The sequence below is a fragment of the Lysinibacillus sp. UGB7 genome (genome assembly GCF_049058285.1).
Classification (GTDB): Bacteria; Bacillota; Bacilli; order Bacillales_A; family Planococcaceae; genus Lysinibacillus; species Lysinibacillus sphaericus_B.
On record NZ_JBMGUV010000015.1, the window covers coordinates 56,561 to 114,231 of the forward strand.

Annotated in this window: 56 protein-coding genes and 1 other annotated feature (2 of these 57 running past the window's edge); of the genes, 17 read left to right on the top strand and 39 right to left on the bottom strand. The window is 37.2% G+C overall.

All coding sequences use genetic code 11. The features are described 5' to 3' along the window. From radA to ACOMCU_RS14855, 6 genes are all read right to left on the bottom strand, one after another. Positions 1-237 carry the beginning of a DNA repair protein RadA gene (gene radA / locus ACOMCU_RS14830; RefSeq protein ID WP_010860634.1) on the bottom strand. 1,140 nt of this gene lie to the left of the window's left edge, so the window shows 237 of its 1,377 coding nt (coding positions 1-237); its start codon is at positions 235-237; its stop codon lies off the left edge, out of view. A 140-nt stretch (positions 238-377) separates the two neighbouring features. Further along, positions 378-2,822, bottom strand: coding sequence for an ATP-dependent Clp protease ATP-binding subunit (locus ACOMCU_RS14835; RefSeq protein WP_010860635.1), 2,445 nt, complete (start codon positions 2,820-2,822; stop codon positions 378-380). Continuing rightward, entirely contained in the window at positions 2,812-3,921 is a 1,110-nt protein-coding gene (locus tag ACOMCU_RS14840) for a protein arginine kinase (protein WP_036130813.1), read from the bottom strand. The genes ACOMCU_RS14835 and ACOMCU_RS14840 overlap by 11 nt, the downstream gene beginning before the upstream one ends. Then, positions 3,918-4,463, bottom strand: a complete 546-nt coding sequence (locus ACOMCU_RS14845; RefSeq protein ID WP_010860637.1) for a UvrB/UvrC motif-containing protein — start codon at positions 4,461-4,463, stop codon at positions 3,918-3,920. The genes ACOMCU_RS14840 and ACOMCU_RS14845 overlap by 4 nt, the downstream gene beginning before the upstream one ends. 13 nt (positions 4,464-4,476) lie before the next feature. After that, positions 4,477-4,947 (bottom strand): CtsR family transcriptional regulator, encoded by a 471-nt coding sequence (locus ACOMCU_RS14850; protein ID WP_010860638.1) that lies wholly within the window; start codon positions 4,945-4,947, stop codon positions 4,477-4,479. A 352-nt stretch (positions 4,948-5,299) separates the two neighbouring features. Next, the gene (locus tag ACOMCU_RS14855) at positions 5,300-5,605 is read right to left on the bottom strand and encodes a DUF4870 domain-containing protein (RefSeq protein ID WP_010860639.1); all 306 of its coding nucleotides are present in this window, start codon (positions 5,603-5,605) and stop codon (positions 5,300-5,302) included. Between the two features lie 124 nt (positions 5,606-5,729). On the opposite strand from ACOMCU_RS14855, the gene ACOMCU_RS14860 reads away from it, so the two are divergent. Both ACOMCU_RS14860 and corA read left to right on the top strand, forming a co-directional pair. After that, positions 5,730-6,419, top strand: coding sequence for a class I SAM-dependent methyltransferase (locus ACOMCU_RS14860; RefSeq protein ID WP_421050555.1), 690 nt, complete (start codon positions 5,730-5,732; stop codon positions 6,417-6,419). Between the two features lie 245 nt (positions 6,420-6,664). Further along, positions 6,665-7,627 (top strand): magnesium/cobalt transporter CorA, encoded by a 963-nt coding sequence (gene corA, locus ACOMCU_RS14865; protein ID WP_421050556.1) that lies wholly within the window; start codon positions 6,665-6,667, stop codon positions 7,625-7,627. A 43-nt stretch (positions 7,628-7,670) separates the two neighbouring features. Here the strand turns inward: corA and ACOMCU_RS14870 are convergent, their stop codons facing one another. Then, positions 7,671-7,880 (bottom strand): hypothetical protein, encoded by a 210-nt coding sequence (locus tag ACOMCU_RS14870; RefSeq protein ID WP_010860642.1) that lies wholly within the window; start codon positions 7,878-7,880, stop codon positions 7,671-7,673. Between the two features lie 324 nt (positions 7,881-8,204). On the opposite strand from ACOMCU_RS14870, the gene ACOMCU_RS14875 reads away from it, so the two are divergent. Next, positions 8,205-9,515, top strand: a complete 1,311-nt coding sequence (locus ACOMCU_RS14875; protein WP_010860643.1) for a globin-coupled sensor protein — start codon at positions 8,205-8,207, stop codon at positions 9,513-9,515. A gap of 76 nt (positions 9,516-9,591) precedes the next feature. Here ACOMCU_RS14875 and ACOMCU_RS14880 read toward each other — a convergent pair whose 3' ends face one another. The 5 genes from ACOMCU_RS14880 to adh all read right to left on the bottom strand — a co-directional run bounded on the left by ACOMCU_RS14880 (position 9,592) and on the right by adh (position 14,879). Next, on the bottom strand, positions 9,592-10,071 hold the full coding sequence (locus ACOMCU_RS14880) for an acyl-CoA thioesterase (RefSeq protein WP_421050557.1): 480 nt from the start codon (positions 10,069-10,071) through the stop codon (positions 9,592-9,594). 67 nt (positions 10,072-10,138) lie between these two features. Further along, a complete protein-coding gene (locus ACOMCU_RS14885) occupies positions 10,139-11,566 on the bottom strand; it encodes an aldehyde dehydrogenase family protein (RefSeq protein ID WP_010860645.1) in 1,428 nt (475 codons plus the stop codon). Between the two features lie 44 nt (positions 11,567-11,610). Further along, a complete protein-coding gene (locus tag ACOMCU_RS14890; RefSeq protein WP_010860646.1) occupies positions 11,611-12,579 on the bottom strand; it encodes a DUF4003 family protein in 969 nt (322 codons plus the stop codon). Positions 12,580-12,974: 395 nt separating this feature from the next. Continuing rightward, the gene (locus tag ACOMCU_RS14895; protein WP_219361347.1) at positions 12,975-13,337 is read right to left on the bottom strand and encodes a DUF779 domain-containing protein; all 363 of its coding nucleotides are present in this window, start codon (positions 13,335-13,337) and stop codon (positions 12,975-12,977) included. Between the two features lie 21 nt (positions 13,338-13,358). Further along, positions 13,359-14,879 (bottom strand): aldehyde dehydrogenase, encoded by a 1,521-nt coding sequence (gene adh, locus ACOMCU_RS14900; RefSeq protein WP_421050558.1) that lies wholly within the window; start codon positions 14,877-14,879, stop codon positions 13,359-13,361. Between the two features lie 242 nt (positions 14,880-15,121). Between adh and rluF the strand changes: the two genes are divergently transcribed. Next, positions 15,122-15,823 carry a 23S rRNA pseudouridine(2604) synthase RluF gene (rluF, locus tag ACOMCU_RS14905; protein WP_421050559.1) on the top strand — a complete coding sequence of 234 codons (702 nt, stop codon included), beginning with the start codon at positions 15,122-15,124 and terminating at the stop codon, positions 15,821-15,823. Between the two features lie 24 nt (positions 15,824-15,847). Continuing rightward, positions 15,848-16,567: a DUF6904 family protein gene (locus ACOMCU_RS14910; RefSeq protein ID WP_421050560.1), complete on the top strand. Its 720-nt coding sequence runs from the start codon at positions 15,848-15,850 to the stop codon at positions 16,565-16,567. Between the two features lie 150 nt (positions 16,568-16,717). On the opposite strand, the gene ACOMCU_RS14915 is transcribed toward ACOMCU_RS14910, so the two are convergent. The 6 genes from ACOMCU_RS14915 to ACOMCU_RS14940 form a co-directional block, all read right to left on the bottom strand. Next, positions 16,718-17,215 (bottom strand): cupin domain-containing protein, encoded by a 498-nt coding sequence (locus ACOMCU_RS14915; RefSeq protein ID WP_421050561.1) that lies wholly within the window; start codon positions 17,213-17,215, stop codon positions 16,718-16,720. 183 nt (positions 17,216-17,398) lie between these two features. Continuing rightward, positions 17,399-18,106 (bottom strand): ABC transporter ATP-binding protein, encoded by a 708-nt coding sequence (locus tag ACOMCU_RS14920; protein ID WP_010860652.1) that lies wholly within the window; start codon positions 18,104-18,106, stop codon positions 17,399-17,401. Further along, entirely contained in the window at positions 18,106-18,885 is a 780-nt protein-coding gene (locus ACOMCU_RS14925; RefSeq protein WP_010860653.1) for an ABC transporter ATP-binding protein, read from the bottom strand. The genes ACOMCU_RS14920 and ACOMCU_RS14925 overlap by 1 nt, the downstream gene beginning before the upstream one ends. Further along, positions 18,885-19,820: a branched-chain amino acid ABC transporter permease gene (locus tag ACOMCU_RS14930; RefSeq protein ID WP_010860654.1), complete on the bottom strand. Its 936-nt coding sequence runs from the start codon at positions 19,818-19,820 to the stop codon at positions 18,885-18,887. The genes ACOMCU_RS14925 and ACOMCU_RS14930 overlap by 1 nt, the downstream gene beginning before the upstream one ends. A 13-nt stretch (positions 19,821-19,833) precedes the next feature. Then, positions 19,834-20,709, bottom strand: a complete 876-nt coding sequence (locus ACOMCU_RS14935; protein ID WP_010860655.1) for a branched-chain amino acid ABC transporter permease — start codon at positions 20,707-20,709, stop codon at positions 19,834-19,836. Between the two features lie 208 nt (positions 20,710-20,917). After that, the gene (locus ACOMCU_RS14940; protein ID WP_010860656.1) at positions 20,918-22,120 is read right to left on the bottom strand and encodes an ABC transporter substrate-binding protein; all 1,203 of its coding nucleotides are present in this window, start codon (positions 22,118-22,120) and stop codon (positions 20,918-20,920) included. Between the two features lie 476 nt (positions 22,121-22,596). Further along, positions 22,597-22,816: a binding site (T-box leader), on the top strand. Between the two features lie 60 nt (positions 22,817-22,876). Between ACOMCU_RS14940 and proS the strand changes: the two genes are divergently transcribed. Then, a complete protein-coding gene (proS, locus tag ACOMCU_RS14945; RefSeq protein ID WP_010860657.1) occupies positions 22,877-24,313 on the top strand; it encodes a proline--tRNA ligase in 1,437 nt (478 codons plus the stop codon). Positions 24,314-24,585: 272 nt separating this feature from the next. Here the strand turns inward: proS and ACOMCU_RS14950 are convergent, their stop codons facing one another. From ACOMCU_RS14950 to ACOMCU_RS14980, 7 genes are all read right to left on the bottom strand, one after another. Beyond that, a complete protein-coding gene (locus tag ACOMCU_RS14950; protein ID WP_421050562.1) occupies positions 24,586-25,188 on the bottom strand; it encodes a class I SAM-dependent methyltransferase in 603 nt (200 codons plus the stop codon). 93 nt (positions 25,189-25,281) lie between these two features. Beyond that, positions 25,282-27,153: a CotH kinase family protein gene (locus ACOMCU_RS14955; RefSeq protein WP_421050563.1), complete on the bottom strand. Its 1,872-nt coding sequence runs from the start codon at positions 27,151-27,153 to the stop codon at positions 25,282-25,284. Between the two features lie 42 nt (positions 27,154-27,195). Then, the gene (locus tag ACOMCU_RS14960) at positions 27,196-27,879 is read right to left on the bottom strand and encodes a DUF4956 domain-containing protein (protein WP_421050564.1); all 684 of its coding nucleotides are present in this window, start codon (positions 27,877-27,879) and stop codon (positions 27,196-27,198) included. 24 nt (positions 27,880-27,903) lie between these two features. Next, positions 27,904-28,605 carry a polyphosphate polymerase domain-containing protein gene (locus ACOMCU_RS14965; RefSeq protein WP_421050565.1) on the bottom strand — a complete coding sequence of 234 codons (702 nt, stop codon included), beginning with the start codon at positions 28,603-28,605 and terminating at the stop codon, positions 27,904-27,906. A gap of 12 nt (positions 28,606-28,617) precedes the next feature. Beyond that, positions 28,618-29,502: a peptidylprolyl isomerase gene (locus ACOMCU_RS14970; RefSeq protein ID WP_421050566.1), complete on the bottom strand. Its 885-nt coding sequence runs from the start codon at positions 29,500-29,502 to the stop codon at positions 28,618-28,620. A gap of 179 nt (positions 29,503-29,681) precedes the next feature. After that, a complete protein-coding gene (locus ACOMCU_RS14975) occupies positions 29,682-31,106 on the bottom strand; it encodes a HAMP domain-containing sensor histidine kinase (RefSeq protein WP_421050567.1) in 1,425 nt (474 codons plus the stop codon). Further along, on the bottom strand, positions 31,090-31,776 hold the full coding sequence (locus tag ACOMCU_RS14980; RefSeq protein ID WP_010860664.1) for a response regulator transcription factor: 687 nt from the start codon (positions 31,774-31,776) through the stop codon (positions 31,090-31,092). Before ACOMCU_RS14980 ends, ACOMCU_RS14975 begins: the two co-directional genes overlap by 17 nt. Before the next feature lie 255 nt (positions 31,777-32,031). On the opposite strand from ACOMCU_RS14980, the gene ACOMCU_RS14985 reads away from it, so the two are divergent. Beyond that, on the top strand, positions 32,032-32,367 hold the full coding sequence (locus tag ACOMCU_RS14985) for a heme oxygenase (RefSeq protein ID WP_010860665.1): 336 nt from the start codon (positions 32,032-32,034) through the stop codon (positions 32,365-32,367). A 106-nt stretch (positions 32,368-32,473) separates the two neighbouring features. Here the strand turns inward: ACOMCU_RS14985 and ACOMCU_RS14990 are convergent, their stop codons facing one another. Then, complete coding sequence (locus ACOMCU_RS14990) at positions 32,474-33,490, bottom strand: YeiH family protein (RefSeq protein WP_421050568.1); 1,017 nt, start codon at positions 33,488-33,490, stop codon at positions 32,474-32,476. 117 nt (positions 33,491-33,607) lie between these two features. Here ACOMCU_RS14990 and ACOMCU_RS14995 point away from each other — a divergent pair, with 117 nt between their 5' ends. Next, on the top strand, positions 33,608-34,489 hold the full coding sequence (locus tag ACOMCU_RS14995) for a LysR family transcriptional regulator (protein WP_421050569.1): 882 nt from the start codon (positions 33,608-33,610) through the stop codon (positions 34,487-34,489). Between the two features lie 46 nt (positions 34,490-34,535). Here the strand turns inward: ACOMCU_RS14995 and ACOMCU_RS15000 are convergent, their stop codons facing one another. Further along, complete coding sequence (locus ACOMCU_RS15000) at positions 34,536-35,450, bottom strand: LysR family transcriptional regulator (RefSeq protein WP_010860668.1); 915 nt, start codon at positions 35,448-35,450, stop codon at positions 34,536-34,538. Positions 35,451-35,570: 120 nt separating this feature from the next. On the opposite strand from ACOMCU_RS15000, the gene ACOMCU_RS15005 reads away from it, so the two are divergent. Continuing rightward, on the top strand, positions 35,571-36,761 hold the full coding sequence (locus ACOMCU_RS15005) for a coenzyme F420-0:L-glutamate ligase (RefSeq protein WP_421050570.1): 1,191 nt from the start codon (positions 35,571-35,573) through the stop codon (positions 36,759-36,761). A gap of 49 nt (positions 36,762-36,810) precedes the next feature. Here the strand turns inward: ACOMCU_RS15005 and ACOMCU_RS15010 are convergent, their stop codons facing one another. The 7 genes from ACOMCU_RS15010 to ACOMCU_RS15040 all read right to left on the bottom strand — a co-directional run bounded on the left by ACOMCU_RS15010 (position 36,811) and on the right by ACOMCU_RS15040 (position 44,247). Further along, positions 36,811-37,980 (bottom strand): M20 metallopeptidase family protein, encoded by a 1,170-nt coding sequence (locus ACOMCU_RS15010; protein WP_010860670.1) that lies wholly within the window; start codon positions 37,978-37,980, stop codon positions 36,811-36,813. A 52-nt stretch (positions 37,981-38,032) separates the two neighbouring features. Continuing rightward, positions 38,033-39,445, bottom strand: a complete 1,413-nt coding sequence (locus ACOMCU_RS15015) for a YfcC family protein (protein WP_421050571.1) — start codon at positions 39,443-39,445, stop codon at positions 38,033-38,035. A 434-nt stretch (positions 39,446-39,879) separates the two neighbouring features. Continuing rightward, positions 39,880-40,635 carry an amino acid ABC transporter ATP-binding protein gene (locus ACOMCU_RS15020; RefSeq protein WP_421050572.1) on the bottom strand — a complete coding sequence of 252 codons (756 nt, stop codon included), beginning with the start codon at positions 40,633-40,635 and terminating at the stop codon, positions 39,880-39,882. Positions 40,636-40,648: 13 nt separating this feature from the next. After that, positions 40,649-41,350, bottom strand: coding sequence for an amino acid ABC transporter permease (locus ACOMCU_RS15025; RefSeq protein WP_421050573.1), 702 nt, complete (start codon positions 41,348-41,350; stop codon positions 40,649-40,651). A 12-nt stretch (positions 41,351-41,362) separates the two neighbouring features. Then, the gene (locus tag ACOMCU_RS15030; RefSeq protein WP_010860674.1) at positions 41,363-42,070 is read right to left on the bottom strand and encodes an amino acid ABC transporter permease; all 708 of its coding nucleotides are present in this window, start codon (positions 42,068-42,070) and stop codon (positions 41,363-41,365) included. Positions 42,071-42,191: 121 nt separating this feature from the next. After that, positions 42,192-43,061 carry a transporter substrate-binding domain-containing protein gene (locus ACOMCU_RS15035; RefSeq protein ID WP_010860675.1) on the bottom strand — a complete coding sequence of 290 codons (870 nt, stop codon included), beginning with the start codon at positions 43,059-43,061 and terminating at the stop codon, positions 42,192-42,194. A 13-nt stretch (positions 43,062-43,074) separates the two neighbouring features. After that, a complete protein-coding gene (locus tag ACOMCU_RS15040) occupies positions 43,075-44,247 on the bottom strand; it encodes an acyl-CoA dehydrogenase family protein (RefSeq protein ID WP_421050574.1) in 1,173 nt (390 codons plus the stop codon). 446 nt (positions 44,248-44,693) lie between these two features. Between ACOMCU_RS15040 and ACOMCU_RS15045 the strand changes: the two genes are divergently transcribed. After that, positions 44,694-45,440 (top strand): hypothetical protein, encoded by a 747-nt coding sequence (locus tag ACOMCU_RS15045; protein WP_010860677.1) that lies wholly within the window; start codon positions 44,694-44,696, stop codon positions 45,438-45,440. A gap of 201 nt (positions 45,441-45,641) precedes the next feature. Next, a complete protein-coding gene (locus ACOMCU_RS15050; protein ID WP_421050585.1) occupies positions 45,642-45,776 on the top strand; it encodes a hypothetical protein in 135 nt (44 codons plus the stop codon). A 243-nt stretch (positions 45,777-46,019) separates the two neighbouring features. Here the strand turns inward: ACOMCU_RS15050 and ACOMCU_RS15055 are convergent, their stop codons facing one another. Continuing rightward, the gene (locus tag ACOMCU_RS15055) at positions 46,020-46,394 is read right to left on the bottom strand and encodes a VOC family protein (RefSeq protein ID WP_219361319.1); all 375 of its coding nucleotides are present in this window, start codon (positions 46,392-46,394) and stop codon (positions 46,020-46,022) included. Between the two features lie 324 nt (positions 46,395-46,718). Between ACOMCU_RS15055 and ACOMCU_RS15060 the strand changes: the two genes are divergently transcribed. Next, positions 46,719-48,668, top strand: a complete 1,950-nt coding sequence (locus tag ACOMCU_RS15060) for a methyl-accepting chemotaxis protein (RefSeq protein ID WP_421050575.1) — start codon at positions 46,719-46,721, stop codon at positions 48,666-48,668. 222 nt (positions 48,669-48,890) lie between these two features. On the opposite strand, the gene ACOMCU_RS15065 is transcribed toward ACOMCU_RS15060, so the two are convergent. Next, positions 48,891-49,310 carry a VOC family protein gene (locus ACOMCU_RS15065; RefSeq protein WP_010860680.1) on the bottom strand — a complete coding sequence of 140 codons (420 nt, stop codon included), beginning with the start codon at positions 49,308-49,310 and terminating at the stop codon, positions 48,891-48,893. Positions 49,311-49,619: 309 nt separating this feature from the next. Between ACOMCU_RS15065 and guaC the strand changes: the two genes are divergently transcribed. Together guaC and ACOMCU_RS15075 are read left to right on the top strand one after the other, a co-directional pair. Continuing rightward, the gene (gene guaC / locus ACOMCU_RS15070) at positions 49,620-50,603 is read left to right on the top strand and encodes a GMP reductase (protein ID WP_010860681.1); all 984 of its coding nucleotides are present in this window, start codon (positions 49,620-49,622) and stop codon (positions 50,601-50,603) included. A 201-nt stretch (positions 50,604-50,804) separates the two neighbouring features. Further along, positions 50,805-52,538, top strand: coding sequence for a methyl-accepting chemotaxis protein (locus ACOMCU_RS15075; RefSeq protein ID WP_421050576.1), 1,734 nt, complete (start codon positions 50,805-50,807; stop codon positions 52,536-52,538). Between the two features lie 591 nt (positions 52,539-53,129). Here ACOMCU_RS15075 and ACOMCU_RS15080 read toward each other — a convergent pair. Then, positions 53,130-53,354 (bottom strand): hypothetical protein, encoded by a 225-nt coding sequence (locus ACOMCU_RS15080; RefSeq protein ID WP_010860684.1) that lies wholly within the window; start codon positions 53,352-53,354, stop codon positions 53,130-53,132. 267 nt (positions 53,355-53,621) lie between these two features. Here ACOMCU_RS15080 and psiE point away from each other — a divergent pair, with 267 nt between their 5' ends. Then, complete coding sequence (gene psiE / locus ACOMCU_RS15085; protein ID WP_421050577.1) at positions 53,622-54,074, top strand: phosphate-starvation-inducible protein PsiE; 453 nt, start codon at positions 53,622-53,624, stop codon at positions 54,072-54,074. A gap of 212 nt (positions 54,075-54,286) precedes the next feature. Here the strand turns inward: psiE and ACOMCU_RS15090 are convergent, their stop codons facing one another. Further along, on the bottom strand, positions 54,287-54,475 hold the full coding sequence (locus ACOMCU_RS15090; protein WP_421050578.1) for a hypothetical protein: 189 nt from the start codon (positions 54,473-54,475) through the stop codon (positions 54,287-54,289). A 243-nt stretch (positions 54,476-54,718) separates the two neighbouring features. On the opposite strand from ACOMCU_RS15090, the gene ACOMCU_RS15095 reads away from it, so the two are divergent. Next, complete coding sequence (locus tag ACOMCU_RS15095; protein ID WP_421050579.1) at positions 54,719-55,741, top strand: HAAS signaling domain-containing protein; 1,023 nt, start codon at positions 54,719-54,721, stop codon at positions 55,739-55,741. A 250-nt stretch (positions 55,742-55,991) separates the two neighbouring features. After that, positions 55,992-57,128 carry a fused response regulator/phosphatase gene (locus ACOMCU_RS15100; RefSeq protein WP_010860687.1) on the top strand — a complete coding sequence of 379 codons (1,137 nt, stop codon included), beginning with the start codon at positions 55,992-55,994 and terminating at the stop codon, positions 57,126-57,128. Between the two features lie 56 nt (positions 57,129-57,184). Here the strand turns inward: ACOMCU_RS15100 and ACOMCU_RS15105 are convergent, their stop codons facing one another. After that, a protein-coding gene (locus tag ACOMCU_RS15105; protein ID WP_010860688.1) for a CheR family methyltransferase crosses the window boundary here: on the bottom strand, positions 57,185-57,671 show its 3' portion. 374 nt of this gene lie beyond the right edge of the window; 487 of the gene's 861 nt are visible here — the last part of the coding sequence; its start codon lies beyond the right edge, outside the window; the stop codon is at positions 57,185-57,187.

Consider the following 57,671-nt stretch of genomic DNA (forward strand, 5'->3'; position numbering starts at 1 on the left):
CAACTCGCCCATTTCTGTTGCTACGCGTGATTCCTCTGCCACTTCTATCTGCATAATTGGTAGTGCCTTTTGTGTAACTGTTGCAGAATGCTGGAATGCCCCACGCGGTCCCTTGGCTACGACCTCAACCTCTTCCACCATCTTGTTCCATTCCCCGCACCCAGGACATCTTCCCATCCATTTTGCAGATTCATAGCCACAACCTGTGCATACAAATTTTGTTTTTTTCTTTGCCATAATTGCTACCACCTCGAATATTTGTTCTTATCTCTATTTTACATAAAAAAAGACAGCTTAGCACTATGGCCTCGCTGCCTTTCCATAAAGTAAATTTTTAATAGAGCACTTAAGCTCCCGCTTCTTCTAATTTTGAAGAACTATTTAGAGATTGAAACGCCCTCTTTTTTCTTCACGACAAAATTATCGTTCACGTAATCGATAATGACTTGATTGCCTTTTTCAACATTGCCTTTAAGTAGCTCTTCCGACAGACGGTCTTCCACTTGTTTTTGCAGTGCACGGCGAATTGGACGAGCACCGTATTGTGGATCGTACCCTTCATCTGCTATTTTTTCAAGCGCTGAATCTGTTAACTCTAACGAAATGTCTTGTTCTTTTAGACGTTTTGTTAAAGCATTTGCCATCATTGATACGATTTCTTTTAAGTGACCTTTTTCTAACGAATGGAAAACAATCATTTCGTCAATACGGTTTAAGAATTCTGGGCGGAAAGCTTTTTTCAGCTCTTCTAACATAGTGCCCTTCATATCTTTATGCTTAGATTCAGAACCACCTAAACTGAAGCCTAGGTTTTTTTGATATTTTAATGCATCTGCGCCAACATTTGATGTCATAATGACAACCGTATTTCGGAAATCAACTACACGACCTTTAGAATCTGTTAAACGGCCATCCTCGAGCACTTGTAATAAGATATTGAATACATCTGGATGTGCCTTTTCAATTTCATCCAGTAACACAACAGAATATGGTTTACGGCGAACTTTTTCTGTAAGCTGACCACCATCGTCAAAGCCGACATAGCCTGGAGGCGAGCCGACTAAACGTGAAGTAGAGTGTTTCTCCATGTACTCAGACATGTCAACGCGAATCATTGCATCTTCATCGCCGAACATTACCTCAGCAAGGGCTCTCGCTAGTTCTGTTTTACCGACACCTGTAGGGCCAAGGAAAATGAATGAGCCAATTGGACGTTTTGGATCCTTCAAACCTGCTCTTGCACGACGTATTGCACGAGAGATTGCTTCTACTGCTTCGCTTTGACCAACAACGCGTTTGTGTAACTCCTCTTCAAGTTGTAAAAGCTTCGCTGATTCTTCGTGTGCGATTTTCGCTACCGGGATTCCCGTCCACATCGAAACAACCGCTGCAACATCGTCCACAGTTACCTTGGATTCAGCTTTACCTTGCTCTTCTTTCCATGTTTTGCGCGTTGTTTCAATTTCGTCTTTTAACTTTTGCTCTGTATCTCTTAAAGAAGCCGCTTTTTCAAATTCCTGACCAGAAACAGCTGCATTTTTCTCAGAACGAACATTTTCAAGCTTATCTTCCAATGCCTTTAAGTTTGGTGGCACTGCAAATGAACGCAAGCGTACTTTAGAACCCGCTTCATCGATTAAATCAATTGCTTTATCTGGTAAGAAGCGATCTGAAATATAACGGTCACCCATTTTTGCTGCTGCCTCAATAGCTTCATCTGTAATTTTCACACGATGATGTGCCTCATAGCGATCACGTAAGCCGTGGATGATTTGAATAGCTTCTTCAACAGTTGGCTCATCTACTTGAATTGGCTGGAAGCGACGCTCTAAAGCAGCATCCTTTTCAATGTATTTACGGTACTCATCTAAAGTTGTTGCTCCGATACATTGTAGCTCACCACGTGCTAATGATGGTTTTAAAATATTGGATGCATCAATTGCACCTTCAGCGCCACCAGCACCGATTAATGTATGCAATTCATCGATGAATAAGATGACATTACCTGCTTGGCGAATCTCATCCATTACTTTTTTCAGACGATCCTCAAATTCACCTCGGTATTTTGTACCTGCCACAACGGTACCCATATCAAGGGTCATTACACGTTTATCACGAAGGATTTCCGGCACTTCATTATTAATAATTTGCTGTGCTAAGCCTTCCGCAATCGCTGTTTTACCAACCCCTGGCTCACCAATTAAAACGGGGTTATTTTTTGTGCGGCGTGATAGTACTTCAATAACACGTGTAATTTCTTTACTGCGACCAATAACAGGGTCTAATGATCCTTCACGTGCAATTTGTGTTAAATCACGCGCAAGGCTATCTAATGTCGGTGTATTGGCCGCCTGTGTCGCTTGTTGACCAGATTGGGCATTGTCATTATTTCCAAGTAACAATAATACTTGCTGACGTGCTTTGTTTAAGCCGACACCCGCATTGTTTAAAACGCGAGCTGCCACACCCTCGCCCTCACGAATTAACGCTAATAGTAAATGCTCTGTACCTATATAAGAATGACCTAATTTACGTGATTCATCGACTGATAGTTCAATTACTTTTTTAGCTCGAGGTGTATAGTGAACAATTGGTCCAACATCCTCTGTACCTTTACCAACTAATTCTTCAATGCCAGTTTCAATCATTTGAGGGCTAATATCAATGGCTTCTAATGCTTTCGCTGCAATACCCCCGCCTTCACGAATAAGTCCTAAAAGAATATGCTCAGTTCCTATTGATTCGTGTTTCCAACGAATAGCCTCTTCCTGTGCAAGTTGTAATACTTTTTGTGCGCGTTGTGTAAAACGATTAAACATCATATGAATCCTCTCCTTTTCCCTCTATATTAGGCTTACTCAAGCTCTCTTGAAATAATGCCTCCCGAAGCATCTTTGCTCGTACCCGATCACGTTCGGACGGCGGCAATGCCTCACCTGCATAATGTTGTAAAAATCCAGGTTGCATACAGACAATACATTCATTTAATGTTGTGGCCCTAATGCCATGTATCAACTGTAAATCTACCCCCAGACGTACATTAGATAAGCAAGTAGCTGCTTCCTCACTTGTTAAAATTCGGGCATGCGACAGAGTGCCTAAAGCACGGTAAATACGATCTTCTAAGGCGAGTTCTGCCTTATCCATCAGCTTACCTCTTGCCTGCCGTTCTTTTTGAATAATTTTTTCAGCAACACTTTGAATGTCTGCTAAAATATCATCTTCTGTTTTTCCTAGGGTAATCTGATTTGACACTTGGTAAACGTTCCCTAAATTTTCGCTACCTTCTCCATATATTCCCCTAACTGTCATTCCTAATCGTGTCATGGCATTTATTATTTGATTCATCTGACCAGTTAATGTTAAGACTGGAAGATGCATCATGACAGAAGCCCGTAGTCCTGTACCAATATTCGTTGGGCAACTTGTTAAATAGCCAAAATTATCTCGAAATGCGTAGGGCAGCGCCCCTTCTAAAGCACGATCAATTTTATTGGCCTGTTCGTATGCCTTTTGAAGTTGAAAGCTTGCTGTCATACATTGAATGCGTAAATGGTCTTCTTCATTCACCATAATGCTAATGGACTCATCCTCAGATAGTAGCATCGAGCCAACTAGCTCTTTTTTGGCTAACTGTGGACTAATTAAATGTTTTTCAACTAAGATTTGTCGTTGTAATGGTGTTAAATCTTTTATGGCAAAATAAGAGTACCTTTCAAGGAGTTTAGGACTGTCCTGAATTGCGTGTGTTACTGCTTGCTCCACCTGTAGTGCTTCATCTTCTGAGAAAACTAATGGGAAACGGTACCCATCTAAATTCCGAGCAAGGCGAATACGTGTACTAATGACAATATCTGAATAATCATCTTCTACATGCATCCATACAGGCGTGGCACGCTCTAAAAAAGGCTCAATCATCACGACACATCACCACCTTCGAATTGTAGCTGATTCTCAAGCTCCTTTGCCTCATCACGAAGCTTTGCCGCCTCTTCAAATTGTTCTTCGTCTACGGCATCTTTCATCCGTTTACGAATATCTTCAATTTGTTTTTTTATGACATAGACATTGCTATGAGCACCTGGCATTTTGCCAATATGTTGAGGTCCAGCCTGAATACGGTTAAAGAGTTTTGGCAAATGCTCGGCAAAAGTGTCGTAACAGCCAGGGCATCCGAATTTCCCCTCTTTTAAAAATCGCTTATACGTAAACCCACAGTGAGAACACGTTTGTTGCTGGGGCGGTGCTTGCTGCTTTTCACCAACTTTTTGTTGCCACGTTGGTGAGCCGAACCAATTAGATAGTAACTGTTGAATTGAAACCGGCTCTTGCTTAAACTCCGCATGAAATGGATGGAACTGCGAAGCGCAGACGTCACAATAATGATGCTCCACCTTCTGACTATTTTGAACTTGTGTTACCGTTACTGTCGCATTACGCTGTTTGCAATGTTCGCATATCATCTCCATCACCTCTTTACTTTTGCTTTTCGTATTTAATCGTTGTTAACATCGCACGTAGAATTCTCGCACGTATGCTATCCCGTAAAGGTAGTTGTAAATCTAATGTTGAGCGATCAACTGCCGCTAACATTAATTTCGCTTCTCGTTTTGAAATTACCTGCTCATCAATTAGACGATAAACTAAATCTTCTGCCACTGTTTGAGATGCCCCACCTTCAATTTGCAAGAGCACATCATCAATCAAATCAATTTGTGAGTTTGCACGGACACGTAAAATTCGAATGTATCCACCCCCGCCACGTTTACTTTCAACAAGGTAACCACGCTCAGCCGTAAATCTTGTATTAATAACATAATTTATTTGTGACGGTACACATTGAAATTTATCCGCAATTTCACTACGTTTGATTTCAATATGCCCTTCTCCACCTAATTCAAGTACTTGCTTTAAGTAGCCTTCTATGATGTCTGAAATATTACGCATTTTAGGAATACACCTCGCTAACCACACTGACTTTGACTATCTTTGACTATATTTGAGTATATTATACAGAACGCTTGAAAATAATTGCAATTAATACGCACATTGAAAAATCGCACGTACAATTGCCCTCTCAACGAGTATGATTTTCCATCAGGATACCGCGACACCGACATCCAGAACTTGGGTTATGTTCTTTCCATTGTGTATCCAGTAAATTAGAGTTCTTCGGTAGATTGTCCCATGAAACGACAAAGAAAGAAGTTAAAACGGGTTTCATAGTTATAACCTACCCTTTTCGCCTATAGAAAAAACGCAAGCATATGCACTTAGCATATACTTGCGTCTATAAAAATTATACCCAGCGGCCGACAATTGGGTAGCGCCAAGGCTCATCAGATATAGCCTTCACAATACCGATAATTGGTACGATAAACGTCATAAGACCAAAAATTAGTAAAAACGGTAAGCCGATTAACACGAAGCTTAAAATTCCAGCAATTGCAATTAATACCCACATTACAATTTGGAACAGTAATGCCTGAATAGAGATTCCTTTTACTTCTTCATCAGAACTAATTAAGAAAAATAAAATCGGCACTAAAAATGGTGCAAAAAACGCACTGGCATGTATGATTACTTTAGACCATTTTGTTTCCATAAATATCAACCTTCCTTTTTAATTTGTTCTTGCTATTTGTAATACTATTTACGGAACTATACTCTAAATAGTTTCAAACAAGTATAAAATTTTTAAAAAAACTTTTTTGAAGGGCATGTGATACATGATGGATTTTAATAACACACTTGCAAACGAATATGAAAAAGGTATTCGACGTACATTGCCAAGCTATGATGCCATGTTACGTTTAACACAAACCTTTTATCGATCCAATCTGGCTGAGGAAGCTACGTTTTTAGTGCTTGGCTCTGGAAGCGGCAATGAAATCTTACAGCTTGCTGAACAAAGACCCCACTGGTCCTTTGTAGGTATAGATCCTGCAGAAGCAATGCTACAAATTGCAGAGGAACGCTTAAAATCGTTGCAAAATAAAATTTCCTTATGTCGTGGCACGATACTAGAAACATCTTTACCGGCTACAAAGTTTGATGCTGCCAGTTGTATACTAGTTCTTCACTTTATCGAAACTTATGAGGAAAAACTTGCGACTTTAAAAGAAATTGCGAAACATTTAAAGCCTGGAGCACCATTTGTCCTTGTCTCAAAATATGGGCAGCTTAACACAACTGAAACTGAGCTACAGTTTGATTTATGGCGTTCCTATTGGCTACAACACACAAAACTTTCAGCCTCAGAAGTGGCGAATATGGAGCAGTCCATACGCGCTCTATCATTTATGCCGGAAAAAGATATTTTAACGCTGTTACAACAGGCAGGCTTTACACAACCTTCCCGATTTTTTGCAACAACATTATTTGCAGGTTGGGTATGTTATAAAGGGGTACTTGAATAGATAGAGATGTTAGACGCCTGTATATATGCTACGTTAAGGCTTTGCGACTATACCTGTCGAAATGTACCATCGTTTAGAACGCCCGACCTGTCGTGGCATCTAACGTGTTAAAATCTATTTTGGTGTAGGTCAAGCGGGTGATACTACAAGTGCCCTCTCCCCATGCAACATCCCGCAATCCGTTCGTTTTGAGTAGTTGACTTAGTACCCTTTTATATGGGAAAAACAGAATTGAGGTGAATGCTGTGATTCGCACAATGGGCATTTCAAAAGATCAACAATTATTAAAGGGATTTCCACTTGAAGACATTAAAGATAAGTATTTTGAATGGTTCTGGGTCGATTTTAATAGCCCCACCGCTGAAGAAGAGCTATTACTCGATACTTTTTTTCATTTTCATCCACTAGCCATTGAAGATTGCTTAATGCGTTTACAACGGCCAAAGCTCGATTTTTATGATGATTATCATTTTTTCGTGATTCATAGGCTTAACGAGGAGACTCTAATAGCTGAGGAATTAAACATCTTTGTCTCCGATAAGTTTATCGTTACATACCACAAAAACGAGACACCTGAGATAGATAAGGTGCAAAAACTTTTAGAAGAGCAACCAAAGAATTGGGAACGCGGTACTGTATTTCTAACCTACCAGACCATTGATAAAATTGTCGATAGCTATTTCCCACTTGTCTATAAGATTGAAGATCATCTAAATACACTTGAAGATGAACTGACATATCAAAGCAGTGTAAATGCGATGCAAATTGTATTTGAATTTCGTAGTGATTTACTTCATTTACGAAGAACCATTTTACCAATGCGTGACCTCTTATATCGAGTACTCAGCTCTTACCGCTTCGCGCTAAAAAAATCCGAACGAGCTTATTTCGGTGATATTCACGATCATTTAGTCAAGCTTACAGAGATCGTCGAATCTAATCGTGAGCTTACAGCCGACATGCGCGATAACTATATGGCGATGAGCTCCAGCCGCATGAATGGTATCATGATGACGTTAACAATTGTTTCTACAATCTTTATTCCACTAACCTTTATTGCTGGCGTTTACGGGATGAATTTTGATATTATGCCTGAACTCCATGGTCGATATGGCTACTTTATCGTCCTTGGTATTATGATATTAATCGTGATCTTTATGCTGTCTTTTTTCAAATACAAAGGTTGGTTCAAACTATTTAAACCCTAAAAAAGAGGGCATCTAGAAAAAGCGCTAGATGTCCTCATTATATTTAATACGGCCCTCGATCATCCACTTTATTTTCCCCTTGCTGTGGGAATAAAAAGTATGCAAGAACACCAGATAATAATGTTGCACCGATGATAATTAAAAGTTGGTCGATATCCGGTACTTCCGCATAGTAGTTGTTTAACATATAAACTGCTCCTATTGCAACAATCACCATAACAGGAATGACAAACTTAAAACGCTTCTTCTCCATGTAATGCCTCCTTTTAGCAATATTAATTAGATATCTTTCACGTACAATTATTTATTAAACTAAACAGTTCGTATTTTACAGGTTTGTCTTATGAAATTCAAACTACTTTTTATTCTTTAAAAAAATCTATTTCATGACTTTTAAGCGACAATCATTTAAAAAATATTGCAAAAATATAGAAATAAACTAAATTTTTAACCAAAATTGACACTAAAAATAGTAGAATAGATTAAATACCATATTTCGCAAATTTTCATACATTAATATACGAAGACACTTTAATTAATATATATTATGGATTTATAAAGAATGGAGCAGACAACAATGAGTTGGTTTACAAATAAGAACAATTCTAGCTACTCAATTTTATTATCACCGGAGGAATATAAGCATAACGTACAATTAGATGTTTCTAACCACCCAAATCTTCAAAAGCAGTTGCAATTATTAGATTTAACTACTGAAGATTTAGCCATTATTAAGCAACTTCAGCCTTTGGCTAAAGATTTGATTCCTAAAATGGTCGATCAATTTTATGCAGCTATTAGTTTGAGCCAAGATTTGTTGGATATTATCCATAGAACTTCACAAATCGAACGTTTAAAAATTACATTACATAAACATTTAAGTGATATTTTCGAAAGTCATATTAATGACTCTTATATTAACGAAAGAAAGTCAATAGCTGAGACACATGTGCGTATTGGCTTACAATCTAAGTGGTACATAGCGTCGTTCCAATCATTAACTTCTACGTTTGCAAACTTTGCAAATGAATTAGATGTTTCTAAGCATGATGCGCTTCGTGCCATTAATGCCTTCTGCAAAATCATTAATTTTGAGCAACAGCTTGTTATAGAGGCATACGAAAATGAAGAAGATCGTATTCGTTCAGAGGCGGATGAAACAAAGCACTCACTTGTTACAACCATTCAAAGTACCGCTGAAGAGTTAAATGCTATCAGTGAGGAAACGGCTGCTTCTCTAATGGTTATCTCTGCACAAACGGATGACATTGCTGTAGCAACAAAACAAGGTTTGAGCTTCGTTGAAGAGACAAAAGAAAAATCTAGACGCGGCCAACAACAATTACAAGAGCAAAATGATTTAATACATGTCATTTTACAAAGTGTAAATAGCCTTGAAGTGACAATGAATCAATTACGTACATCTTCACAAAAGATTTCTGAAATTGTAGGCCTAGTCACAGGTATTGCTGATCAAACAAATCTATTAGCATTAAATGCCTCCATTGAGGCAGCACGCGCAGGTGAGCATGGTAAAGGTTTCGCTGTCGTGGCTGAAGAAGTCCGCAAACTTGCTGAGGAAACAAAAAATGCCGTACAAAACGTTTCACATCTTATAAAAGAAACAGAAAGTAATATTACAACAATGGCGAGCTCCGTTATCAATGTAGACCAAAAAATTCAACATAGCGTAGATACACAAACAAATTTATCGAAATCATTTAATGATATTGCAGATGCTGTTACAGGTATTCAGCAGCAGTATGTAAATACAGCACGCGATATTTCTGCAATTTCAAATTTAATTACAGAGTTGTCACAAGGTGCTACACTTGTTTCCTCCTCTTCAGACTCATTGATTAATGTAGTCAATGAATTAAATATCTAATTACTTCTAAGCCAAATGCTCTAATATGGCTATTAAAAAGGGAAATTGACCTCCATGTGTCAATTTCCCTTTTATTTTAATGTGCCAAAGCACGTTTTTGCTTACGGTGTTCCCGTCGCGCAGGACCTGTTTCGAACAAACGTTTATCAGCATCAGTTTCTGGAATAATGGCTGGAATAGCCTTTGGTTTCCCTTTTTCATCCACCGCTACCATTGTCACGAAAGATTCCGTCGTTAGCTTCTCTTCACCTGTTTCGATATTACGTGAAATCACCCGTACATAAACCTCCATGGAAGAATGCCCTGTAGAAGAAACAATGCTTTCAATTTCTAAAATATCTCCTACATGAGCCGAAGATAAAAAATCAACCGAATCGATAGAGGCTGTTACCACATGCCCTTTTGCATGTTTCATCGCTGTAATTGCAGCAATTTCATCAATATAAGCTAACACTCTACCACCAAAAATGGAATTGTGATTATTTGTATCTGGCGGTAATACGAGACGCGTTTGAACCGTACGTGATTGGCTCATCGGAACAGCGTTGTTTGTCATAGTTCTAGTAACTTCCCTTCATGTATGTTCTTCCGTCATCGTATCGTACAAAAAGACTTGATGCAAACTAGAATGATTTTTTCATGGCAATAAACTTCATATCTGTCATTTCCTCAATTGCCCACTTAATACCCTCTCGTCCGTAACCACTCATTTTCACGCCGCCGTATGGCATATTATCAACTCTAAAAGTTGGAATATCGTTAATAATAATAGCTCCTGCTTGTAATTCGTCTGCTGCACGCAATGCATCTGGCAGCACATTCGTATATATTCCTGCATTTAAGCCAAGTTCCGACTCATTCACTAGTCGAATAGCGTCGTCTAATGTTTCATATGAAACAATTGAGACGATTGGTGCGAATGTTTCCTGACAAATTATTTTCATATCGGCTGTCACATGCGTCATAACTGTTGGTGTTAATGTACGCTCTGTGAACGTTCCACCTGTGGCTACGATCGCGCCTTGTGCCTTTGCTTCCTCAATCCATTGGCGAATTCGTTCCACTTCACCAGGATTGATCATTGCACTAACATCTGTTTTTTTATCGACTGGATCACCTACGACTAACTTTTCGGTTTCTTTTACAAATGCATTCGTAAATTCCTCAATAATCGAGGCGTGTACATAGATACGTTGTAACGAAATACAAACTTGTCCAGCAAAACTAAATGCACCGCTGACACAACGCGATATAATTTTATCTATTGGTGTCGACGGCTCGACAATAACCGCAGCATTAGAACCAAGCTCTAATGTTACTTTGCGCAATCCTACTTTTTCTTTAATGCCTAGTCCAACCTTACCACTTCCTGTGAATGTCACCTTTTTCACAAATGGATGTGTAACGAGTATATCACTTAGCTCTCCACCACTACCTGTAACAATTTGTAATGCACCATCTGGTAGACCTGCTTCTTTAAAAATGTCAGCCATTACAATTGCACTTAGCGGTGTTTGTGTCGCTGGTTTTAATACCACTGTATTACCCACTGCAAAAGCAGGGCCTAATTTATGTGCTACTAAGTTAAATGGAAAATTAAAAGGTGTAATAGCAGAAATAACACCTAATGGCTCACGCTTAGTCCAACCAATTCGATCACCCGCTCCTGGCGCGGCGTCCATAGGCACCGTTTCGCCCATTGCTTGTTTTGCTCCCTCTGCGGCGAATTGATATGTTGCGATTGTGCGATCAATTTCAGCTGAGCCTGCCGATAAAGGTTTTCCTGCCTCATGCGCCAAAATCTCCGCTAATTCTTCTTTACGATGGCGCATAATGTCCACCACTTTATATAAAATTTCGGCACGTTCGTAGGCTGTTGTCTTTTTAAACGATAGAAATGTCTTTTGTGCACCTTCTATTGCTCGTTCAACATCCTGAACAGTTGCCTTAGCAACCTTCGCAATTACATCACCGCTATAGGGTGATGTTAAATCATACGATTCCTTCGTGTCTTGCCACTGACCATTTATCCACAGCTTTGCTTCTTTCATCCTTCAAAAGCACCTCCGAAAAATAATATTCTTCACTTAGTTTATCACGAAGAGCTCGAATTAGATGCCACTACAGCAGCAGTAACTGCCGCCATCATCGCTGCCTGCTGCGCTTGTATTAAGAGCTCGATAGAAGCCATGATGGACATTGATAATGATTGTTGCACCTTCGCCATATCATGAATAGCAATTTGTATTGCCATAAACAGCACAAATTCACGATGCCATTTTAATAATTTCATACCCTTTAATTCATGGTACAAATCAGTAATTTGCGAGATTTGCGCGCTATTCAATTGAAGAATTGCTAAGAATCCCAGTAACGGATAGTGCATTGTTTTTATTTTTACATCTACTTTTTTTAATATGTCACGAATAGTAACAACACTTGGCACAAGATTACTATCATATTGTGGAGATAAAAACGTTAGCACCTGCGATAGCCATTGTAATTCATTACCTGCATAAAAATTATACGAACGAAGCTCTTTATAATAACGATTCATTGTTTCAGCACGTAAGATAACATCATCATTTGGGTTACTAAGTAATACTGCATAGGGAATATCATCAAAAGAAGTTAAAAATCGATGGTGTTTTCGAATGGCTTCATACAAGGCACGTGCCTTTTGAGCATGTGCCTGTTTCTCACTTTCAATGTTTGTTAAAAATTGAGCAGCTATAAAATTGAAATTCCCACTTTTAAATTTTGCTTCCTTTAATATCTTTTCATTTATAATTATGTTTTTTACCGCCTGCTCGATGTCATCCTGTTCCATGATGTTTGCAGCCATACTATAGCCAACGTTTGCTCTTAGCGGAGACATCCATGACGTTTGCTTCTTCATCTCTTGAAGTACTTCTTTAAATTTTAGCGCATCAAAGGTTTTGCCTGAAGCTACATACGTGCTGGCAATAGCTAAAATAATTTTGCGATCAACTGACCATCCAGCCGCCTTCGCTACGCCCTCCACCGTTTGTGTGAATTGGTTTTCAATTATAACAATATCCATCTTCAACACGCTCCTTTTTACTATTTACGTAATATTTTGTCGAAAAGATTCAATCATTTTGTAACAATTAACATAAAAAGTAAACTTAAATTAATGTATGTAACTAGGTTTTATATGGTTTAATAAAAATAAATCAATAATTAATGGGGGATTATTATGAATGAAAGGACGATTAAAAAATCGTTGTTCACTGAAACCTTACAAGATCGATTACAGCTTTTTTTACTATTACGTAACGCTCAAAATAATATAAATTTACATAAACTTTTTCAGAAGAATTAGCATAGAAAAACAGCGGCAAAAAAACATTGAAGTTCTTTTGCCACTGCTTTTAAATTTTTATGCTATTGCGCTTCAAGATAATACTAGCTGTACAATATCACTTTTTTGAAACACTATTCGATCAAGCCTAATTCTTTTAATTCTTCTGTAGAAAAGGCCCTTGATCTTGTTAAAAACCGCTTACCTTCCACACCCTCAAGTGAGAACATACCGCCTCTACCATCAACAACGTCTAAGATAATTTGCGTGTGCTTCCAATAATCGTATTGATTCTTATGCATATAAAATGGTGCACCACCAATTTCACCGAGACATACATCCTGATCACCCAATAGTAAGTCACCCTCTGGATAACACATTGGAGACGATCCATCACAACATCCACCCGATTGATGAAACATAACTGGTCCATGTTTTTCTGTCAATAAATCGATTAGTGCCAGCGCTTTTTCCGTTGCTAATACACGTTCAACCACGCCTTCGCACCCCCTTACGCATTAGAAGAAACCTAGTTTGTTTTCGCTATAGCTAACTAATAAATTTTTCGTTTGTTGATAATGAGATAACATCATCTTATGTGTTTCGCGACCGATGCCTGACATTTTGTAGCCGCCGAACGCAGCATGCGCTGGGTAGGCATGGTAGCAGTTTGTCCAAACACGACCTGCTTGAATACCTCGACCGAAACGATAGGCTGTATTCATATCACGTGTCCAAATACCAGAGCCTAAACCATATAATGTATCGTTCGCAATTTCTAATGCTTCTTCTTTCGTTTTAAATGTTGTTACTGCCACAACTGGCCCGAAGATTTCTTCTTGGAAAATACGCATTTTGTTGTGTCCTTTAAAGACAGTTGGCTTAATGTAGTAGCCGTTTTCGAAGCCTGTACCTACATTATTTTTCTCACCACCAATGAGACACTCAGCGCCCTCTTGCTTACCTATATCCAAATAAGACAGGATTTTTTCCATTTGCTCACTAGAAGCTTGTGCACCCATCATCGTATTCGGATCTAATGGATTTCCAACTTGAATGGCTTCCACACGTTGCAGTACGCGTTCCATAAACTTATCATAAATAGATTCTTGAATTAATGCACGGGAAGGACATGTACATACTTCGCCCTGATTAAGAGCAAATAATACAAAGCCTTCTACTGCTTTATCTAAAAAGGCATCATCTTCGTCCATAATATCTTCGAAGAAAATATTAGGAGACTTTCCACCCAATTCTAACGTAACGGGAATAAGGTTTTGTGAAGCATATTGCATAATTAAACGACCTGTTGTTGTTTCACCTGTAAAGGCAATTTTTCCAATACGTGGATTGGATGCAAGTGGTTTTCCTGCCTCTAAACCAAAACCGTTGACAACATTTAGTACGCCTGGTGGCAATAAATCACCAATTAATTCTACTAACACCATAATCGAAGCTGGTGTTTGCTCTGCAGGTTTTAACACCACACAGTTTCCAGCAGCAAGCGCAGGTGCTAGCTTCCAAACAGCCATTAATAACGGGAAATTCCAAGGGATAATTTGACCGACTACCCCAATAGGCTCATGGAAGTGATAAGCAACTGTATCATTATCGATTTGGCTTAGCGAACCTTCTTGTGCACGTAAAGCTCCTGCAAAATAACGGAAATGATCAATTGCTAGAGGGATATCTGCATTTAATGTTTCACGTACTGCTTTTCCGTTATCCCATGTCTCGGCAACGGCTAACTTTTCTAAGTTTTGTTCAATGCGGTCCGCAATTTTAAGTAAAATGTTTGCACGCTCTGTTGCAGATGTTTGGCCCCATGCATCTTTTGCGGCATGTGCCGCATCAAGTGCATGTTCAATATCCTCAGCAGTTGAACGCGCTGCTTGTGTAAAAACTTGTCCAGTAACAGGAGTAACATTATCAAAGTATTGACCTTTCACTGGGGGTGTCCATTCTCCACCAATGTAATTATCATATTTCTCTTTGAATTGAACTACCGATCCTTCAGTGTTTGGAAATGCATAAACCATTTTACTTCTCCCCTTTACACAAAATAATGAGAAAATATCTACAAAAATCGCTATTTTATATCGAAATAACAATATTTTCATAGAAACTCTCTTACACAATATATTGTCAGAAACAAAAAATAATTTCAACTTTTTAAAAAATATTTTCCAATGAAATTATTTTTGCTAGAAAAGCTTTAGAATTCACGGTGCATCCAACGATAATGTATACTTAAAATAATAATAATGTATAGGAGAACTGTATGCGTATTAATAAATATTTGAGTGAGACTGGCATTGTATCACGCCGTGGTGCTGACAAATGGGTAGAGGAAGGTAAAGTAACAATCAACGGGGAGCTTGCAACGGTTGGAAGTCAAGTTGAAGTAGGCGATCTCGTTTGCGTAGACGGAAAAGAGGTAAAGAAAGAACAACAACTTGTGTATATTGTCTTAAATAAACCAATTGGCATTACAAGTACAACTGAGCAACATATAAAAGGAAATGTCGTGGATTTTGTTAATCACCCCCTACGTATTTTCCATATTGGGCGACTTGATAAAGAATCAGAGGGACTATTATTACTGACAAATGACGGTGATGTTGTAAATAAAATATTACGTGCAGAAAACCATCACGAAAAAGAATATATTGTACAAGTCGATAAGCCTCTTACAGAGCAATTTATCACGAAAATGGGGGCAGGGGTTGATATTTTAGATACAACCACTTTACCTTGCTCTGTTGAAAAAATTTCGGATAAAGTATTTAAAATTATTTTAGAGCAAGGTTTAAACCGCCAAATTCGCCGTATGTGTTCCACACTTGGCTACTCTGTTAAAAGGTTACAACGCATTCGTATTATGAATATTAAGCTCGGCAATCTAAAAATTGGGCAGTGGCGTGATTTAACTGACAAAGAACGAACAGAACTATTCAAACTACTTAATTACACACCAAAATAACAGCAATTAAGGGGGGATAGCGCTATGCTTTCCATTCAAAGTACCGAACAGCTGACTGGCGTACGAATTAGTGGCGACTTTTGGGATTTAGATCAACTCATTAATGCGATTTACAAATTAACTGGTGATGAAAACAAATATTACGATTACCAAGGTGCGCGTCAGCGAATCCTTGGTATTTGCTATAATCTTCGCCATGCAGCACAAGGCGACCACCTGCTTGAATTTGTTAATATTGAACTCAATAAAAGTGTGCTTACTCAGCATGAAATTATTTTTCCAAATAAAAATGTCTATTATGCAACGGAAGTTCTATGGCCCGAGCTTATTTTTACAGCGATTGCTTTAAATGACTTTATCCGTTTGCACCAAGAGCTCATCGATTCTTCAGAGTGGAATATTTATATTGCAACCATTCGCAAATTCCAAGCATCCGTTGCACAGTGCTTAGAGCAGGAGCTCGGTGAAGAAGAATTTTTAGTGTTTTTAAGAATGCTCCATACGAAAAGTCCACTGACCTTCCGTTACGCTACGCAATACGTAGACATATTGAATTTAGAATACATACATTTAAATACGGAGGAACGTAAGGCTCATTTAGCAGCCTTCGCTCTCCGATTAATGCTTGAGGACGAAGAATATGTAGCACTCAAATCACAGCTGATGGAAGCTGCCAGAACAAGCAAAAAGGCGCTGCACGAAATTCAAATCCATGCAAACTACCCAGAAGAAATTCTTTGGTAAATCAAGACCTTGTTCAATAACTAAAAGCGATTTATTTCAACTCACTTTTGGCGCTGAGTTTACATTTTTGGCGCAGCAAAAGCTTTGCTGCCGTCGCTTCTCTTTCACGCAAAAAGAGCCGACTCGAAGTACTTTAAGTCGGCTCTTTTGCTATTTAATTGTCTTATACGCCATTTTATGAATGACAGCTTCGAGCTGCGGATAATCTGCTAAAAGCTCTTCTTGTGTAAACAATTCAAAATCCGCAAAGTCAAAGCCAGGAGCCACCATACAGCCAACTAAACTAAATGTATTAGTATCCTCTACAGATGAGCCAAAAATTGTGTTTTTCGGCACAGCTACTTGTGGTACCTCCCCTGTCTCCATATTTAATCCTAATTTCTTAGCCTCATATGTACCATCAGGGTAAATCATATGGACAGTTAGTGGGCTGCCAGCATGATAATACCAAAGCTCATCAGATTTTAAACGATGTAAATGTGATATATCCTGCGAACGTAGTAGAAAATAAATGCTCGTATAAATTGGTCTTGTTACATCCCTTACCGCCATTTCGTCAGCCGATCTAAACGAAGAAATATAGTAACCTCCCTCTTGATGCTCTGCTAAATTTAATTTATCAATGAAATATTGTGCTGAATACTGCAAAATCCTCACTCCTTTCTCCCACCTTACCAAAAAACAAAGGTCTGATGCCACCGCTATCCGTTGTTTTGTCGGTTTTATCCGTCATTTCATCGATTCTATCCGTCACTTCCTCACTTTTATCCGTCACCCATACAAAAATGAAAAAGAGGTATCTCAAATAATTATGAGATACCTCCAACTTCCTTATAGACCACCTAGATATGCTGCTTTTACTTGTTCACTTTCTTGCAGTTCTTTTGCTGTACCAGCTAATACGATACGGCCAGTTTCTAGTACATATGCTCGATTTGCTACGGATAGCGCCATGTTCGCATTCTGCTCTACAAGAAGCACTGTTGTACCTTCTTTGTTGACTTTTTCGATAATATTGAAGATATTTTTCACCATTAATGGTGCCAGCCCCATTGAAGGTTCATCCATTAATAGTAACTTCGGTTTTGCCATTAATGCTCGGCCCATCGCAAGCATCTGCTGCTCACCACCGGATAATGTCCCTGATTGCTGCTTACGACGCTCCTCAAGACGAGGAAATAACTCGAATACATGATCCATATCCTTTTTAATACCCACTTTATCATTACGAAGATATGCCCCAAGCTCTAGGTTTTCTTCTACTGACATATTGGCAAATACACGGCGACCTTCTGGCACATGTGAAATACCTGATTTTACAATCGTTTGTGCAGCCTTTCCAGCAATAGAGAAGCCTTCATATTCGATGATGCCACCCTTTGGCTTTAGTAGGCCTGACAATGTTTTTAATAATGTACTTTTACCAGCACCATTGGCACCGATTAACGTTACAATTTCACCCTCGTTTACTTCTAAAGAGAGGCCCTTTAATGCTTGGATGTTTCCGTAGAATACATCAATATTTTGTACTTTTAGCATTAGCTGATAACCTCCTCACCCAGGTAAGCTTCAATTACCTTTGGATTGTTGCGAATTTCTTCTGGTGTTCCGTCTGCAATTAATTGACCATGATCGAGTACGTAAATCCGTTCGCAAATTCCCATTACTAAGCTCATATCATGCTCGATTAGCAGAATAGTTAAACCAAATTCTTTACGAATAAAAGCAATTAATTCCATCAAGTCGTGTGTTTCTTGTGGATTCATCCCTGCGGCTGGCTCATCCAGTAATAATAACTTCGGATTTGCTGCTAATGCACGCGCAATTTCTAGGCGGCGTTGCATCCCATACGGAAGATTTTTTGCTAGCTCATCTTGATAAATGTCTAAACCAAAGATTTTTAAGAACTCAAAAGATTGCTGCTCCATTGTTGCTTCACCTTTAAAGTGATTCGGCAAACGAAAAATCGATGCCCACATGGAGTGTTTGGCAAGTGAATGGTTCGCGACTTTTACATTATCTAAAACAGATAGTTCTTTAAATAGACGGATATTTTGGAACGTACGGCTGATTCCTTTTTGTGTTACTTGATAAGGTGCGAGACCGTTTATCTTTTTACCGTCAAATGTAATCGTACCTTCAGTTGGCGTATACACCCCAGTTAGCATATTGAAGCTCGTCGTTTTACCAGCACCATTGGGGCCAATAAGACCAACTAATTCACCTTGATGAAGGTACATATTAACGCCCTGTACTGCCTTTAAACCACCAAATTGAATGCCCATATTTTCCACGTTGATAAGAAGGTTGCCAGTCATTATTTTGTACCTCCTTTTTTACCAAACTTGAATAAGTCCGTAATTTCTTTTGTCCCCATTAACCCCTTTGGACGATATAGCATTACGATTATAAGTACCAAACTGTAAATAATCATCCGTGTTTCGGGGAAATTCGCTAGATATGTTGAAACAACCGTCAAGAATATTGCCGCGATTACAGAACCTGAAAGACTTCCTAAACCACCAAGTACCACGTAAATTAAAATATCAAATGATTTTAAGAAACCGAAAGTTGTCGGTTGAATAATGTAGAAATTATGTGCGAAAATGGCCCCGGCAAGACCCGCAAAGAATGAACCAATCGCAAACGCCACAACTTTATAGTATGTTGTGTTAATACCCATTGCATCTGCAGCAATTTCGTCTTCACGAATTGAGATACACGCACGACCATGACGTGAATTTGTGAAGTTTGCGATAACTACAATTGTTAACACCACACCTACGAACGCATAAGTCCAAGTCGATAAATACTTAACCTGCATACCCGCTGCGCCACCAACATAGTCCGTATTTAAAAATACAATACGTATAATTTCCGCGAACCCAAGCGTTGCAATGGCTAAATAGTCCCCTTTTAAACGCAACGTTGGGATACCTACTATTAAACCAGCTACAGCTGCTGCAAGAGCCCCCAAGAAAATGGCTAATGGGAACGGTAGCATTAGCTTCGTTGTAATGATAGCTGAAATATAGGCACCAACTGCTAAGAACCCGGCATGCCCAATCGAGAATTGGCCAGTAATACCAATTACGATGTGCAAGCTGACTGCAAGCATGATGTTAATACACATTGTAATTAACATATTTTTGTAATACATATCAATTGTTCCTGTTGTAATAAGCGCCTGAACAACTGCATAGATGACTAGCGCTAATACAGCATAGCCCCAGAAAATTTTAGACTTTTTCATAATTACCGCTCACCTACACTTTCTCGCGGGCGTTTTTACCAAAGATACCCGATGGTCTGAAGATTAAGATTAAAATTAAGATAACGAATGCCGCAGCATCGCGCCATAAAGAGTACCCAAGTGCACTTACCATGGATTCCACAACACCTAGTAGCATGCCGCCAACCATCGCTCCTGGAATAATACCAATACCCCCAAGAACCGCTGCAATGAATGCCTTAACCCCTGGAATAACACCCATTAAAGGATCAATTTTTGTATAGTACACACCGAAGATAACGCCCGCGGCACCTGCTAACGCTGAACCAATTGCAAATGTCGCCGAAATTGTATTATCTACGTTAATGCCCATTAGGCGGGCTGCATCAGCATCATGTGATACTGCACGCATCGCCTTGCCGATTTTTGTTTTATGTACGATGAATTGTAAAAGAATCATCAGTACGACAGCGACAGATAAAATTAAAATTGAGGTACTGCTAATTTGAACACCAAAGACATCAAATGTTCTATTTTTAAATACTTCAGGATAAGCCGCTGGTTGGGCGCCTCTGAAGAAAATGGTTGTATATTCGATTAATAGCGAAACACCGATTGCTGTTATCAATGCAGCAATGCGTGTTGCATTTCGTAAACGCTTGTAAGCAATACGTTCAATTAACACACCAAAGATTGCGCAAACTGCCATTGCCAATAATAATGCTGGGAAGAAGCCAAGCTCCCATTTAGCAATTGCATAAAAGCCAATAAATGCCCCAATCATGAAAACATCACCGTGGGCAAAGTTAATTAGCTTAATAATACCGTATACCATCGTATACCCTAACGCTATTAACGCGTAGATACTACCTAGTGAAATCCCATTCACAAGTTGCTGTATCCATTCCATGAGCGTTCACTCCTTTATAATTTATTAAGCAATGCAAAAACGGGACGCATTTCTACATAATTTAGTGAATGCAGAAAAACCTGTGCCCCTTCGTAAACAGTTATTTCCGATTCCTTATGCTAGAATCTATGCTTTTTTCTATGCGTCTAGTTGTCTATAAAACAGAAAAAGGGAAGACGAGTTTGCCCGCCTCCCCCCTTGCCAAAAGTTAAGGATTTACTTTAGAGTTGAACACTTGTTTACCGTCTTTAAATTCAAGAACTGTTGCTGTTTTAATTGGGTTATGATTTTCGTCAACTGAGAATGTACCTGTTACTAAAGAAAGATCTTTTGTTCCAGCTAATTCATTTTTAATGGCTTCGCCGTCAGTAGAACCTGCGCGTTTGATGGCATCTGCAATGTAATAAATAGTGTCATAGCCAAGTGCATTAAATGCATCTGGTGCTTTGTCGCTGTTTGCTGACTTAAACGCTTTTACGAAATCTTGAATTTTTTTATCTGGATCTTCCGCAGAGTAATGGTTTGTGATGAACGTATTATTAAGCGCATCAGCACCCGCTAACTCTATTAGAGTTGGTGAATCCCAACCATCAGCTCCCATAAGCGGCACCGTAATACCCATTTCACGTGCTTGCTTTACAATCAAACCAACCTCTTCATAGTATCCAGGGATAAATATGAAATCAGGGTTCGTTGCTTTAATATTTGTTAATTGTGTACGGAAGTCCGTATCTTTTGCCACATAAGCTTCCTCTTTTACAACAGTACCGCCATTTTTAGTGATTGTTTCTTTAAATGACTTCGCTAAACCTTTTGCATAGTCAGAAGCATTATCAGCAAAAATAGCTACATTTTTCGCATCAAGTTCACCAGCAGCAAAGTTAGCGGCTACAATCCCTTGGAATGGGTCAATGAAGCATGTACGGAATGCATACTCATTTACGCTACCATCATCATTTACTGTGATATTTGGTGCCGTACCTGATCCTGTAACGATAGGAATTTTGTTATCATTAGCAATTTGCACCGTTGCTACTGTGTTACCAGAAGTTGCTGGCGCTAGCATCGCTACAACTTTATCTTGTGTTGCTAGTTTAATAGCAGCGGCAGTTGCCTCAGAGTTTTCTGATTTGTTATCTACTTTAATAAGTTCGATTTTCTTACCATCGATACCACCAGCTTCGTTAATTTCTTTAACTGCAAGCTCAGCTCCTACACCAATTGAAGAACCGTAAGATGCTACGTTGCCCGAAAGTTCTAAATTGGCACCAATTTTGATCGTATCGCTGTCAGATGAACTGCCTCCTGAACTTGAATCGTCTCCAGCACCGCAACCAGCAAGTACGCCACCAAGAAGTGAAGAAGCGACTAGAAGTGAACCGAACTTTTTAAGCTTTTTGTTCTCTTTCATAATTAATTCCCCCTGAAAATTCTAAAATATTAGATATTTCTGATAATTATAAACAATTAAATGCATTTCCTCAATAGCAAAAATAATTATTTATAACTATCTATTTTTGAAACCAAATATTATTCATTTAAGCCTTTTACATTGTAAAACATTCTTTATATTTAGTCTAGAGTGATTTTTCAGTATAATTAGTTTTTTGAGAATTATCTATTAATTGTTGGGTGAAATTAGTATAAAACAATCATTTAAATTAATTAAATTTCCTAAAGGTTAAATAAAAAATCCATCTTTTTTTAAAAATTGCTTGTCCTACAATTAGAAAAACCTCTTGAATAAAAATAACTTTCATTTTGGAAATACTAACAGCCAACTCATAATAGAAAATGGACTTATGTATTTTTATTTCCGGGAAAATAAAAATGTGTGCTCAATGTCACGCTTGTATTATTTTGTATGCTTTGTTAAAATATTAAAAATATATTTCGATGATGTGACCAAGTAAGTAAAGGAAGTGTTACAGAGAGTATAGTAATTGCTGAGAGCTATACCACCGATTCTTTACCGAAACCTACCACGGAGAAGTTATGAAAACATAACCGGTTCGTTTCCGTTACAAAACGCTAGAGAGTTTTATTTATTTTATAAAACTAAAAATAGGTGGTACCACGTTTGCTAAAGCATAAAGACGTCCTTAGTTAGAAGGATAGCTTTGTGCTTTTTTATTTTACATTTATCAATAACTAAGGAGGAGCAATTATGACGATTCAGCAAAATGAGTTTACAAAATGGTATATAGAAACAATTCAAAATGCAGATTTAATGGACTATACACCAGTGAGAGGATGTATTGCATTTAAACCTGATGGCTATGAAATTTGGGAGCATATTCAAGCAGAAATGGATTATCATTTTAAAGAAACTGGACATCGAAATGCGTATTTTCCAATGCTAATTCCAGAATCATTTTTTCAAAAAGAAAAGGATCATATAGAAGGTTTTTCACCTGAATTACCTTGGGTTACTGAAGCCGCTGGAGAACAATTAGAAGAGCGCTTAGCATTGCGTCCAACTTCTGAAACAATGATAGGTTATTTGTATTCAAATTGGATTAAAAGTTATCGCGATTTACCACTGTTACTTAATCAATGGGCGAACGTTTTTCGCTGGGAGAAGAAAACCTTACCTTTTATTCGTACTTCAGAATTTTTATGGCAAGAAGGGCATACAGCTCATGCAGAGGAAGAAGAAGCGCGGCATGAAACGTTGCAAATGCTAAATATTTATAAAAAAGTAGTAGAAGATTTACTAGCTATTCCTGTACTTGATGGAACAAAAACAGAATCAGAGCGCTTTGCAGGCGCAATTGATACATTTTCAATTGAAGCGATGATGAAAGATGGAAAAGCTGTACAAGCAGGGACATCCCATTATCTTGGCACAAAATTTGCCGAGGCATTTGATATAAAATATTTAAATAAAAACAACCAACATGAATATGTTCACACTACTTCTTGGGGCACATCTACTCGCTTAATAGGCTCTGTTATTATGGTACACGGGGATGAACGAGGTCTGGTATTACCACCTAAAATTGCTCCAACCCAAGTCGTTTTAATTCCAGTTGGTCCATTTAAAAAGCATCCTGAGATACTAGAGAAGTTAGAGGACATATACAAGGTATTAAAAGCTAAAGGAATTCGTGTAAAATTAGATGATTCCGATTTAACACCAGGGTTCAAATTTAATAAATGGGAACAAAAAGGGGCATCACTTCGCATAGAATTTGGTCCTCGTGATTTTCAAAACCATCAAGTAGTAGTAAAGCTTCGTGATGAAGAAGAAAAAATAACAGTTGAGCTTGATCGATTAAATGATGTCATTGAGGAAGAATTAAATGTGATGCAAAAGCGCCTACTCGAAAAGGCCCGACAATTTCGAGATGCTAATTCACATATAACAATTGATTCACTACAACAGTTACAAGATCATATTACAAATAGTAAAGCCAATAAAAATATTCCTGGGTGGATTTTGGCTGGATGGTGTGGTAAAAATATTTGTGAACAAAAAGTAAAAGATGAAACAAAATTTACATCTCGAAATATTCCATTTAATCCTCCAATAAAAAAGTCGAATTGTATTTATTGCGGAAACGAGGCAAAACACACAGTTTGGTTTGCTCGCGCATACTAAACATCATGGAATTAGCATAATTTCACTAATTTTTATCCCTCCAGCTACAATCTTAGCTAGAGGGATTTTTCATAATAAGAAGTAAGAGTAAATTTGTACGCCGCTATTACATACATTGTCCAACCTCCCTAAAAATATCTTCATATGTCACATAACGCACCAGAACGATTGTGAAACAGATAATTCTTATATTGAACTAGGTGAAGCTTATCCACCTTCCTGTCATTGACACACAACACTAAAAAGCTTGGAGATGGGATCGTAGGCACACTCTAAGCTTTTTTCAATGCAAAAACGCAAAGTCGTTCATTGACATTTGTTTCATTTTCTAGATGGACCTCGTGGAGTAATTCAAAAGGGGTACCCTGGTGTAAAAATTGTAAATAATCATAGGGTGGATAATATAAAATAATATGAATTTCACGCCTATTCCGTTCATACGATTCCCATATATTGTGAATGACTGTACGAAAAATATTGATGGAAAACGGGTTAAAAAAGAAAAACACATTGTCTTTTGGTTTAATAGGGTATGCCTCTGCAATTGAATGAACAAAGGAAATAGAAGCTCGCGGACCCTTTCTTTTGCGGTAGCTTTCCTTATTGTGCTCCGCTTCTGCATAAAAACCTGCATCCATTTCGATACCTACCGTTGGAATATGGAACTTATCGTTAATATAAATAGGGACACGCCCTTTTCCACATCCTATATCGATAAATACTGGATTTTTAGGTAACTCATACTGCTGAAATAGTTGGTCAAGTCCTGTATATGGGGTAGGTTCATAGCGATGGTAATGGGCAAGTTTTGGAAAACCATATTGATCGCCTACCGTATTAATATGCAAATATTTATCAAATTGTTGATCATTCATAACTTTGTAGGACTCCCTCGAAAAATGAATGCTTTATTTTAGCATGTGAAGCGCTAAAAACCATACCCTAAAGTTTCGGATATGGTTTATTTTTTATATGCCTCTTCGATTGAAACGGAAAACAAATGTAAGTGCTAGAAGTAATACAATACATAAAACACCTGACGTAATGGTTGTATTCTTATCAATCCCTGATGGTTGTACCACTTGTTCATTACCTTTGTTGGGACCTATCTTGCCACCTACTTGCCCTTGCTTATGAATGTCTCCATCTTGATTACCCTCCACATTCATTTGCGGGGGTCCTTGGGGCATTTGTGATGGATCAAAGTCTTCTGGTAATTGAGAGTCAAATTTAAACGCAAAATCCTCCGGAAATGGTTCTCCCCCCTGCATATTCGCTTCTATGACTAATTCACCTGAGAGTTGCTTTAAAATAGACGCTGACCGTTGTTTAGCAAATTCAGGTAGGCTATTCTCTCCTTGTACACCCTCTAGAAATTGTGCTGTTGTTGAAAACTTAGTTGGATCCGCTTCTACATACGTTGTCAGCATAGCAGATAATCCATTCGTTATATTCTGGAAATATTCCTCTGTTAAATACTTTTTCGCTAGTTCTTCCAAATAGTTTTCATAGACCTTACGATATTCGTCATTTGAAAGAAGCACGTTTAATAAAGGACGCTCTTCTAACGTCACACCAAACACTGGATCCTTTATGCTAAAATTAATAGCACTATCAGACATTAAGTTGGATGACATATCCATGAGCATATCCATGTTCATAGTACCTTGTGGAAGACCTCCATTTTGTTGTGAACCATCCTGTGGCGTGCCATCATCTTGATTAAGATTATCTTGACCAATATTCCAACCGTCTTGATCATTTATCGGCGGTGGTGTATCGTTAGCTGGAAATTGTTGTTTTTGTTGGATGGTATCCTTGTTAACTATAGAATCAGCTGAATCCATACTCTCCATTTCAAATGTTTCATCATTATCAATTGATTTGTTTAAAATATTTGCACCACCAGCCGTTTTTATATCTCCACCAAGGCCTCCAAATGACATATTATAATCCCATGGAATAATTGAGAATACACCCTTATCCTCATACAAATAGTAATTGTGCTTCAATCTCCCTTGATAGCTATCTAAATTTACAATAGCAGTGTTGACAGCAAAATATCGAAGCATTTCATCGACATCGATATATTTCTCAATATCACCGTCATTATTAATAGCATCTAGCATTTCAACTAATTTTGACTTATCACTATTTCCCTCATTTGTTTTTAAGTTTATTCCCTTATAATCTGAGATATTGTCACTAATATATTGCAAATCACTGCCTACACCGTCTGGCTTGAAGAGGAAACCACTATTTGAACCGTAGTTATTTGCGAGAAAAGTTTCATCCACTGCTTCTACACCTAAATATAAACCACGTTCCTCACCATTAACTGTAATGTACATATACGAATGTGCCGGAGTTGGTAGCCCCATTTTTTCCATTAATTCATATGAAATGTATTCACGCATTAATGTTGAATCACTATAGTTATTGTTTAAATTCATTTTTTTTAAGCCAAATAGGCTCTTTGTATGATCATAGTAGTCAAAGTCAATTTTTAAACTATAACGATCTGAATCGCTATTAACAACTGAACTCAGTGAGATATTGCCTTTTGTACGAATAGCTACGTTTTCAACTCTTTTCCCATTCACAGTGATATTTGCTTGCTTAAATTCCTCTTCCTCAGCATTTTCAAGCATATCTTCCCAATCTTCTTCAGCGATTTCAATGTCTACTGTTGTAACTTTATTCTTATTAAAAACAAGTGTTTCATAGGAAAATTCATTGCTTTTTGTTTTTATTCCTATATTCGGGAGTATTGCTAACATCACGATAAAGAGCGCGAGTAGAATTGCCATACATGAATAAACAACTCGGTTTTTAATCATAATGTGTTACCCCTTTCTCTTTATTTAAACATACTTTACTTACTAAGCTGTAAAGTTGCCATCATAGCTAAGCATTACTGCTGATTTAACACCAGGCACTTTAGTAATTAATGCCATCATTTGGGCATCGTTTTGTTTAATGCGAACCTCATATGTTGTTTCAATTTCATAATCTTGAATAATCGATTTTGATTTTAATGCATATTTTTTAGATTCCGTTGAAATAATATGTTCTACTTCTTCACAAGCAATGTCTTCTTCAAATTTCACAACTAATAAGTAGGGATTTTCAATAGTAATTTTGTTTACGAACACTAGTAATACTAGACCGATTAAAATGGCACCCACAATAACAAGTGGAATGAAGCCAGCACCGCATAAAATACCTGAAACTATTGCCCAGAAAATATACACTAAATCCATAGGATCTTTAATGGGTGTACGGAAACGCACAATGGATAATGCACCGACCATACCTAGAGATAATAAAACATTCGAGCTTATTCCCATAATGACCAGTGAAGTTGCCATGGTCATAATTAACAGTGAGATATTAAAAGAATGAGAATATATAACCCCATTGAATGTTTTTTTGTATACAGCATAAATAAATAATCCTACAAAGAAAGCTACCACTAATCCAATAATAGAATCCGTTAAAGAGAACGACGTGGTCTTTTCTAAAAAGCTAGATTTAAATATGTCGCTAAAATTTACTTTGTCCATTGTCACTTGCTCCTTTTTCAGTAATTAGCCAAACATACGGCTAAGTTGATATTTTGAATATGCTTCAGCACGTGTATCAACGGCTTGCAGCATAAATTTAATAATGTCAGGCAAATATTCATCATACTTCACCTCTAAAATAACGAGGTTTGGTTCAAGTACATCCACCATAGGGAGGTTTTGATTAAACATATCTGTATTGCGCATGCTCGACTGTACTTTACTATCAAATGTCACTCGTACATTGCCATACGGGAATGTATATGCTTCACGCTCATAATCGACAACGGTCATGGGCTTTAATTGGTTATATTTTATTTCATGGAATAGGTCACGGATTAAAACTCGATTATCTGTTTCCATCCATTCAACATCATTTACACGTATTTTTTCAAACTCATTTCTTGTCACCGAGCATTTCGATTTATATGTTAAATTGTTGCGTTTACTTTTACGTTCTAGATTCACTATATCTAATGATTTGCCATAAATACGTACTCGGTATTTATCACGATTTAAAAACCCCTCCTTCTTTTCAATAAGGACTTTGTTCATGAAGTTATCAAAATACGTACTCCTAATAAAATATTTACCATTTAAATCCGCATTGACATCTAACTTCATGACATGTTTTAGTTTGCTTTTTAAAATTGCGTAATCTGTATAAGAAATGGCATGCTTAATTTCTTTACGGCCATTGGGGTTAAAGGAAGTTTGTTCCGACATGCTTAACACTCCTTACATTAATAATTTGTTTTCGATATCATACTGCTCTAATTTTTCTGCAATCCATGTTGAATATTGTTCATCAATACGTGATTCAAGCACGGTTGCAAATATTTCATCCTTCACGTTTTCAAATATTGCTTCTTCAGCAGGCACCTTAGCTGTCACCTTTATCACGTGATAGCCCTCTGCAGATTGCACAATATCGCTAACACCATTCACTTCAAGTACAAATGCCGCTTCTTCAAAAGCCTCATCCATTTGACCTTTGCTTATGTAGCCTAAATTTCCACCATCTTCACTTGTTACAGTATCTATAGAATAGTCTTTAGCAAGTGTTGTGAAATCCTCGCCGGCTTGTACTTTTTTCAGTACCTCTTGAGCTGTGACCTCATCCTCCAATAAAATATGACGCACCTCAACTTGCTCTTCCTGACCATAACTATCCTTGTTGTCTTTGAAATATTGCTCTACCTCTTCATCAGTAATTTCTATACTTGCTGAAATAACCTTTTTTCCCAACTGATATGTGCGGATATTATCTTTTACAGCGGCCTCTGTTAAACCATTTGACTTTAATACTTCTTTAAATGTATCTCCATCACCATAGGATTGAATAAGCTCCTCATACTCACTTTGAATCACTTCATCTGGTACCGTTATATTTTGCTTTGCTGCTTCAAGTTCAATGATTTTATGTGATATTAAAGTTTCGAGTACTTCCGCTCCATATTGAATACGTAGCTCCTGATCTAAATCCTTTTGTGAAATCTTGATTCCATCCACTTTTGCAACATAGTTACTACCGCTTTTACTATCTGAACAGCCTGTTGACAATATGGTTAATGCTACTAGAGCCAACATTAGGAATTTCCTTTTCATGGTTGAGTTTTCCATGCCCTCCTCCTTCACTTATATTGCTATTTCTTATATTTCCCACTATAGGGAGCCAATGTGTCAGCAAGATGTCAAAACGATCTTTTCTTAAATTTGTTTACAATTTTTGATTTTTCTATTTTGGTTTACAATAAAAAAGTTATTTGCAGATTCACTTATCATGAATCCACAAATAACGTTTATCGTACTTTTATCAGTGTTATTTCAAAGGTTGTACCATTATCGCTGCTCTCAATTAAACGCAGGTCACCATCAACAGACTGCGCCATCATTTTACTTAGAGGCAGGCCCAGACCTAAACCTCGTACCGTATATTTTTTATTTTCCCCTCTGTAAAAACGCTCAAAAATGAAGGCCTGATCCTCTTTCGGAATGCCTACACCTGTATCCTGTACTGTTACCTTCACTGCTGAATCTGTTTCCTGCAGCCTAATCATAATGACCCCTTCTTGCATTGCCTGTATCGCATTTGTCAAAAGGTTCGTTAAAATTTGTTGAAAACGCACAATATCTACATGCACGTAAATAGGCTTATCAAGTAATATAGCATCTACTTGTACAGTGTCTTCCTCCTGCATCACTTCCCATTGTGTTACAGCATCCTTCACTAAACGATTAATATCAGCCTTCACCAACTTCACAGGAATTGCGTCAACTGCAAAAGTATTAAAGGCAAGTAAATCCCCTACCATAGTTTTCATCTTCGTCGTCTCTATGAGCGCCATTTTAATAAACTCATCTGCATCCTTCCCTGTGATAATGCCATCCTTAACAGCTTGCAGCAAGCCACTAATAGATGTAACAGGTGTTTTTAGCTCATGCGTGACTCCCGCAAGGAGCTCTGTGCGCGTTTTTTCTAATTGTTCAAGTTTTGTTGCCATCTCCTTAAAAGAAGCAACCAGTTCATATACTTCTTCTTCCTTAATATGAATTGGCAAATCAATTTTATAATTGCCTTCTTGGACTTGCCTTGCTGCAACTGCGACTTTCTTAATTGGACGAGCCAATCTTCTTGTTAAAAAATATATCGCCAGCCAGCCAAGCAGAGCCATACCCACTATTAAAATAGCTAATTGTCCATACGCTTGATTAACCTTCGTCAGATTATTTTTTTTCTCTAACACAAGTACCCAGCCGACAACACGTTCATTCTGCTCAATTTTCTTGCGCACTACATATTGAACGGTTGCACCTTTCCCTTCACCCGCTGTAAACTTTTTCACACCTTCTTGTCCATCTAGTACGTCCCCTATATTTTTACTACTTCCTGGGGGAATCAATCGATTGCTCGTTATAATGTTTCCCTCTGTGTCTAAGATATACAGTATGGGATCAATATCACTCATGTTGAAACGCTCACGATCACCTATAAAATCCGGATTAGTCGGCCCTCCTGCCCAACCAATTTGTCTACTTGTATCAGTCAACCTATAAACGTATTCATCTGCAAGAAACTCCATCATTTCTAATCGTGTTTCCAATGCTGTATGGCGAATCCAAAAGGCAAAGATAAGTGAAATAATAGCCAAACCAACAAAGAGTGTTAGTAAATAGCGACTTGTCCAATAGTTAAGTAAAGAGATTCGTTTATTTTTTGTGAACACTTAATTGATACCCCAATCCACGCAATGTTTTAATTTCGCCCTCTGATTCATCCCAGTTTACAAGTGCTTTACGTAGTCGTTTTACTGCTAAATCAACAGCTCTATCGCTTCCTTCATATTCCCAGCCCCATACTTGTTCAATAAGCTGATCACGTGTGAATGTTTGATTCGGATGCTCTGCTAAAAATAGAAGCACCGATAAATCCCTCGGTGTTAACACAATTTCTTGCCCATTAAGAACAACCTGATGCGCCTGCATATCAATTTCAAGCTGTCCAAATTGCTTCTTTACAGTAGTTTCATTTTTACTTTCAGATCTCCTTAGTACAGCTTTAATTCGGGCCACTACTTCATCTGCTATAAAAGGTTTTGCAATATAATCGTCTGCCCCTTGATGAAAACCATCTAAACGGTAATTCACATCACTTAACGCTGTTAACATAATCACTGGACAAGCGCTAACCGCTCTAATTTCCTTTAAAATAAGCCAGCCATTTTTCTCCGGTAACATAATGTCTAATAATACTAAATCGGGCTGATACTCCTTATATAATTCCATCGCTTGCCTACCATTAAAACACTGCTCAACATCATAGCCAACCTTCTTCAAATACACCTTTAGTACTTGGCTAATTGCAAACTCATCTTCAATTACTAAAATTTTCGCCATTCATTCTCCACCTTGTTCATAGCTCGTTCTAGTTTTTGTTGATTATAGCATTCAATTATGTCAGGTCCATGTCAAGCGACATAATGGTTAACGCTGAACCCTTTCGCCCTATAAAGAATATCTCAAATTTATAGGCTATCTATTGACAATGACTTCCTATGCCACTTATCATTGATTGCGAATGATAATCATTGATAATTCATTCAAATAGTAGATTTTTTCTATTTTAAAGAAAATGATTAGGGGGGTAATAGCATGATTATTGTTACAAATCGTATTCAAGTAAAACCCGGCTTTGCAGCGAAAATGGCACCTAACTTTACAAAACCAGGTCCTCTTCAAAAGTTCGAAGGTTTTCATAAAGTAGAGGTACTCATTTCAACAGATGATCCTACATATGACGAAATGAGCGTCAATATGTATTGGGAAACAAAGGAACATTTCCAAGCTTGGAGAAATAGTGATGCCTTTGCAGCAGCACACCATCGTCCTGAACCAGGATCTGAAGGTGCAAAGCCTGAAAATAGTCCGCTCATTGGCAGTAAAATTGTTATTGCTGAGCTTGCTTCTTCAATCGAAGCTTCACACTAATCGCTTATTCGAATCCTGTTAAATCATCTTCTGATTCTATCTAAAAAACCCTGCATATTTGTCTAAATATGCAGGGTTTTTTTATTGGATAATACCAGAACGTCCATTATAGAAATAGCATAACTAATACGTAACCAAGCACAGATAAACAAACAGAACCTATCAATCCTGCTATAAATGCTTTAATGCCTAATTGTTTAAAGGTTTTTATATCTACGTTTAAGCCCAATCCAGCCATCGCCATAGCAATTAGAAGATAAGCGCAGCCCACGATAGACTGAGCAACAGCAGGCGGTACAATACTAAGTGAATTAAAGGCACTCATCACTAAAAACCCTAAGATAAACCATGGAATTATTGAAAGAGAAAATGCCTTTTTATCTTGTCCTTTCTCCCGTCTTTGATACAAGATTCCAATGATGATTGCTACTGGTACAAGCAATGCTACACGAGTAAGCTTGACAATTACCGCCATATCAACCGCTTCATTTCCACCAGCAGCAGCTGCTGCTATGACATGGGCAATTTCGTGCAATGTACCACCTGCAAAAATACCATATTGCGTCGGTGATAATCCAAATAACGAGTACAGCAAGGTGTAAACAAGTGTAAATACTGTACCAAGTAATGCTACAATCGCAGCACCTACCGCTGTTTCTTTTTCATTTGCTTTAATTTGTGGTGCGATGGCCACAACTGCAGCAGCACCACAAATAGCTGTTCCACATGCTGTTAAAATACCGAGCTTTTTTTCTACATGAGATATCTTTGTTAACCCATATACAACCACCAATGCAAATACTAAATTTATAAATGCGATGAGAAATACACTTGCCCCTGCATGATAAATATCCATTAAATTCAAGCGCATACCAAGTAGAATAATACCAAATCGTAATAACTTTTTACTCGAGAAGGCAATGCCTGTCTGCCATGAATCTGGTACATTGAAAGTTGCCCTCCAAGCCATCCCTATGATTATCGCTATGACAAGCTGCCCCAAAATAGAGAAGAAAGGAAAAGTTGATATATATTTTGCAACTAAGGCAATTCCAAGTGTCAATATTATGCCCTTTATAAAAGGTGGTGTTAGAAATTTCTTAATCCCCTGTTGTCTATCCATGCTGGTCACTTCTTTCATCCTTTATAATGATTACTTTATTAAAAAGTTAATCATCAGTAAAATACATATATATAATCATAATTATTAATATTTCTAATCATAAGGGGAGGACGTACTATGCAGTATGATGCGTTAAAAACACTTATCACACTAGTGGAAGTAAAAAATTTTACGAAAACCTCGGAAATTTTACACATATCTCAACCAAGTGTCAGTTTGCATATAAAAAATCTAGAACAAGAGTTCCAAACAACTTTATTTATACGCTCACCAAAGTCCGTACAGATTACACCTACTGGTGAAATACTCTATAAACGAGCAAAGCAAATAATGGCGATTGCTGAAACAGCGAAGGAAGATATTTTAACCTTTCATCATGCCATTCATGGTACTCTCGTAATCGGCGCTAGCTTCACCATTGGAGAATATATTTTACCGCCCATTTTAGCCAGCATACAGCAACAATTTCCTCAACTAGAACTACAAGTTATTATTGGCAATACCAATGAAATCATTCAGTGCGCAAAGTTATTACAAGTCGATATTGGGCTCATTGAAGGACAGGCACACGAGAATGAGCTCATTATCAAGCCATTTATGCAGGATGAGTTGTTTATTGTCGGTGCCCGAAACCACTCTCTTGTGAAGCAATCGAACATTACTGTTGCAGATTTACAGCAGCAAAATTGGGTCGCACGAGAAACTGGTTCCGGCACACGCAATTATTTGGATCATCTATTCAGAACAAATGGTCTCCAAGTGCAATCTCTACTGACTATCAGTAGCAATCAAGGCGTGAAAGAAAGTGTAATGCAAGGGCTAGGTCTATCCTTACTATCTCGCTGTGTTATTGAACGTGAACTCAAAAATGGCGACATTGCACTTTTGCCATTTGAAGGACAACATTTCATGCGAACATTCTCTTATCTGTACGCACCTACCATGAAAAATAATCGAAATGTTGAAACACTCATTGAATTTATAACGAAGAAAGGCTAAAAATTGAAAAAAGCTTAGCTGGCTATTTCTAGTCGCTAAGCTTTTTTTAGGTTCTTCGATTGATCCTTTTACGGTCCTGTTTATTTTCAATCATCTCCACAAATTTTGTAGCCGCTCGAGATAATGGCACACTTTTTAGATAACACATACCAATACTACGTTTCGGAATACTTTCCTTTAATGTTAACTCATAAAGTAGTCCTCTCTGTAAGTAATCCTTTGAAAATTCCTTTGTTACACAAGCTATCCCTAAATTACTACGTGCAAATTCAAGTACGAGATCATGTGAGCCAAGTTCAAATTCAGGTGCGATTTGAATACCTTTAGCAAATAAATAGTTCTCCACATACTTCCGTGAATTCGATTTTTTCTCAAGAAAGATAAGTGGAAACTTCATTAAATCCTCATAACTTATGCTCTTTTTCTCGAGAGTTCTGTACTTCTCACCACACACGAATATATCTTGTACCTCTGTGCAAAATGATAATTGTAATGTCGGATCTTCTATCGGAAAATTACACAGTCCTACATCCGCCTCCCCTGATTTAATATAGTTACAAATTTCAGAAGTCGTGCCATTAAACATTTGCAATTTTATATTTGGATACATTGTGTGGAATGCTTCCAGATAGGGCATCAAGAAGAAACGAGAAATAGTATCGCCTACACCTATTTTCAATTGCCCTGTTGTTAAATTTTTAAATTCAAGAAGCTTTTCTTCTCCAGCATCTAAAAGACCTAAAGCCGAATTTGTATATTCATAAAGAAGGCTTCCTTCTGTGGTTAAAGTTACCCCTTTAGGTGTGCGATTAAAAAGACGTGTACCAAGCTCCTTCTCCAACTGCATCATTGCTTGGCTAACTGCCGGCTGTGTCATATATAAATCTCTGGCAGCACTAGAAAAGCTATTATTTTTAGCTACCACACTGAAAACACGATATAAATCTAATTTGCCAATCATATAAGCACTCCTTATAACTATTATACGAACTATTAATTTTACTTATATCATTATACAGGGGTATAGTAAAATCATGTTAATTTATATATATACTTATATATATTTAGAGGAGAGATTATTTTGGAACGTGTAGTTGGTACAGTCGTAAGAGGTCTTCGTGGTCCAATCATTAACGAAGGCGACAATATTGAACAAATCGTTGTTGATACTGTGTTAAATGCAGCAAAAATTGAAGGCTATTCAATTGAAGATCGTGATATCGTAACAGTAACAGAATCTGTTGTAGCTCGTGCACAAGGTAACTATGCATCGATCAATGACATAGCAGCGGACGTAGCTGCCAAATTCGGTGATGATACTGTCGGTGTTATTTTCCCAATTCTTAGCCGTAACCGTTTTGCTAACTGTCTACGAGGTATCGCAAAAGGTGTTAAAAAAGTAGTGTTGATGTTAAGCTATCCATCTGATGAAGTTGGTAATCACTTAGTTGATATCGATGAACTAGATGTAAAAGGTATTAACCCATGGACAGATACTTTAACAGAAGCAGAGTTCCGCGAACACTTCGGCTATAAAAAACACACATTTACTGGTGTAGATTATATTGAATACTATAAAGAATTAATCGAAGCTGAAGGCGCTGCTTGTGAAGTTATCTTTTCAAACAACCCAAAAACCATTTTAGATTATACAAAGAGCGTATTGACTTGTGATATTCACACACGCTTCCGTACAAAACGTATTTTAGTGGCAAACGGCGCTGAAAAAGTTTATAGTCTTGATAATATTTTATGTGAATCAAACAACGGTTCTGGCTTCAATGCAGAATACGGCTTACTTGGTTCAAACAAAGCGACTGAAGAAAGTGTAAAGCTATTCCCACACACTTGCCAGCCAATCGTTGATGGCATCCAAGCACAAATCAAAGAAGCTACTGGAAAAACAGTTGAAGTAATGATTTATGGCGATGGTGCATTCAAAGATCCAGTAGGTAAAATTTGGGAGCTTGCAGACCCTGTTGTCTCACCTGCCTTCACAGCTGGCTTAGACGGTACACCAAACGAAGTAAAACTTAAATACTTAGCAGATAACGATTTTGCTGATCTTCGTGGAGAAGAATTAAAAGCGGCAATCTCTGCGTATATCCAAAACAAAGATGAAGATTTAACTGGTCAAATGGCAGCTCAAGGTACAACACCTCGTAAACTAACAGACCTTATTGGTTCTTTATCTGACTTAACTTCCGGTTCGGGCGACAAAGGTACACCAATGATCTATATTCAAGGTTACTTTGATAACTATACAAAATAATATGATATAAAAAAATGAACTCCCGCTTATGTTAGCGAGAGTTCAATTTTTATGGACATAATGTACGTGCTATATTTTCAAAATAGCGTACACCGTAGATAAGTGCGTCCTCATCAATTTTAAAGCGTGGATGATGCAACGGATAAGCTACACCAAAATCTACATTATGCACGCCTATGAATTGCATGGAAGAAGGTACAACCTCTGAAAAATCTGCAAAATCCTCTGTTCCAAACATCGGTTCAGGTAACTCTCTGACGCCCTCTTCTCCTACAATATCACCAGCTACTCGACGTGATAACACTGTAAGCTCCTTATCATTTGTCACAGAAGGACAACCAAGCTCCCATTTAATCTCCGCTGTCGCTCCATGCATCGATGCAATACCATTAACAATTTTCACTAAATGTTCACGGGCATCTACACGTACCTTCGCATCTAATGAACGAATTGTCCCTCCAAGTTCTGCCGTTTCAGCAATAATATTTAAAGCCGTGCCACAATGGAATTTGGCAACCGTTAAGACAGGTGCATGGATGCTTGGCACTTTCCGCGATACAATGGTTTGCAATGCCATGACAATCTCTGAGCCAATTAATAACGGATCAATCGCTACCTCAGGAGTCGAAGCATGTCCACCTCTTCCAAAAATCTTAATCTCAAAATCATCTGCCGCTGCCGTAAACTTTCCATCCTTCATCGCAAACTGACCGACTTCATAATCTGGGCTTACATGAAGTGCAAATGCGTAATCTACATTATCTATTATACCTATACTAACAAGCTGCGCTGCCCCACCTGGTGTTACCTCCTCAGCATGCTGGAAAACAAAACGTATTTCACCATTGAAGTCTGTTCCACGCTCGGCTAATGCCTTTGCTGCACCAAGCAGCATGGCTGGATGCGCATCATGTCCGCAGGCATGCATCACGCCTGGATTTTTTGATTTAAAGGGTAAATCAGTTTCTTCCTCTATCGGCAATGCATCGATGTCCGCTCGTAATAAAATGGTATGCCCCTTACCAGCTGTTTTCACACCCCTTAAAAATGCACAGACACTCGTTTCAGTTAAACGTTTCACCTCTAAATGCGGAAACGTTATTAATTGATTATAAATATATTGTGCTGTTCGATGCTCTTGATGTGACAGCTCTGGATGCATATGCAAATGTTGTCGCCAGGCAATCACCTGTTGTTCTAACGTACTAATTTCTATCATCAGCCATTCCTCCTATCACTTTTCAGTACATAATCAGTAGAACTATATCAAGTCAAAATGGTCCGTAATTCATGACATGTGCAATTACTAATAAAATAATTGCCAGACCTGTTTGTATAAGGAAGTATGGAAAAACCCATTTTACCCATTTTGAAAATGGTATACCCGCTATGGCTAAGCCTGCCAACAAAACACCACTTGTAGGAATAACCATGTTCGAAATACCGTCCCCAAATTGGAAGGCCAATACCGCTGTCTGTCTTGTCACGCCTATTAAATCTGCTAAAGGTGTCATAATTGGCATCGTTAAAGCCGCTTGGCCGCTTCCCGATGGCACTAAGAAATTCAAACAAAGCTGCAGTAAGAACATTCCCACTGCATTAATAGAAGCGGGTAGAACACTTACCGCATTTGCAACAAAATGTAGTATTGTATCAATTAGCCCCCCCGTAGTAGTAATGACTAAAATCGTTTGAGCAAAGCCTATGATTAAAGCGCCCTCTACCATATCTCTTGCACCAGTAATAAAACCTTCAGCCATTTTATTTGGGCTAAGTTTACAAATTATTGCCATAATAATACCGCTTAAAAGAAAAATCCCACCAATTTCACTGATATACCATTGAAATTTAATCACGCCAACAACTAATGCAACAAAGTTTGCTAATAAGACAAGCAACGCCAATAAGTGACGCCCATTCATTTTAAAATTCAAATCGATTTCAATACTTTCTTCTCGCTTATATTTCCCGTAAATACCTTTAGAAGGATCATGTTTAACTCGTTTCGCATGCCTAGATATATATATTACCGTTAAAATATAAAACACAAAGAATACAATAATTCGATAAGACATTCCTGAATACATTGGTAATTCAGCAATCATTTGAGCGACCCCAATGTTAAATGGATTGGTAATCCCTGATGTAAAACCAGTTGCTAATGTGCCTAGCATAACGATAGCAAATCCTGTGATTGCATCCATACCAAGTGCCATCGTTAACGGAATAATGATGGCAATATACACTAATGTGTCCTCAGCTGAACCAATTAAAGTTCCTAAACTAGCAAAGATTAATATGAGAATAGGAATTAACACGTACTCCTGTTTCCCAAATTTAGAAGCCATTACTTTAATAAATGAATCAATTGCTCCTGTTTTTTGCATGATACCCAGTGCTCCACCAAATAAAAATACAAACAAAATAATGGAAGCACCTTCAAGCATACCTAAATGAACACTATTAAACATTTCAAGAAAACCAACAGGACTTGAATCGATATAGTGGAATGATTCTGGGTCTACTACCATCCGTCCATTACTCTCCACACGATCATACTGACCGGCCGGAATAATGTAAGTAAGTATTGTCATTAGCAAAATGATAATAAACATTAATACAAATGCATTGATTCCTTTAATTCTTGGCTCTTCTACTATTTTATTTTCTTGCAGGTTTGCCATATACTTTCCCCCTAACAAGCAGTATTAAAAGTATTCTCGCGACTCTGTTTCAAATAATCAGGTATTTATTCAATGCTTTCCACAAGTAGAATTTTGCTATTCACATAACCCCTAAAAACTGACTATTGCTATTTAACTACTAAATAGTATTTATCGTAGAGAACCTTATACACCCCTCACTTTTCCGTACAACGGAAATATATTCCGACAAACGGAAATCTTATATGTAAAAATATAAAAAAATAAAACTAATTTGTCAATATTTTTTGATAATTCTGTCTAATAAAATTAACTTCTAAGAAAGAAGATGCCCTTTAGCAAACACAGTTCGAAATAATTTCATTTAAGGCAAGCGAACCAAGCCCCTTTCTCCTATAAAAAATAGTAGTACAAACCAAGGCCATGGTTTGTACTACTATCGTTGTGAGTATGTTTTAAATATAGAATGTATAATCCTCTGGAATAACACGCTTTAAAAATTTCTTTGTACGGTCCTCTTTCGGACTGACGAAAATATCGTGTGGACTGCCTTCCTCTACAACTACGCCGCCATCCATAAAGATAACGCGGTTTGCCACATCTTTAGCAAAGCCCATCTCATGTGTGACCACAAGCATTGTCGTACCTTCTGTGGCAATGTTTTTCATGACAGTTAGCACTTCTCCTACTAGCTCTGGGTCAAGTGCAGAAGTCGGTTCATCAAATAAAATAATATCTGGGTTTAATGCCACGGCACGTGCAATACCAACACGTTGCTGTTGTCCGCCTGATAGCTGACTTGGGTATGCATTATATTTTTCTGATAGCCCCACTTTATCGAGCGCCTTTTTCCCAATTTCAATCGCTTCAGCTTTGGCTACTTTGCGACCGATAATAAGCCCTTCCGTGACGTTCTCTAACGCAGTTTTATTAGTGAAAAGATTATAATTTTGGAATACAAAAGCTACACGTTGTCGAATCGCATGGACATCCTTCTTTTTTACATTTTGAAAATCGACATCAATATCACCAAACGTCGCATGCCCTTGGTCAGCTTTTTCTAAAAAGTTTATGCAACGCAGTAAAGTTGTTTTGCCTGAACCACTTGGGCCTAGAATAACCACCACATCTCCCTTATCAATTGATAGGTCGACACCCTTTAAAATTTCATTGTCGCCAAATGATTTGTGAATATTTTTTATCTCTAACATGCTGATTCACCCCTTAGGCACTCGCCACTTTGAATTTACTTAAATGTTTTTCATATCGTTTAAAGATGTATTCAACTGTACTACATAAAATTAAGTACACAATGAAAATATCGATGTATGCTTCTACATAATTGTAGCCAACATTGGCTGCGACTTTTGCCTTCAATGTAATTTCTGGTAAAGACATCGCATACCCTAGTGATGTTGCTTTTATGAGATTAACTGTTGCTGTACAAATATTCGGCATGGCCACTACTAGTGCCTGTGGAATAATAATACGGCGATATGCTTGGAATGTTGTTAAACCAACTGCATGTGCTGCCTCTAATTGACCTTTTTCAATGGTAGCCAATGCAGAGCGAAATACCTCTATTAAAATCGCTGTCGTACTAAAAGCAAAAACGATAAACGCATACCAAATAGGATTGATTTTATAGATATCATAAGCAATATTATATTTTTCAAAAATAATTTTCAGTAATAAAGGAACGCTACTATAAATGATAAAAATTTGAATAATGATTGGTGTACCTCGAACAAAGGATACATAGATTTTCGCTAAATGATGAATGACAGGAATTTTATTAATTCGTGTCAATGCGAGTAAAAAACCTAGTGGTAAAGCAACGAGTAAAGCAACAATCGTCACAAGAAGCGCGATAGGCACACCTGATAATGCTACAAAAAATGTTTCAATCAAAAATTGATATTTCATGAGTACGCCTCCTTACGTTGTTTCCAATGTCCTTTTACCCTTGCTAAAAACCTTTTCTAACATAGTAAAAAATCTTTCAATAATAATAGACAGCACCCAATAAACGATTGCTAGTGCTATATATATTTCAAGAGCATGTGCATTAATATTGCCCGCAATAATTAAATTTGCCTTCCCTACAATGTCGATTAAACCAATTGTGTATGCAAGGGCACCCTCCTGTAATAACGCAATCATGCCATTTCCAAAGTTCGGCAATGCTATGACAAGTGCCTGTGGAAAAATAATACGGCGATATGCCTGAAATGGCGTTAACCCTACACTAACAGCCGCTTCAAATTGCCCTTTATTAATGGCCAAATAGGCAGAGCGAATAACCTCTGACATGATTGCTGCGAACTGCAATGTGAAAGTTACAACGACAAAAATGGCTGTTTCAATCGAATGGAGATTTAAGCCAAAGTTTTCTGCTAAAGCAGGCACGCCATAATACACGAGGAATAATAAGACAATAGATGGCGTACACCGCATAATAGTTGTATATAAATTTGCGAATATTTGTAATACCTTTAGTGAACTCAACTTTGCAGCTGCTAATAGCAAGCCAAACAATGTGCCCAGTACAATGGAAGACCCTGCAACTAAAAAGGTAACTTTTAAAAACGGCAATAATATGGGTATTGCGTTCCAAATATACGATGCATCAAAATACTTATCCATTTCCTCACCAACTTTTATAAATGATTAACTAAAAGGCATCCACTTCTGAATCTTGCCTTCATGTTCCTTTTATTAAGAAAGACTGCTGAGTTTACTGACTCAACAGCCTTTAAATAATTAATTATCGATTTACGTTTTCTAACACTTCAAATAAATCACGGCCATAAAACTTTGTGCTTAATTCACTTGTTTTCTTTTGCTCTTTAATTTGTGCTACAGCTTTATCAAATGCATCTGCAAATTCTTGTTCTTTTTTATTGAACAAAGGCCATGTTTTAATTACTGCGAATTCGTTGTAAACTACTTCATCTTTTAAATTATGATAAGGGCCATTTTCTGCTGATACTTGTTGTTTGAACGGACCTTCGATCATCACACCACCGTCCACACGTCCTTCATTTACCCATTGCACGACATCGACAGTGAAAGCATCTCCAGCTTGCAATTTTACTTCATTGTTCGGATTTGCTTTATTGTACTCATCAATAATTGTATACTGTGCATTGTTTGCAGCAATTGGCGCTAATGAATAACCCTTTGTTGCAAAGTCAGCCAATGTTTTTATGCCTTCGTCTTCTTTACGTAACACTAAACCTGCACTACTTAACCCTAAAAACTCTTTAGGGAAAATAAACTTCTCTGTTCGTTCCTGTGTAAAGAATGCATTTTTCACTCCTACTTGGTATTTCCCTTGCTCAACACCAATTAGTAAATCATCACTTGTAGTGCCTACATATTCAAACTCGTATTCTGGTAATAATTCATCTACTAGCTTCATTACTTCCACATCATAACCAGTTGGATTCCCATTATCGTCAATATAACTTATAGGCTTGGATGCTTGATCGTAAGCAACCTTTACTGTACGAACCTTATCGCCATTCTCTGTATCTTTTTTGGAAGTTTCTCCTGCGTTACATCCAGCTAAAATAGCAATTGAAGCTAATCCGATTGCAGCAAATTGGAGTACTTTGTTCTTTCCTTTAAACATATCTCATTTCCCCTTATTGTGGATTTTCATGTGATTTCTGTTGCTCAATAGCAGCTGTTGCTAATTTGATAATTGTCATATCATCCATCGGTGGATTATGTAATCCCGCACGCACATTTCGATAATAGCGTTGCAATGGATTTGTAAGTTGTAAACTTTTTGCACCTACAACACGCATTGCCTTATCCACTATATCTATAGCAATATTCGTCACCGTGTGCTTCGCAACTGCCATTTCATTCGTTAACGTATTACGTCTAGCTGGATCATCATAAGCCTCGGCTACGCCATAAAGTACAAAGCGTGCTTGATGGAGCTTCAGTTCAATATCACCTAAAAGCTGTTGCACATTTGGTAATGTACTGATTGGCGCATTTAAACTATTTGGTTGGTGATGATTAGCAAAATGCAGGGCATAGTCCCTTGCAGCCTGCGCGATGCCTAAATATGTTGCTGGAATATGTAATATCCAGCCGTTAATCTTGCCACCACTTGGATGGTTCGGCAATTCCACTAAATACTCCTTAGGGACAACAACATCCTTTAACACTAAATCATGACTACTTGTGCCACGCATCGCAGACATTTCCCAGTTTTCTTCAATGGAAATCCCTTGCACACCTTTATGAATGAGGAAGAAACCGATTTGTTCCTTTTCCTCAATCCAAGCAGAAGTTAAGAAGTAATCGAGCACAGGTGATGCTGTTGTAAATATTTTGCGTCCATTTAATAGCCAACCATCAGTTGTCGATACAGCATTTGTTCCTGGACGACCACCACGAGTTGGACTGCCAGTTGCTACTTCACTAACAGCTCTGTTCACGATAGCGCCCTTTTTTACTTCCAGTGCAAATGCTTCCAGTAAGTTATCTGACCATAATTTCTTTTCATATATTTCACCGACAACACCTAATGTCCAGCCCAAAGAAAGTGATGCGTTTTCGTCATAACTAGCTAAAGTTTCTTGAATGAGTACCATATCGTAAACGGATAAACCTTCGCCGCCATATTCTTTCGGTAATGTGTATTTGGGATAACCAATTTGTGAAAGCAGCTTATGTGCTTCAAAAGGAAAACGAGATTGTTCATCGACCTCTACAGCCTCAGCTTTAATTGACTCTACAATCGATGCTAGCTCCTCTAACCAGTGACGCTGTTGCTTTGTTTTAATAAATAAATCCTTCAAAAAATCTCCTTCTTCCTAAATTATATAAAACATATATATTTACTAAGAATTAATGTTGTAAAAAAAACCTCTAACTATATGTAATAGTGAGATCATGAGCGGAACTGAATTTTCTGATTCATTGACATTATGATACTTTCAACATGTTAAATTGTCAATGATTAATTACAAGTTTTTTTGTAAGTATTATAGGTTTTAAATTTTATTTATTACAATACTGAAATTCCTTTGAGCGCAAATTTGATACCTGAGTGTAGCTCATTTCTATGGCGTTTAAATACTTCCATAAAGAATCCGTTGGAGGACATTGCACAAGACTAATTCTGTACACTTCAAAATCCCTAAACGATTACCCGGGGAATATTGGCTTTGTGATACTTGTTTCTTATTTTATGCACCCTGCTGTATTCACAACATATGCTAAAACTAAAGAAAGAGGTGTGTGTATGACCAATAATATAAATCCATCGCCAAGTATTACCTCTATTCAGCATATGGCTCCTCAAATTATTCAAACAAAATTTGGTGATATTAACGGGGATGGTTTTTTTGAAACAGTATTTTTAATGGGGACTAAAACGCCTGATAGTCCACTTTGGCGTAATCTAACGCTTGCTATTTTTTACGGACAAACACGCCAATTTGAACAAATGATGCTGAAGGAAAATGTGGGCTATAATCCTACTATTTTTCTAGGTGATTTTACTGGTAATCATATAGAAGATATTTTAGTTATTTCTGATACGGGTGGTAGTGGTGGCATTATCAATGGTGAAATCTTTTCATCAATTAATGGAAAAGTGCGCTCTATTTTTGACACAGAATCTTTTAATACTACGCTAAAGTATACGGTAAATTATGAAAACAACTATAAAGCCTCCGTCCAAAGCATGAACCCCAAGAAACTATACATTCTCGATTTACAATATAAAGGACAGGAATATTTAGATGAAATTTATAATAAAGATGGCACATTGAAACAACCGATTGAAGGATGGGTTGATCCAATTAACGGATTGTATCCAATTGATTTTGACCGCGACGGCACATATGAAATTTTAGCTTTTCAGGCGATAGCAGGCCGATACCATGCCGACGGTTTAGGTTATATTGAAAATGTTCTAAAATGGAATGGTAGAGAATTTGTCGTTGAAAGACAAACAGCGTCAATTTATGGCAAGGATTTAACATAAAAAAGTTCTTTTCAAATAGAAGTATCTATATGAAACCGTTGCTTTCCGCTACGGCGGACGCTTTTCGCGGGCATGGCTTCAGTCTCCTCGTCGCTACGTTCCTGCGGGGCCTTTTCGCTCATGCTTTTCCCGCAGAAGTCGCCGACTGCGCTCCAATCAACTAGTGTACGTCTATAAATGATTGAGGTGATGATATAAATAATGGACGACATCAATTTGAAAATGCTGGCAATTGATCAAATGGTGCCTGAAGATCATTTAGTACGCAAATTGGAAGCCGCTATTGATTTTAATAATCTATCCATCAGTAGCATCTCAGGTCTCGAAAATACTTAATGTTTACAGTCTTTTTTCTTTTAAACATAGTAGTATCTATATGAAGCCGTTGCTTTCCGATACGCTTGGAAAATCCAAAAATATCAGAAAATAGTTGAACGTACCGTACTACTCTCATTAATAGGGGCTATTTGTAACTAAATTTCTGATAAAATTTCAAAAGGTATTCGCAATGTGATCATTTCCGAATACCTTTTGTCGTCAATCTGAAAAAACGGCTTCTTTATGAGCTGTTTTTTTATATTATTTTTCAACTAATGCAAAATAATTATTTTCGTGATCAGCAAAATTAAAAACTCTACCCATTGGCATCATGACTAAATCACCGACTTTTATTCCCTTTGTCTGGAAATCCTGATACATCTCTGTTAGATTATCCGCGTAAAACATGATAGAAGGTGTCTCTAAATTTAATTCCGGCTGCATTTTTGCAATCACTTCTTTATTGTGAAGAACGAAGCTCGTTTGCGCTTTCTTAGATGGCGCAATTTCAATCCATCGCATCCCCGCTTCTTCCTGTTCAGCTACTACGATAAACCCGATTTTCTCTGTCCAAAACTTTACGGCTGCATCTTGATCATTTACATATAACATGACTTGTCCGATTTGTTGAATCATAAAAAAACCCCTCCTCTTTTGAACAATAGTATACAGCAATCTGCTAGTTATCCTTCACATAAAAAGCTTAAATCATTCAGTTTTTTTCATCATTTATTCTTTTTATCACTACTTCATGTTGAATCTACCAAAATTACTCTGATATGAAAATAATTGTTTTAAAACCATTTCAGCTTGTTTTTAGGATGACTTCTGTCATTTATGTATCTCTTTCTCAAAATGCTTATCTTCTCTATTATATTTTTGATAAAATGAGTTAGTCATATTTATTTCCTTCTAAGGAAAAGAATAGAACAATACATCATAATAGTGAGGAACAAACAAGTGAAACTACTAAGTCTAAGGAAAAAGCTCATCTTTTCGTTTTTGGCTATGCTTATTATTCCAACATTACTTGTAGGCATCTTTTCTTATCATAGTGCTGGTAAACAAATTTTGAAGGAACAGCAAGCAAGCACCGCTGAAAGCATTCGCATGCTCAATACTAATATTACGAACACCATTGAACCGAAAGTGGAAGACGTTCAATATTTTACAGAAAAGCTCAATCAATCTTATTTACAAGAAGATAGGAATTCCGAGCTTAAATCGCTATTACGCGAATATGTCCATATGCACCCAGAGGTCGAACTCGTCTACATAGGCACTGATGATGGAAAACTATTGGACGAGCCGGCTCAGGACTACCCTAGTGATTTCGACCCTCGAACAAGACCTTGGTATAAACAAGCATTAGAAAACAAAGGCCAAGTAGCTATCACTGCACCCTATGTCACACAAACTTCAGGTGACATTGTTATTACCATTACACAGGCTTTACAGGACGGCTCAGGTGTAATCGGATTGGATCTCAATATTTCTACATTAAGCAACATCACGAATGATATTCGCATTGGAGAAACTGGGTATGCTTCTCTTTTAGATAGCAACAAAATTTATATTGCCCAGCCCGATAAAGAAAGTGGTATGGAAGCTACCGAAAACTATATCGCAAAGATTTATGAAAAAGAGAGCGGTGCTATCGTTGAAAATAATCGTCAGCTACAATTTACGACAAATAAGCTAACAGGTTGGAAAGTTGTTGGTACAATGTTTTCTGCTGAGGCAACGAAAGCTGCTGCCTCAACCTTTAATATCAATTTAATCATCATTGTTGTTTCAATTGCTGTTGGTGTTGTTTTTATGCTTTACATGATACAAAGCATTGTCAAACCGATTAATCGACTAAAAGAAAGTGCCTTAAAAATTAGCGAAGGCGATCTCACAGAGTTTATTGATATTCATTCAAAAGACGAAATTGGACAGCTTAGTCAAGCATTTATTTCGATGAAGGTTAGCCTAAAAAAGCTAATTCGTAACGTTGATCAAAGCGCCAATCATGTACAAGTCTCAGCTCAAGGGTTATCTGCAAATGCTGAACAAAATATCGATTCTTCACAACAAGTTACACAAGCCATGCAACAGGTGGCTATTAGCGCAGAAAAGCAAACAACGGGTATTGATCAAAATGCAATTTCAATTGAGGAAATTGCAAAAGGAATTGTTGAAGTAGCAGATAGCTCTATGCTGGTTTCAGATCTTTCTAATCATGCTATTCAGCAAGCAGAAGAAGGTGGTAAATCTGTAGAACGCACCGTTAACCAAATGATTTCTATTAATGAATCTGTTGCACAATCCGACTACATGATCAAATCTCTCTACGACCGAACAAAAGAAATTGGTTCTATTTTAGAGATTATTAGTGCTATTTCAGACCAAACAAATCTACTTGCACTTAATGCAGCCATTGAAGCTGCACGAGCAGGAGAACATGGTAAAGGTTTTGCTGTAGTTGCCGATGAAGTACGGAAATTAGCTGAACAATCACGTCAATCAGCTGAACAAATTTCATCCATGATTACCGGGATTCAACAAGATACGGCGAAGTCTGTTCAAACAATGATAAAAGCTTCTACAGATGTTCAGGACGGTTTGAAGCTTTCTCAAGATACGAGTGAAAAATTCGCGAGCATAATAGAAAGTTTACGTAATATTACACCGAAAATGGAGGATATATCTGCTTCTGCTCAGGAAATGTCTGCGGTAGTCGAAGAAGTAACGGCAACTGCTATAGAGCTGACAGACCACGCTAAACATAACGCTGCTGCTTCAGAGGAAGTCGCTGCTTCAACTGAGCAAACATTGTCCTCTATGCAAGAAATGGCTACGGCAGCAAGATCACTTCTCGATATGTCGGACGAATTACAAGCCTTTGTAAAACGCTTTAAATACTAAGGACAAATGTCCAAAGCGCTCGTCTAAATGCGACAAGTGCCAGCGAGCTCGAGACACAAAAGAGTGCCCCCACTATACCTAGAGGGAATAACGCTTTAACCTTGACGACAGCTTTGCCTTAAGCTATCCACTGAAAAAAATTGTTTCTTAAACAAAAAGAAAGCACGATGTTGAGGATCTTTCCCCTCTTCATCGTGCTTTTCAAATCATGCGTAATGATGATTAATTTCTATCTTCATGACTAAGTTGCCATTCAATTCCAAACTTATCAGTTAAAGAGCCATAGCATTTACTCCAAAATGTTTCTTGTAATTCCATACTGACCTTACCGCCCTCTTTAAGCCCTTCATAGGCTGATCGTAACTGAGCTTCATCATTAGAAACAATTGCTAATGTCACATTGTTTCCAACTGTAAACGGCGAGCCTGGAAAAGTATCTGAAAACATTACATTACTACCCAAAATCGAAAGTCGCGTATGCATAACAAGATCCTTTGCTTCCTCTGGCAATTGATAATCTGGATTCTGTGGTGAGTCACCGAATGTCATAATTTCTGCCTTGTCCGTTTTAAAAACTTTCTCATAAAAAGATACAGCTTCACGACAATTTCCATTAAAAATTAAATACACCTCTACTGCCATTTCCAACACTCCTTTGTCATTTAGAAACAATTCTATTGTACATGGATGATAAACCATAAGCCAAATCTTACGTTAAAACTTTTCTGCACTTTCTTAAAAATAAGTAGTAAATCTTCATAAAATTCTTTTTTTTCTATAACAAAAAGTATTTTTAATGCTCTATAATTGGTCCTTTTCATGTCTCTAAAGTAGATTATTAAGTTATTTTGATAAAAACTTTGACATTTCCTTAAAAATGATGTAAATTACCAAATGACGAACGATTTAAAATAATTCTTTAAAAATATTCGTATTTTAGGAGTGTATATAATGGATAACGTATTTGACTATGAGGATATTCAACTAATTCCCGCAAAATGCATCGTAGAAAGCCGTTCAGAATGTGATACTTCTGTTATGCTAGGTGACCACACATTTAAGCTACCTGTTGTACCTGCAAACATGCAAACAATCATCGATGAAAGTATTGCTGTGAAACTTGCTGAAAACGGTTACTTTTATATCATGCATCGCTTCAACCCAGAAAAACGAGCTGATTTCATTAAAGATATGCAAGGTCGTGGTTTAATTGCTTCAATTAGTGTCGGTGTGAAAGAAGAAGAATATTCATTTGTAGAAGAGTTAGCTACTACAGGTTTAGTACCTGAATTTATCACAATTGATATTGCACATGGTCACTCAAATGCTGTTATTAGAATGATTCAGCATATTAAAAAGCTTTTACCAAATAGCTTTGTCATCGCTGGCAATGTTGGTACACCTGAAGCTGTACGTGAACTTGAAAACGCTGGTGCAGATGCTACAAAAGTGGGCATTGGACCTGGTAAAGTTTGTATTACAAAAATCAAAACAGGCTTCGGTACAGGAGGCTGGCAGCTAGCAGCACTGCGTTGGTGTGCAAAGGCAGCGACAAAACCAATAATCGCTGACGGTGGTATTCGGACAAATGGCGATATTGCAAAATCAGTACGTTTTGGTGCTTCAATGGTGATGATCGGCTCCCTTTTTGCAGGTCATGAGGAATCACCAGGCGAAACAATAGAAATCGACGGTAAATTAGTGAAAGAATACTTTGGCTCTGCTTCAGAATTCCAAAAAGGTGAGAAGAAAAATGTTGAAGGCAAAAAAATGTACGTAGAACATAAAGGTAGCCTAAAAGATACTTTAATTGAAATGCAACAAGACCTTCAATCATCTATTTCTTATGCAGGTGGCAAGCAGCTAGATGCAATTCGAAATGTAGATTATGTAATTGTAAAAAACTCAATCTTTAACGGTGATAAAGTATACTAACATTAATAAAAGTTAAGCCCAAACAAGAATTTTATTTCTCGTTTGGGCTATTTTATTTTTACTGATAAAAAGGAAAATATTCTACATATTTATTTTTCTGAATTTTCAATATATTATTTTCTATTATACTATTTTATACTATAATTAAATGAAAGTATTAATACGTACTTTGGCTCTTTGAAAAGAACGGAGGGTATGTCCATGTTGAAATCAGTGCGAAATAAGCTAGTTGGGTTGGCCATAATCGTTATATTAATCCCTACGGTACTTGTAGGAACTGTCAATTATTTTGTCGCGAAAAATGAAATTGACAAAGTAGGGCAGCTTAGTCTTAAAAACGGGACTTTAGGACTGATGGAATTGATTGCAACATTGGATGAACAAGTTCAACAGGGTAATTTAACGTTAGAACAGGCGCAGGAACAAGCAAGGACGCAGATTGTCGGCAAAAAAACAGAAGAGAACAAAAGATCAATTGATAACCCAGTTAAATACGGTGAAAACTTCTACTTTTATGTCTTGAAAGATGATGGGATGATGGAAGCTCATCCATCACTTGAAGGTGACAATGTTACTGACCTCCAAACAAAAGACGGTCGTTATTTTGTACGGGAACAGATTGCTGAGGCAAACAAGGGTGGTGGGTACGTACGTTATGATTGGGCATTACCGTCAAACCCTGATGTAGTTGCACCTAAGATTACATATGTAGCAAAGGACGAGCATTGGGGATGGATTATTGCTGCTGGTACCTATGAAATGGATTTCAACGAAGGCGCTACAAATGTTCTCTATTACACACTTGGTATGACATTACTCGCGACAATCATGGGTGTTACCCTCTTTTGGTTCTTCTCGGGTAGAATGACTTCGTACATACGACGTATTATGGTGATGACCTCTGATATTGCAAAAGGAAAGTTGACTGGCGAGGATATTCCGATTATCACAAATGATGAATTAGCGGTTCTTGCTAATAACGTTAATGATATGAAGTATAGTTTAAATGAGATGGTTAGCAATACCAAGGACAGCTCTACACAAATGAGAATGTCCTCTGAAATGCTCAGCGCTATCACAGAAGAAACGACTGCCTCAGCCGACGAAATCCACCAAGCTATCATAGAAATTTCTAGAGGTGCGGTTATTCAGGCTGAGGAAGCAGAAATGGCAAGTAGTAAAGTGGATACGTTATCTTCCCTTATTTCCAATGCGACAGATAAATATGCTGAAATTACACAAAAAACGAGTATCATTAACAAATCACAGGAAAATGGACGACAAAAAGTAGCAATGCTACAACAAAATTCTAATGAGTTTACTCAGGTTATTGAAGAGCTAAGGGAAAATTTTTCTAGTTTGATGGGGCAAATGCAGGAAATTCAGAATGTAGTACAGACAATCACATCTATTTCTGAACAGACTAATCTGTTAGCGTTAAATGCAAGCATCGAAGCTGCTCGCGCGGGCGAACACGGTAAAGGCTTTGCAGTAGTCGCTGAAGAGGTTCGACATTTATCAGAAGATACAAACGAAGCAACGAATCGTGTGAGAAATTTATTGAAACGAATTGAGTTAGATACAGCGAATTCCGATGCCAAGATGATGCATACGCTCCAACTTTCTCAAGGTCAGGTTACATCCATTAGTGAAGTACAAAATGCCTTTACATTTTTATCGGATTCAATTGAGGGTATTACTAGTCACCTCGTTTCCCTTGATCAGGGTATGATTGAAATGGCAGAAAATCGACTTATCGTTGTAAACGCTATTAATGAGATTGCTAGTGTAGCTACACAATCAGCAGCTGCCACTGAACAAATAAACGCTTCTATTGATGAACAAAAGTCTGCAATCACTTCGATTATGCATTCTTCTGTGGAGCTTCACACAGAAGCAGAGAGAATGCACGAATTAGTGGATCGTTTTAGTTAATTAAAGTCTATTCATTTAAATATCCACCCTATAAGATAAGCACCCTTGCAATGTCTACCTTATAGGGTACTTTAGTTTTAGCTTTATGTTATCTAAAGTTGGAAGAGTACTTAAAATAAAGTGCATGCTTCTCATTAAAGTACCTTGTTTATTAAAATGCTCATTCCATTTACATTGGTATCAGGATTATATAGCATGAAAGATCCTAAATGTACCATACGTCATATTGCAGTCAATGGCGCATGGATTCATAACCTTCATCGTCCCTATCCACATTTTGTTCCATTGCATTATTTTCACCTGCGACTCTTTCGACCTCAGTCGTTTCCTACTAGCTCCTTCGTAAATTTCAATACATCCTCTTCCAACATATTGCTTCTTAAACGTCTTTTCTCCTTTTCTTTTTTTGCCCATGAACTGCAGTTACAGCATCATTATTTTCTAAACAGGTCGAGAATAATCAGCTAAGTACGTATGCTGCCTATTCAAAGGAAGAAGTATGTATTCCAATGAACATTTAAAAGGGATTATAAAAAAAAGGCCACGAAAGATTCGCAGCACTTTTCTTTACATATTGTCATTACGCGGTTTTTACAGCTTATTAATAACAGCCGTTAACGTTTCCTTTAGTTCTGCATCGTGATTAGAAAGATCTACAAGATTCCCTAAACGCTCACGCAATACAGGACGTTCAATTACTAGCTTCTCGTCGAGGACTTGCACTAGTAATTCAATAATAAGGCGATCACGAACGTTTAACGCTTCTTCTAGACGCTCTGGTGTAATTTTCGCATCTGATTTTGCTGATTTTGCCATTTTAAAAACCCCTTTTTTATATATTCATGCACATCTATTTTAGCATACAGCCTAATTTTTTTAAAAACTTTCTTTTAAGATTAAGCAATTGGAATTTACAGTATTGCTAATTTAGAATTTACAATAAAATGTTATATTCAATAAATCAAAGCATAAATACGCAAAATTATCACTATTTTTCCACAAAAAAGTATTCTCTTTTTTCTAGGCTTTTCATATTCTATAAAATAATTATTTTTAAATAAGAAGATTGGAATGAGGGATTAGATGAATCAAAAAAACAATACGTATCTTCAACTAATTAAAACTATACCTAAAACTTTACAGTTATTTTTAAATGTATGCCTTGTGCTACTTGCGCTCATTTTATCCTTCTTGCTTATAAAAGAGCTGATTGAATTCCTAAAAATTTTAATTGCCGATGACGGCGGTGACTACAAGCTTTTCCTCGCAAATATTTTAATCTTTTTTTTGTATTTTGAATTTATAACAATGATTATTAAATATTTTAAAGAGGATTATCATTTTCCATTGAGATATTTCATTTATATAGGTATCACTGCCATGATCCGATTAATCATTGTGGAACATGATCATCCTCTAAACACATTAATGTATTCACTAGTTATTTTAATATTAATTATTAGTTATTTTATTATTAATATTACGCCATTAGAGAGGCCTGTTCGTTCTTCCTCACTCTTTATGAAAAAAGAATAACTAACACTGTATTTAGGGGAGCCATAAAGAATAATGGTTTCTCCTAAAATGCTGTGACAAAGATTGGCTTTCCATAGACGAAAAAGAACTGATTTAACGCTATTGTTCATTACTCACTTTTACTTTACCCCGCATGAATAATTCCTTTATCGTTACAATACCCATCACAAGGGATGAAAGTTCTGCAATATCGTGAAGGCGCATACCACCAATTAATTTTCCATCTGTCCACAATCATCCATAATAATAATGACTGGATTATTGTGCTGGTTTTGCACAAAGAACTTCGTCAATTGTTCCTTTGATTGCTGTGAAGCATCCGACATTCCTGGATAAGCACCCACCACAATATCTACAAATTTTGTAAATGCCTCTTCTTTCAGTTTCTCAACATACCTCATTTAATTCCCCCTGTCCATTAGATGTGTATGGTATTAAAGCAATTTAATTTTCGTACAATTCTTCACATTAATTTCTGTTATGATTAATAACATATATTACCACATAACAAATAACTGGAACATGACAGAGAAATGGCCTCGGAAATTTTATGTGTTTTGTACGTCTGACATTAAATTTTAGAACTTCTAAAATGGTCTCATTGTTTATAGAGCTGAATACATTGTTGGGGGGAGATGACAAGGATGAATCTGATTGATGTCTATATTTATGAAGTGACGAGAAGGCTACCCAAAAAAATCCGTGATGATATACGGCTAGAGCTAAAATCAAAAATAGAAGACTCGTTACCGGATAATTATTCCGAATTGGAAGTAAAAGATGTTCTCTTAAAGCTTGGAGACCCCGCTGAACTCGCAGCTAGTTATCAAGATATTTCCAAGCATCTAATCGGGCCACTTGTATATGACACTTATATTAGAACCATCAAATTAGTTATACCATGGGCAATTTTTATTACTACTCTGGTGCAAATTATTGAAAGCATTGTGTTTTACACAGGGGAGGGGGCACTACTTTCTACCATCATTAAAACAATTTCCATAACAATTGCCACCATTATATCCGTACTATTTCATGTTCTATTTTGGGTAACCATTGCCTTTATTGTTATTGAACGTACAGGCAACTTTGACAACTTTAAGGTTCATATGCCCTTTTTAAAAGATCAACAACAATGGACGCCTGATGATTTAAAAAAAGTTAAAATCATTGCTAATGACAAGAACATTCCGCTAAATGATATTGTATTTAGCTTTTTAGGAATAGCTATTTTTTCTGTAGTTTATTTTAAAGCGAATCATCTCATTGGCATTTACACTTCGGATGAGCGAACTGGTTTGAAGTTCGTCATGCCAATATTCAATCAAAACACCTTACTTTCTTATGAACCGTTCATTCTGTTTTGTATTGTGCTCAGTATTGGATTAACATTTTATAAATGGAAAGTTAGACAATGGACCATTCCACTTGCTGTCATAAATGCTTTCCTTCAAGTTGTAACTACGATTGTTTTTATCCTAATGGCTAGGCAACCCGACTTAATACACGGTCCCGCCATCCCTTATATAGCTGCTATTATGGAGACAACAGCTTCAAAAGTTGCATTTTCTATCGATCGAATATTGTTAGTGATTATTGCGATCTCCATTGTAGCAAATAGTATTGATATAGTTAATCGCTTTAAGAAAGCTAAAATTAAACCTTAATAAAATAATGTGATTTCTTCTCAAATATAACCCGATTTACATTTTTTAACTATACACTACTAATTCTCACCTACTCTGCTCATTGTCCCTTTATTTATAGCAAACTAATTGACTAGTATAATATACCTTTGATTCGTTAAAATACCGTTATTCTCTAATGTTTTGTATAATAATAAGATTGAGAGTATTTTTAATTATTATGATAATCTACACTTCATCAATATTCAAATCAGAATAAGGGGAAATAACTATGACAATTCTTCTTGTAGATGACAACTCCGTCAATCTATTTGTAATTGAAAAAATATTAAAAAATGCGGGTTATGATAACTGTGTTTCTTTATCATCAGCTTATGAGCTTTTTGAGTATTTACAGTTGGATGCTGAAAATCCAACTGGTAATTCAGTAGATTTGATTTTATTAGACATTATGATGCCAGAAATTGACGGTATCGAAGCCTGCAAACGTATTAAACAAAATGAAAGATTAAAAGACATTCAAATTATTTTTGTTACGGCACTTGAAGATAAAAACAAACTGGCACAAGCATTAGATATAGGTGGCGTAGATTACATTACAAAACCGATTAATAAGATAGAACTACTTGCTAGAATTCGAGTCGCCTTACGCTTGAAAGCTGAATTAGACTGGCACACTTTACATGAAAAAAAAATACAATACGAATTGGATTTAGCTACGCATGTTCAAAGAAGCTTATTAAGCCCTCCTTTAAAGGAAGAGGACATTAAAATTGAAGTTTCTTATCTACCATCCTCTAATTTAGCAGGAGATATGTATTATTGGCATAAAATAAATGATCATCGCTATTCCATCATTTTGCTTGATATGATGGGGCATGGTATATCTGCTGCGCTTGTTTGTATGTTTATCTCCTCTGTGCTCAGAGAAGCAGTTAAACAGCTAGTCGAGCCCGAGCTAGTCATTAAAGAATTAAATCGATATATGGCACTTTTACAGGATGGAAAAGATGAAAATTTATTTTATTTTACAGCCATTTACTTAGTCATTGATACAGAGAATAAAACCATTGAATATGTAAACGCTGGTCATCCTTATGGGTATGCACTTGTTGACGAAAAAACACTAGTTCCCTTAAGTAAAGGTAGTTGTGCGGTCGGCTTCTTTGATGAAATAGAGGTGCAAAAGCAACTTATTGAATATCAGGAGGATGTACAAATTATTTTGTATACTGATGGCGTTCTTGAGGCTATGGGCCCCTGTGAAATAGAATCGGAAGAGCATTTGCGCACCTTAACATCTTCAAAGTGGGATTATTCTCAGTGCCTTATAGATAATCTTCTACCAAAGGAAAAACAATTGAATCAACCAGATGATATGTGTGTCTTAATGATTCAAGCTCAATAACCTATAATGCAGAACAATAAAAGGGGAGATCTCAAATCGAGACCTCCTCTTTGCTATTAATATAACTTCTGATAAATCCGTTCATTTCCTACGATTTCTTTATACTTTGAATTAATCCCTTCACAGCGGAGTGTTTCCTTATCCCCTAAACATAAAAATCCATCCGGGCTTAGGCTATCGTAAAATAGCCTATGAACTTGGCTTTGTAAGCCCGGTGAAAAGTAAATTAACACATTGCGGCACATAATGACATGAAACTCATTAAACGACTGGTCTGTTACTAAATTATGCTGTGCGAAAATAATATTTTTTAGTAAAGAAGGATGAAAGTAAGCATATTGATAATCGGTACTATAGTATTCTGAAAAAGCATCAATGCCCCCTGCAAGCATATAGTTTTTTGTGTATGCTTGCATTTTTTGAATAGGAAAAGCACCTTGTCTAGCTTTTTCTAAAACATGCTCATTCATATCCGTTGCATAAATCACGCTTTTTTCAAGTAAACCCTCTTCTTGTAACAAAATAGCCATTGAGTACACTTCT

Bases quoted from the DNA above. Each gene is read 5' to 3' on its own strand.
- ACOMCU_RS14970 (WP_421050566.1), bottom strand. From the start codon at position 29,502: ATGGAAAACTCAACCATGAAAAGGAAATTCCTAATGTTGGCTCTAGTA.
- ACOMCU_RS14885 (WP_010860645.1), bottom strand. From the start codon at position 11,566: ATGAAAGAAGCAAAGCTGTGGATAAATGGTCAGTGGCAAGACACGAAG.
- ACOMCU_RS15015 (WP_421050571.1), bottom strand. From the start codon at position 39,445: ATGGCAAACCTGCAAGAAAATAAAATAGTAGAAGAGCCAAGAATTAAA.
- ACOMCU_RS14935 (WP_010860655.1), bottom strand. From the start codon at position 20,709: ATGGAATGGATACAGCAACTTGTGAATGGGATTTCACTAGGTAGTATC.
- rluF (WP_421050559.1), top strand. From the start codon at position 15,122: ATGCGTATTAATAAATATTTGAGTGAGACTGGCATTGTATCACGCCGT.
- ACOMCU_RS15055 (WP_219361319.1), bottom strand. From the start codon at position 46,394: ATGATTCAACAAATCGGACAAGTCATGTTATATGTAAATGATCAAGAT.
- ACOMCU_RS14965 (WP_421050565.1), bottom strand. From the start codon at position 28,605: ATGTCGGAACAAACTTCCTTTAACCCCAATGGCCGTAAAGAAATTAAG.
- ACOMCU_RS14855 (WP_010860639.1), bottom strand. From the start codon at position 5,605: ATGGAAACAAAATGGTCTAAAGTAATCATACATGCCAGTGCGTTTTTT.
- ACOMCU_RS15030 (WP_010860674.1), bottom strand. From the start codon at position 42,070: ATGGATAAGTATTTTGATGCATCGTATATTTGGAACGCAATACCCATA.
- adh (WP_421050558.1), bottom strand. From the start codon at position 14,879: ATGGTTTATGCATTTCCAAACACTGAAGGATCGGTAGTTCAATTCAAA.
- ACOMCU_RS14955 (WP_421050563.1), bottom strand. From the start codon at position 27,153: ATGATTAAAAACCGAGTTGTTTATTCATGTATGGCAATTCTACTCGCG.
- ACOMCU_RS14880 (WP_421050557.1), bottom strand. From the start codon at position 10,071: ATGACAAACAACGCTGTTCCGATGAGCCAATCACGTACGGTTCAAACG.
- ACOMCU_RS14860 (WP_421050555.1), top strand. From the start codon at position 5,730: ATGATGGATTTTAATAACACACTTGCAAACGAATATGAAAAAGGTATT.
- ACOMCU_RS15025 (WP_421050573.1), bottom strand. From the start codon at position 41,350: ATGAAATATCAATTTTTGATTGAAACATTTTTTGTAGCATTATCAGGT.
- ACOMCU_RS14995 (WP_421050569.1), top strand. From the start codon at position 33,608: ATGCAGTATGATGCGTTAAAAACACTTATCACACTAGTGGAAGTAAAA.
- ACOMCU_RS15045 (WP_010860677.1), top strand. From the start codon at position 44,694: ATGACCAATAATATAAATCCATCGCCAAGTATTACCTCTATTCAGCAT.
- ACOMCU_RS14835 (WP_010860635.1), bottom strand. From the start codon at position 2,822: ATGATGTTTAATCGTTTTACACAACGCGCACAAAAAGTATTACAACTT.
- ACOMCU_RS14985 (WP_010860665.1), top strand. From the start codon at position 32,032: ATGATTATTGTTACAAATCGTATTCAAGTAAAACCCGGCTTTGCAGCG.
- ACOMCU_RS15020 (WP_421050572.1), bottom strand. From the start codon at position 40,635: ATGTTAGAGATAAAAAATATTCACAAATCATTTGGCGACAATGAAATT.
- ACOMCU_RS15080 (WP_010860684.1), bottom strand. From the start codon at position 53,354: ATGGCAAAATCAGCAAAATCAGATGCGAAAATTACACCAGAGCGTCTA.
- ACOMCU_RS14870 (WP_010860642.1), bottom strand. From the start codon at position 7,880: ATGGAGAAGAAGCGTTTTAAGTTTGTCATTCCTGTTATGGTGATTGTT.
- ACOMCU_RS15095 (WP_421050579.1), top strand. From the start codon at position 54,719: ATGAATCTGATTGATGTCTATATTTATGAAGTGACGAGAAGGCTACCC.
- ACOMCU_RS15075 (WP_421050576.1), top strand. From the start codon at position 50,805: ATGTTGAAATCAGTGCGAAATAAGCTAGTTGGGTTGGCCATAATCGTT.
- ACOMCU_RS14910 (WP_421050560.1), top strand. From the start codon at position 15,848: ATGCTTTCCATTCAAAGTACCGAACAGCTGACTGGCGTACGAATTAGT.
- ACOMCU_RS14980 (WP_010860664.1), bottom strand. From the start codon at position 31,776: ATGGCGAAAATTTTAGTAATTGAAGATGAGTTTGCAATTAGCCAAGTA.
- ACOMCU_RS15090 (WP_421050578.1), bottom strand. From the start codon at position 54,475: ATGAGGTATGTTGAGAAACTGAAAGAAGAGGCATTTACAAAATTTGTA.
- ACOMCU_RS15035 (WP_010860675.1), bottom strand. From the start codon at position 43,061: ATGTTTAAAGGAAAGAACAAAGTACTCCAATTTGCTGCAATCGGATTA.
- ACOMCU_RS14960 (WP_421050564.1), bottom strand. From the start codon at position 27,879: ATGGACAAAGTAAATTTTAGCGACATATTTAAATCTAGCTTTTTAGAA.
- ACOMCU_RS15065 (WP_010860680.1), bottom strand. From the start codon at position 49,310: ATGGCAGTAGAGGTGTATTTAATTTTTAATGGAAATTGTCGTGAAGCT.
- ACOMCU_RS14875 (WP_010860643.1), top strand. From the start codon at position 8,205: ATGAGTTGGTTTACAAATAAGAACAATTCTAGCTACTCAATTTTATTA.
- guaC (WP_010860681.1), top strand. From the start codon at position 49,620: ATGGATAACGTATTTGACTATGAGGATATTCAACTAATTCCCGCAAAA.
- ACOMCU_RS14990 (WP_421050568.1), bottom strand. From the start codon at position 33,490: ATGGATAGACAACAGGGGATTAAGAAATTTCTAACACCACCTTTTATA.
- ACOMCU_RS14920 (WP_010860652.1), bottom strand. From the start codon at position 18,106: ATGCTAAAAGTACAAAATATTGATGTATTCTACGGAAACATCCAAGCA.
- ACOMCU_RS15000 (WP_010860668.1), bottom strand. From the start codon at position 35,450: ATGATTGGCAAATTAGATTTATATCGTGTTTTCAGTGTGGTAGCTAAA.
- ACOMCU_RS14890 (WP_010860646.1), bottom strand. From the start codon at position 12,579: ATGGATATTGTTATAATTGAAAACCAATTCACACAAACGGTGGAGGGC.
- proS (WP_010860657.1), top strand. From the start codon at position 22,877: ATGACGATTCAGCAAAATGAGTTTACAAAATGGTATATAGAAACAATT.
- ACOMCU_RS15100 (WP_010860687.1), top strand. From the start codon at position 55,992: ATGACAATTCTTCTTGTAGATGACAACTCCGTCAATCTATTTGTAATT.
- ACOMCU_RS15050 (WP_421050585.1), top strand. From the start codon at position 45,642: ATGGACGACATCAATTTGAAAATGCTGGCAATTGATCAAATGGTGCCT.
- ACOMCU_RS14845 (WP_010860637.1), bottom strand. From the start codon at position 4,463: ATGATATGCGAACATTGCAAACAGCGTAATGCGACAGTAACGGTAACA.
- ACOMCU_RS14930 (WP_010860654.1), bottom strand. From the start codon at position 19,820: ATGAAAAAGTCTAAAATTTTCTGGGGCTATGCTGTATTAGCGCTAGTC.
- ACOMCU_RS14950 (WP_421050562.1), bottom strand. From the start codon at position 25,188: ATGAATGATCAACAATTTGATAAATATTTGCATATTAATACGGTAGGC.
- ACOMCU_RS14850 (WP_010860638.1), bottom strand. From the start codon at position 4,947: ATGCGTAATATTTCAGACATCATAGAAGGCTACTTAAAGCAAGTACTT.
- ACOMCU_RS14925 (WP_010860653.1), bottom strand. From the start codon at position 18,885: ATGACTGGCAACCTTCTTATCAACGTGGAAAATATGGGCATTCAATTT.
- psiE (WP_421050577.1), top strand. From the start codon at position 53,622: ATGAATCAAAAAAACAATACGTATCTTCAACTAATTAAAACTATACCT.
- ACOMCU_RS15010 (WP_010860670.1), bottom strand. From the start codon at position 37,980: ATGATAGAAATTAGTACGTTAGAACAACAGGTGATTGCCTGGCGACAA.
- ACOMCU_RS14940 (WP_010860656.1), bottom strand. From the start codon at position 22,120: ATGAAAGAGAACAAAAAGCTTAAAAAGTTCGGTTCACTTCTAGTCGCT.